Annotated in this window: 57 protein-coding genes (1 of these 57 only partly in view); 35 read left to right on the plus strand and 22 right to left on the minus strand. The window is 69.3% G+C overall.

All coding sequences use genetic code 11. The annotated features are described in order from the left end of the window. Positions 1-435: 435 nt before the first annotated feature. Positions 436-1,290, minus strand: coding sequence for an ATP-binding protein (locus tag MTBUT4_RS03540; protein ID WP_173978282.1), 855 nt, complete (start codon positions 1,288-1,290; stop codon positions 436-438). A gap of 135 nt (positions 1,291-1,425) precedes the next feature. Between MTBUT4_RS03540 and yajC the strand changes: the two genes are divergently transcribed. The 4 genes from yajC to MTBUT4_RS03560 are packed head-to-tail and all read left to right on the plus strand — an operon-like array spanning position 1,426 to position 4,775. Beyond that, positions 1,426-1,803: a preprotein translocase subunit YajC gene (gene yajC, locus MTBUT4_RS03545; protein WP_173978283.1), complete on the plus strand. Its 378-nt coding sequence runs from the start codon at positions 1,426-1,428 to the stop codon at positions 1,801-1,803. Positions 1,804-1,841: 38 nt separating this feature from the next. After that, on the plus strand, positions 1,842-3,410 hold the full coding sequence (gene secD / locus MTBUT4_RS03550; protein WP_173978284.1) for a protein translocase subunit SecD: 1,569 nt from the start codon (positions 1,842-1,844) through the stop codon (positions 3,408-3,410). Between the two features lie 12 nt (positions 3,411-3,422). Next, complete coding sequence (gene secF / locus MTBUT4_RS03555) at positions 3,423-4,367, plus strand: protein translocase subunit SecF (RefSeq protein WP_173978285.1); 945 nt, start codon at positions 3,423-3,425, stop codon at positions 4,365-4,367. 33 nt (positions 4,368-4,400) lie between these two features. Then, a complete protein-coding gene (locus MTBUT4_RS03560) occupies positions 4,401-4,775 on the plus strand; it encodes an Mth938-like domain-containing protein (protein ID WP_173978286.1) in 375 nt (124 codons plus the stop codon). Between the two features lie 50 nt (positions 4,776-4,825). On the opposite strand, the gene pal is transcribed toward MTBUT4_RS03560, so the two are convergent. From pal to MTBUT4_RS03585, 5 genes are all read right to left on the minus strand, one after another. Beyond that, complete coding sequence (gene pal, locus MTBUT4_RS03565; RefSeq protein ID WP_173978287.1) at positions 4,826-5,350, minus strand: peptidoglycan-associated lipoprotein Pal; 525 nt, start codon at positions 5,348-5,350, stop codon at positions 4,826-4,828. 96 nt (positions 5,351-5,446) lie between these two features. Next, positions 5,447-6,043, minus strand: coding sequence for a superoxide dismutase (locus MTBUT4_RS03570; protein WP_173978288.1), 597 nt, complete (start codon positions 6,041-6,043; stop codon positions 5,447-5,449). 101 nt (positions 6,044-6,144) lie between these two features. Then, positions 6,145-7,314 carry an FAD-dependent oxidoreductase gene (locus MTBUT4_RS03575; protein WP_254434722.1) on the minus strand — a complete coding sequence of 390 codons (1,170 nt, stop codon included), beginning with the start codon at positions 7,312-7,314 and terminating at the stop codon, positions 6,145-6,147. Next, positions 7,311-8,105 carry a squalene/phytoene synthase family protein gene (locus tag MTBUT4_RS03580; RefSeq protein WP_173978289.1) on the minus strand — a complete coding sequence of 265 codons (795 nt, stop codon included), beginning with the start codon at positions 8,103-8,105 and terminating at the stop codon, positions 7,311-7,313. Before MTBUT4_RS03580 ends, MTBUT4_RS03575 begins: the two co-directional genes overlap by 4 nt. Next, positions 8,102-8,950, minus strand: a complete 849-nt coding sequence (locus MTBUT4_RS03585) for a squalene/phytoene synthase family protein (RefSeq protein ID WP_173978290.1) — start codon at positions 8,948-8,950, stop codon at positions 8,102-8,104. Before MTBUT4_RS03585 ends, MTBUT4_RS03580 begins: the two co-directional genes overlap by 4 nt. 85 nt (positions 8,951-9,035) lie before the next feature. On the opposite strand from MTBUT4_RS03585, the gene MTBUT4_RS03590 reads away from it, so the two are divergent. Then, complete coding sequence (locus tag MTBUT4_RS03590; protein WP_173978291.1) at positions 9,036-9,869, plus strand: squalene/phytoene synthase family protein; 834 nt, start codon at positions 9,036-9,038, stop codon at positions 9,867-9,869. Here the strand turns inward: MTBUT4_RS03590 and MTBUT4_RS03595 are convergent, their stop codons facing one another. The 4 genes from MTBUT4_RS03595 to MTBUT4_RS03610 are packed head-to-tail and all read right to left on the minus strand — an operon-like array spanning position 9,870 to position 13,800. Beyond that, a complete protein-coding gene (locus MTBUT4_RS03595; RefSeq protein WP_173978292.1) occupies positions 9,870-10,613 on the minus strand; it encodes a proteasome-type protease in 744 nt (247 codons plus the stop codon). A gap of 43 nt (positions 10,614-10,656) precedes the next feature. Then, positions 10,657-11,469, minus strand: a complete 813-nt coding sequence (locus tag MTBUT4_RS03600; protein WP_173978293.1) for a transglutaminase family protein — start codon at positions 11,467-11,469, stop codon at positions 10,657-10,659. A 7-nt stretch (positions 11,470-11,476) separates the two neighbouring features. Continuing rightward, on the minus strand, positions 11,477-12,388 hold the full coding sequence (locus MTBUT4_RS03605; protein ID WP_173978294.1) for an alpha-E domain-containing protein: 912 nt from the start codon (positions 12,386-12,388) through the stop codon (positions 11,477-11,479). Continuing rightward, positions 12,382-13,800 carry a circularly permuted type 2 ATP-grasp protein gene (locus MTBUT4_RS03610; RefSeq protein WP_173978295.1) on the minus strand — a complete coding sequence of 473 codons (1,419 nt, stop codon included), beginning with the start codon at positions 13,798-13,800 and terminating at the stop codon, positions 12,382-12,384. The genes MTBUT4_RS03605 and MTBUT4_RS03610 overlap by 7 nt, the downstream gene beginning before the upstream one ends. Positions 13,801-13,998: 198 nt before the next feature. On the opposite strand from MTBUT4_RS03610, the gene putA reads away from it, so the two are divergent. After that, the gene (gene putA / locus MTBUT4_RS03615) at positions 13,999-17,160 is read left to right on the plus strand and encodes a bifunctional proline dehydrogenase/L-glutamate gamma-semialdehyde dehydrogenase PutA (RefSeq protein ID WP_173978296.1); all 3,162 of its coding nucleotides are present in this window, start codon (positions 13,999-14,001) and stop codon (positions 17,158-17,160) included. Here putA and MTBUT4_RS03620 read toward each other — a convergent pair. Further along, on the minus strand, positions 17,121-17,309 hold the full coding sequence (locus tag MTBUT4_RS03620) for a DUF2892 domain-containing protein (protein ID WP_173978297.1): 189 nt from the start codon (positions 17,307-17,309) through the stop codon (positions 17,121-17,123). The genes putA and MTBUT4_RS03620 overlap by 40 nt on opposite strands. Before the next feature lie 72 nt (positions 17,310-17,381). Continuing rightward, positions 17,382-18,044, minus strand: a complete 663-nt coding sequence (locus tag MTBUT4_RS03625; protein WP_173978298.1) for a Crp/Fnr family transcriptional regulator — start codon at positions 18,042-18,044, stop codon at positions 17,382-17,384. 84 nt (positions 18,045-18,128) lie between these two features. Here MTBUT4_RS03625 and MTBUT4_RS03630 point away from each other — a divergent pair, with 84 nt between their 5' ends. Continuing rightward, a complete protein-coding gene (locus MTBUT4_RS03630) occupies positions 18,129-19,088 on the plus strand; it encodes an esterase-like activity of phytase family protein (protein WP_173978299.1) in 960 nt (319 codons plus the stop codon). A gap of 71 nt (positions 19,089-19,159) precedes the next feature. Then, positions 19,160-21,511, plus strand: a complete 2,352-nt coding sequence (locus tag MTBUT4_RS03635) for a PAS domain S-box protein (protein ID WP_173978300.1) — start codon at positions 19,160-19,162, stop codon at positions 21,509-21,511. 96 nt (positions 21,512-21,607) lie between these two features. Here MTBUT4_RS03635 and MTBUT4_RS03640 read toward each other — a convergent pair whose 3' ends face one another. Then, positions 21,608-22,120 (minus strand): glycine cleavage system protein R, encoded by a 513-nt coding sequence (locus MTBUT4_RS03640; protein ID WP_173978301.1) that lies wholly within the window; start codon positions 22,118-22,120, stop codon positions 21,608-21,610. A 132-nt stretch (positions 22,121-22,252) separates the two neighbouring features. Here MTBUT4_RS03640 and MTBUT4_RS03645 point away from each other — a divergent pair, with 132 nt between their 5' ends. The 4 genes from MTBUT4_RS03645 (at position 22,253) to MTBUT4_RS03660 (ending at position 24,642) form a co-directional block, all read left to right on the plus strand. Beyond that, complete coding sequence (locus tag MTBUT4_RS03645) at positions 22,253-22,771, plus strand: acyloxyacyl hydrolase (protein ID WP_173978302.1); 519 nt, start codon at positions 22,253-22,255, stop codon at positions 22,769-22,771. A gap of 23 nt (positions 22,772-22,794) precedes the next feature. Continuing rightward, on the plus strand, positions 22,795-23,247 hold the full coding sequence (locus MTBUT4_RS03650) for a cytochrome c (protein WP_173978303.1): 453 nt from the start codon (positions 22,795-22,797) through the stop codon (positions 23,245-23,247). 88 nt (positions 23,248-23,335) lie between these two features. Then, positions 23,336-23,746, plus strand: a complete 411-nt coding sequence (locus tag MTBUT4_RS03655) for a PA2779 family protein (protein WP_173978304.1) — start codon at positions 23,336-23,338, stop codon at positions 23,744-23,746. Then, entirely contained in the window at positions 23,725-24,642 is a 918-nt protein-coding gene (locus tag MTBUT4_RS03660; RefSeq protein ID WP_173978305.1) for a PA2778 family cysteine peptidase, read from the plus strand. The genes MTBUT4_RS03655 and MTBUT4_RS03660 overlap by 22 nt, the downstream gene beginning before the upstream one ends. Before the next feature lie 2 nt (positions 24,643-24,644). On the opposite strand, the gene MTBUT4_RS03665 is transcribed toward MTBUT4_RS03660, so the two are convergent. Both MTBUT4_RS03665 and mamU read right to left on the minus strand, forming a co-directional pair. Further along, on the minus strand, positions 24,645-25,418 hold the full coding sequence (locus MTBUT4_RS03665; protein ID WP_173978306.1) for a metallophosphoesterase: 774 nt from the start codon (positions 25,416-25,418) through the stop codon (positions 24,645-24,647). Next, a complete protein-coding gene (gene mamU / locus MTBUT4_RS03670) occupies positions 25,415-26,329 on the minus strand; it encodes a lipid kinase MamU (RefSeq protein ID WP_173978307.1) in 915 nt (304 codons plus the stop codon). Before mamU ends, MTBUT4_RS03665 begins: the two co-directional genes overlap by 4 nt. Before the next feature lie 152 nt (positions 26,330-26,481). Between mamU and MTBUT4_RS03675 the strand changes: the two genes are divergently transcribed. From MTBUT4_RS03675 to gloA, 19 genes are all read left to right on the plus strand, one after another. After that, on the plus strand, positions 26,482-28,113 hold the full coding sequence (locus MTBUT4_RS03675; protein ID WP_173978308.1) for an acyl-CoA synthetase: 1,632 nt from the start codon (positions 26,482-26,484) through the stop codon (positions 28,111-28,113). A gap of 146 nt (positions 28,114-28,259) precedes the next feature. Then, positions 28,260-29,369, plus strand: coding sequence for an HD domain-containing phosphohydrolase (locus tag MTBUT4_RS03680; RefSeq protein ID WP_173978309.1), 1,110 nt, complete (start codon positions 28,260-28,262; stop codon positions 29,367-29,369). A 54-nt stretch (positions 29,370-29,423) separates the two neighbouring features. After that, positions 29,424-30,284, plus strand: a complete 861-nt coding sequence (mepA, locus tag MTBUT4_RS03685; RefSeq protein ID WP_305792102.1) for a penicillin-insensitive murein endopeptidase — start codon at positions 29,424-29,426, stop codon at positions 30,282-30,284. A 166-nt stretch (positions 30,285-30,450) separates the two neighbouring features. After that, entirely contained in the window at positions 30,451-31,269 is an 819-nt protein-coding gene (gene rpsB, locus MTBUT4_RS03690; RefSeq protein WP_173978310.1) for a 30S ribosomal protein S2, read from the plus strand. A 105-nt stretch (positions 31,270-31,374) separates the two neighbouring features. Continuing rightward, complete coding sequence (tsf, locus tag MTBUT4_RS03695) at positions 31,375-32,301, plus strand: translation elongation factor Ts (RefSeq protein ID WP_173978311.1); 927 nt, start codon at positions 31,375-31,377, stop codon at positions 32,299-32,301. Positions 32,302-32,433: 132 nt separating this feature from the next. Further along, on the plus strand, positions 32,434-33,159 hold the full coding sequence (gene pyrH, locus MTBUT4_RS03700) for a UMP kinase (protein ID WP_371737512.1): 726 nt from the start codon (positions 32,434-32,436) through the stop codon (positions 33,157-33,159). 54 nt (positions 33,160-33,213) lie between these two features. Next, positions 33,214-33,735 carry a ribosome recycling factor gene (gene frr, locus MTBUT4_RS03705; protein ID WP_217424108.1) on the plus strand — a complete coding sequence of 174 codons (522 nt, stop codon included), beginning with the start codon at positions 33,214-33,216 and terminating at the stop codon, positions 33,733-33,735. Between the two features lie 6 nt (positions 33,736-33,741). Further along, positions 33,742-34,476: an isoprenyl transferase gene (locus tag MTBUT4_RS03710; RefSeq protein ID WP_173978313.1), complete on the plus strand. Its 735-nt coding sequence runs from the start codon at positions 33,742-33,744 to the stop codon at positions 34,474-34,476. Positions 34,477-34,482: 6 nt separating this feature from the next. Then, positions 34,483-35,274, plus strand: coding sequence for a phosphatidate cytidylyltransferase (locus MTBUT4_RS03715; RefSeq protein ID WP_173978314.1), 792 nt, complete (start codon positions 34,483-34,485; stop codon positions 35,272-35,274). Next, the gene (locus MTBUT4_RS03720) at positions 35,274-36,437 is read left to right on the plus strand and encodes a 1-deoxy-D-xylulose-5-phosphate reductoisomerase (protein ID WP_173978315.1); all 1,164 of its coding nucleotides are present in this window, start codon (positions 35,274-35,276) and stop codon (positions 36,435-36,437) included. Before MTBUT4_RS03715 ends, MTBUT4_RS03720 begins: the two co-directional genes overlap by 1 nt. A 2-nt stretch (positions 36,438-36,439) precedes the next feature. Continuing rightward, complete coding sequence (gene rseP / locus MTBUT4_RS03725) at positions 36,440-37,576, plus strand: RIP metalloprotease RseP (RefSeq protein ID WP_173978316.1); 1,137 nt, start codon at positions 36,440-36,442, stop codon at positions 37,574-37,576. Positions 37,577-37,623: 47 nt separating this feature from the next. Next, positions 37,624-39,894 carry an outer membrane protein assembly factor BamA gene (gene bamA / locus MTBUT4_RS03730; protein ID WP_173978317.1) on the plus strand — a complete coding sequence of 757 codons (2,271 nt, stop codon included), beginning with the start codon at positions 37,624-37,626 and terminating at the stop codon, positions 39,892-39,894. A gap of 1 nt (position 39,895) precedes the next feature. After that, positions 39,896-40,519 (plus strand): OmpH family outer membrane protein, encoded by a 624-nt coding sequence (locus MTBUT4_RS03735; protein WP_173978318.1) that lies wholly within the window; start codon positions 39,896-39,898, stop codon positions 40,517-40,519. A 7-nt stretch (positions 40,520-40,526) separates the two neighbouring features. Then, positions 40,527-41,549 carry a UDP-3-O-(3-hydroxymyristoyl)glucosamine N-acyltransferase gene (lpxD, locus tag MTBUT4_RS03740; protein WP_173978319.1) on the plus strand — a complete coding sequence of 341 codons (1,023 nt, stop codon included), beginning with the start codon at positions 40,527-40,529 and terminating at the stop codon, positions 41,547-41,549. A gap of 32 nt (positions 41,550-41,581) precedes the next feature. After that, on the plus strand, positions 41,582-42,049 hold the full coding sequence (gene fabZ, locus MTBUT4_RS03745; RefSeq protein WP_173978320.1) for a 3-hydroxyacyl-ACP dehydratase FabZ: 468 nt from the start codon (positions 41,582-41,584) through the stop codon (positions 42,047-42,049). Beyond that, positions 42,049-42,849 (plus strand): acyl-ACP--UDP-N-acetylglucosamine O-acyltransferase, encoded by an 801-nt coding sequence (gene lpxA / locus MTBUT4_RS03750; RefSeq protein WP_173978321.1) that lies wholly within the window; start codon positions 42,049-42,051, stop codon positions 42,847-42,849. The genes fabZ and lpxA overlap by 1 nt, the downstream gene beginning before the upstream one ends. Next, complete coding sequence (locus MTBUT4_RS03755; RefSeq protein WP_173978322.1) at positions 42,839-43,648, plus strand: LpxI family protein; 810 nt, start codon at positions 42,839-42,841, stop codon at positions 43,646-43,648. The genes lpxA and MTBUT4_RS03755 overlap by 11 nt, the downstream gene beginning before the upstream one ends. A gap of 4 nt (positions 43,649-43,652) precedes the next feature. Beyond that, entirely contained in the window at positions 43,653-44,831 is a 1,179-nt protein-coding gene (gene lpxB, locus MTBUT4_RS03760) for a lipid-A-disaccharide synthase (RefSeq protein WP_371737516.1), read from the plus strand. Continuing rightward, complete coding sequence (gene gloA, locus MTBUT4_RS03765) at positions 44,828-45,217, plus strand: lactoylglutathione lyase (protein WP_173978323.1); 390 nt, start codon at positions 44,828-44,830, stop codon at positions 45,215-45,217. The genes lpxB and gloA overlap by 4 nt, the downstream gene beginning before the upstream one ends. Here the strand turns inward: gloA and trmFO are convergent, their stop codons facing one another. Further along, positions 45,218-46,555: a methylenetetrahydrofolate--tRNA-(uracil(54)-C(5))-methyltransferase (FADH(2)-oxidizing) TrmFO gene (gene trmFO, locus MTBUT4_RS03770; RefSeq protein WP_173978324.1), complete on the minus strand. Its 1,338-nt coding sequence runs from the start codon at positions 46,553-46,555 to the stop codon at positions 45,218-45,220. 87 nt (positions 46,556-46,642) lie between these two features. Between trmFO and MTBUT4_RS03775 the strand changes: the two genes are divergently transcribed. The 3 genes from MTBUT4_RS03775 (at position 46,643) to MTBUT4_RS03785 (ending at position 48,262) form a co-directional block, all read left to right on the plus strand. Beyond that, complete coding sequence (locus MTBUT4_RS03775; protein WP_173978325.1) at positions 46,643-47,389, plus strand: PP2C family protein-serine/threonine phosphatase; 747 nt, start codon at positions 46,643-46,645, stop codon at positions 47,387-47,389. A gap of 48 nt (positions 47,390-47,437) precedes the next feature. After that, positions 47,438-47,857, plus strand: coding sequence for a DUF4170 domain-containing protein (locus MTBUT4_RS03780; protein ID WP_173978326.1), 420 nt, complete (start codon positions 47,438-47,440; stop codon positions 47,855-47,857). Between the two features lie 81 nt (positions 47,858-47,938). Beyond that, complete coding sequence (locus tag MTBUT4_RS03785; RefSeq protein ID WP_173978327.1) at positions 47,939-48,262, plus strand: ferredoxin; 324 nt, start codon at positions 47,939-47,941, stop codon at positions 48,260-48,262. A gap of 32 nt (positions 48,263-48,294) precedes the next feature. Here the strand turns inward: MTBUT4_RS03785 and MTBUT4_RS03790 are convergent, their stop codons facing one another. Further along, positions 48,295-48,705, minus strand: a complete 411-nt coding sequence (locus tag MTBUT4_RS03790; RefSeq protein WP_173978328.1) for a pentapeptide repeat-containing protein — start codon at positions 48,703-48,705, stop codon at positions 48,295-48,297. 11 nt (positions 48,706-48,716) lie between these two features. Next, positions 48,717-49,037 carry a peptidylprolyl isomerase gene (locus tag MTBUT4_RS03795; RefSeq protein ID WP_173978329.1) on the minus strand — a complete coding sequence of 107 codons (321 nt, stop codon included), beginning with the start codon at positions 49,035-49,037 and terminating at the stop codon, positions 48,717-48,719. Positions 49,038-49,294: 257 nt separating this feature from the next. On the opposite strand from MTBUT4_RS03795, the gene MTBUT4_RS03800 reads away from it, so the two are divergent. Beyond that, a complete protein-coding gene (locus tag MTBUT4_RS03800) occupies positions 49,295-49,927 on the plus strand; it encodes an rRNA large subunit pseudouridine synthase E (protein ID WP_173978330.1) in 633 nt (210 codons plus the stop codon). 177 nt (positions 49,928-50,104) lie between these two features. Here the strand turns inward: MTBUT4_RS03800 and uvrA are convergent, their stop codons facing one another. The 4 genes from uvrA to MTBUT4_RS03820 all read right to left on the minus strand — a co-directional run. After that, on the minus strand, positions 50,105-52,948 hold the full coding sequence (gene uvrA / locus MTBUT4_RS03805; RefSeq protein ID WP_173978331.1) for an excinuclease ABC subunit UvrA: 2,844 nt from the start codon (positions 52,946-52,948) through the stop codon (positions 50,105-50,107). A 75-nt stretch (positions 52,949-53,023) separates the two neighbouring features. Further along, positions 53,024-53,617, minus strand: coding sequence for a thioredoxin family protein (locus MTBUT4_RS03810; RefSeq protein WP_173978332.1), 594 nt, complete (start codon positions 53,615-53,617; stop codon positions 53,024-53,026). Between the two features lie 70 nt (positions 53,618-53,687). Next, positions 53,688-54,242, minus strand: a complete 555-nt coding sequence (gene ssb, locus MTBUT4_RS03815; RefSeq protein ID WP_173978333.1) for a single-stranded DNA-binding protein — start codon at positions 54,240-54,242, stop codon at positions 53,688-53,690. 75 nt (positions 54,243-54,317) lie between these two features. Continuing rightward, positions 54,318-54,651, minus strand: partial view of a hypothetical protein gene (locus tag MTBUT4_RS03820; RefSeq protein WP_173978334.1) — the end only. Its footprint extends 428 nt past the window's final position; only the last 334 of its 762 coding nucleotides appear in the window; its start codon lies off the right edge, out of view — the gene reads right to left on this strand; the stop codon is at positions 54,318-54,320.

The following is a 54,651-nucleotide window of genomic DNA, read 5'->3' on the forward strand; positions in this document are numbered from 1 at the left end:
TTCTCGGCTGGCCCATGCCCCCTCGCCCGCCTGCGGGACCTTTGCGAAATCCGGGCCGGGGACGCCTAATCCTTCGAGACAGCCCTACGGGCTTCCTCAGGATGAGGCTTAATACGTTGAAATCATTAAAGCCCTCATCCTGAGGAGACCGCGCCAGCGGTCGTCTCGAAGGACGAGGGCGTCCTCGGGCATAGTTTCGCAAAGGTCCCGCAGGCGGGCGAGGGTAATCTGTCCGCTTCCGCCAACATCACCCTGGACGCGGCCGACACCAAGGGCTCCCGAAGGCTCTCCGAAAAATAAACCGGACAGAAGTGGGTCAAGCCCGGGCATGACGGAAAAGGGTGGCGGCAGGAAATGAACCGGACAGCACTGGTTCAAGCCAGGCGATGACGATTTGAGCATTGCGACGCGACGGCCGAATTCTGCCGCCCCCCGCTAATCCAGCCGCGCCCCCAGCCTGCCGGCCAGGTCCTGGATGAATTGCCAGGCGACGCGGCCCGAACGGGCGCCGCGGGTCACTGCCCATTCGTTGGCCTCGCGGTGCAGGGTCTCGTCGTCCACCGCCAGCCCGAACCGTCCGGCATAGCCGGCGACGATCTCCAGATAGGTATCCTGGCCGACATGATGGAAACCCAGCCACAGCCCGAAGCGGTCGGACAGCGACACCTTCTCCTCCACCGCCTCGCCGGGATTGATGGCGCTGCCGCGCTCGTTGTCGATCATGTCGCGGCTCATCAGGTGGCGCCGGTTCGAGGTGGCGTAGAACACCACATTGGCCGGGCGGCCCTCGATGCCGCCTTCCAGCACCGCCTTCAGCGATTTGTAGGCGTCGTCCTGGCCCTCGAACGACAGGTCGTCGCAGAACAGCACGGTGCGCCGCCCGTGGGCCTTGAGCAGTCGCAGCAGGCGCGGCAGCGACGGAATGTCGTCGCGGTGGATTTCCACCAGGGCCAGGGCGCCCGGCGCCTCGGCGTTGATCGCCGCGTGCGCGGCCTTGACCAGCGAGCTCTTGCCGGCGCCGCGCGCGCCCCACAGCAGGGCGTTATTGGCGGGCAGGCCCCGGGCGAAGCGCCGGGTGTTGTCGAGCAGCAGGTCGCGCTGGCGGTCGATGCCCCTCAGCAGCGCGATGTCGATCCGGTTGATGGCGTCCACCGGCTCCAGCCCGTCGGGATGGGCATGCCAGACGAAGGCGTCGGCGGCATCGAGATCGGCGGCGGCCAGCGGCGGCGGCGCCTGGCGTTCCAGCGCGGCGGCGATGCGGGCGAGCAGACGAAGGGCTTCCGGGTCCATGCGATAAGGGTAGTGCGCCGCCGCCCGCCCGGCAAGTCGGGGTTAACGGCGGTTAAGGTTTGCATCGGGCGGCGGTGCCGTTATATTCCGCACGGTTCTTGAGACGCTGTTCCGCCCGCCCTAGGAGACTCCGACATGTTCGTAACGCCCGCCTATGCCCAGGCCGCCGCTTCCGCCGGAGGTCTCGGCGGGATCGAGCAGTTCCTGCCGCTGATCCTCATCTTCGTGGTGTTCTACTTCCTGCTGATCCGTCCCCAGCAGAAGCGCGCCAAGCAGCACAAGGAGATGCTGAGCCAGTTGCGCCGCGGTGACCGGGTGGTGACCTCGGGCGGCATCTACGGCACCGTCACCAAGGTCGTCAACGACCAGGAAGCGGTGGTCGAGATCGCCGAGGGCGTGCGGGTGCGCGTGGTGCGCGCCACCATCCAGGACGTGATCTCCAAGACCGAGCCGGTCGCCGCCGGCAAGGACGACACCAAGGACGACGCCAAGGAGGATGCCGCCGACAAGTGACGGCGGTGCCTTACCCTTCATCCTGACGACGGATCCCCATGCTGCATTTCCCCAAGTGGAAGATCGTGACGGTGCTGGTGGTCGCCCTGGCCGGGCTGATCTGGTCGTCGCCGAATCTTTTTCCGCGCGAGACCACCGACCAGATGCCGGGCTGGCTGCAGCCGGTCAGCCTGGGGCTCGACCTGCAGGGCGGCTCGTACCTGCTGCTCGAGGTCGATACCGGCTATGTGGTGCGCGAGCACCTGTCGTCGCTGGTGGAATCCCTGCGCACGCTGCTGCGCAAGGAGCGGGCGCGCTATGCCGATCTCGGGGTGGCCGGCAAGGACGCGGTCAAGGTCCGCCTGCTGGAGCCGGCGGACCGCGAACGGCTGCGGGCCGACCTGCGCAAGCTCGATCCCGATGCCGGGGTCGAGGTGGGCGACGATGGCACCTTCTGGTTCCGCTATACCGAGCAGGCGCTGAACAAGCGGATCAACGCCGCGGTCGATCAGTCCATCGAGATCGTGCGCCGCCGCGTCGACGAGCTGGGCACGCGCGAACCTTCGATCCAGCGCCAGGGTGCGGATCGCATCGTGGTCCAGCTGCCCGGCGTCAAGGACCCCGACCGCATCAAGGCGCTGCTGGGCAAGACCGCCAAGCTGACCTTCCATCTGGTCGATGATTCCACCACGCCCGAGGAGGCCGCACGCGGCCGCATTCCGCCCGGGTCCATGCTGCTGCCCGCCACCGAGAGCGAACGGGGCATGCCGGCCCAGGTGGTGGTGAGGAAGCGCGTCGAGGTGGGCGGCGACTTGCTGACCGATTCCCAAGCCACCTTCCAGGACGGCCGCCCGGTGGTCTCGTTCCGCTTCTCCGCCGCCGGCGGCAAGAAGTTCGGCGACACCACCCGCGAGAACGTGGCCAAGCAGCTGGCCATCGTGCTGGACGAGAAGGTGATCTCGGCCCCGCGCATCAACGAGCCCATCCTGGGCGGCTCGGGCATCATCTCGGGCAGCTTCACCATCAAGGAAGCCCAGGACCTGGCGCTGCTGCTGCGCGCCGGCGCGCTGCCGGCGCCGCTGCAGGTGCTCGAGGAACGCACCGTCGGCCCCGATCTCGGCGCCGATTCCATCCGCGCCGGCGCCATCGCCTGCATCATCGGCCTGATCCTGGTGGTCGTCTTCATGGTGGTGATCTACGGCACCCTGGGCGTTCTGGCAGACGTGGCGCTGGTCCTCAATCTGGTGCTGCTGCTCGGTCTGCTGTCCATGCTGGGGGCAACCCTGACCCTGCCCGGCATCGCCGGCATCGTGCTGACCATGGGCATGGCGGTGGACGCCAACGTGCTGATCTACGAGCGCATCCGCGAGGAGCTGCGGGGCGGACGGACCATCCTCAGCGCCGTCCAGGCCGGCTTCGACCGCGCCTTCAGCACCATCCTCGACGCCAATTTGACCACCTTGGCGGCGGCGGCGCTGCTGTTCCAGTTCGGCACCGGCCCGATCCGGGGCTTCGCCATCACCCTGTCGCTGGGCCTGATCTCGTCCATGTTCACCGCCATCATGGTCACCCGCCTGATGGTGGCGCTGTGGATCAAGTGGCGGCGGCCCAAGGCCCTGCCGCTGTAGGAGAACGTCACCATGAACTTCTACGGCCGCCTGATCGCCAGGACGCCCCGCATCAACTTCATCGGCCGGCGCTTCATCGCCAGCGCCTTCACGGCCGCCCTGATCCTGGGCTCGTTCGCCGCCATCGGACTCAAGGGCTTCAACTTCGGCATCGACTTCGCCGGCGGGATCATGATCGAGGTCCAGGCCAGTCCCGGACCGGCAGACATCTCCCGCATGCGTTCGACCCTGGACGGACTGAACCTGGGCGAGGTGTCGCTGCAGGAGTTCGGTGCCACCGGACGTGACGTGATGATCCGCGTGCAGAAGCAGGCCGGCGACGAGAAGGCGCAGATGGTGGCGCTGGCCAAGGTCAAGGACGCGCTGGGACAGGGTTACGATTATCGCCGGGTCGAGATCGTCGGGCCCAAGGTCGGCGACGAGCTCAAGCGCGACGGCGTCCTGGCCGTCGCCCTGTCGGTGCTGGCCATCGCCGCCTATGTCTGGTTCCGCTTCGAATGGCAGTTCGGGATCGGCGCGCTGGCCGCCACCTTCCACGACGTCATCGCCACCTTCGGGCTGTTCGCCATCACCGGCATGGAGTTCAACCTGACCAGCGTCGCCGCCATCCTGACCATCGCCGGCTATTCCATCAACGATACCGTGGTGATCTACGACCGCGTGCGCGAGAACCTGCGCAAGTACAAGTCCATGCCCATCCACGACGTGCTCAACCTGGCGGTCAACGAGACCCTGGCGCGCACCTTCCTGACCGTGGCCACGGTGTTCGTCACCGTCATGGCGCTGCTGGTCTTCGGCGGCGACGTCCTGCACGGCTTCTCGGTGGCCATGCTGTGGGGGCTCGCCGTCGGCACCTATTCCTCGATCTTCGTGGGCGTGCCGATGCTGATCTACTTCAACCTGCGCACCGGCCAGCAGAAGGAAGAGGATGAGGCCGGCGAGCAGGCGCTGCCATAGCGGCGGCGCCGGCCCGGCCCCACATAGCCCGCCATGGACGTCACCCCCCTCGTACCCACCGGGTTCCAGCTGATCAACGGCTACGGCGATGGCGGCTTCACCATCGCCGGCATCCGTCACGAGGGCTCGGTGCTGGTCATGCCGCGCGCCACCGTGGCGTGGCCCCTGGCCTTGCCGGCCGAGGCGGACGCCCAGGCGCTGCTGACCGCGCTGGCCGACGAGCCGAGGCCGATGGTGCTGCTGCTGGGCTGCGGCAAGGGGATGCTGCCGGTGCCGCGTCCGCTGCGCGACGCGCTCAAGGGGGCGGGGATCGTCCCTGAGCCCATGGACACCGGCGCCGCCTGCCGCACCTTCAACGTCATGCTGACCGAGGGCCGCGACGTGGCGGCGGTGCTGGTGGCGGTGTAACCACAAAAAAGGGGGCCGGTGGCCCCCTTCTTCGCAATGCAAAGGCAATCCTACTGGGCGATGACGCTGATCGCGCGGCGGTTCTGCGCCCAGGCCTGCTCGCCGGAGCCGATGGCCTCGGGGCGTTCCTTGCCGTAGGTGGTGGTGGACAGGCGGCCGCCGGAGACGCCGCGGGCCATCAGGTATTCCTTGGCCGACTGGGCGCGGCGATCGCCGAGGGCCAGGTTGTATTCGCGGGTGCCGCGCTCGTCGGCATGGCCCTCGATGCGCAGCATCACCTGCGGGTAGCGGGCCAGGAAGGCGGCCTGGCGATCCAGGGTGGCCTTGGCGTCGCCCGACAGCTGGATGCTGTCGGTGGCGAAGAAGACGCGGTCGCCGACCGAGGTCTGGAACTCGCGCTGCATCTGGGCCAGGCGGTCGGCCTCGCTCATCACGCCGGGAGCCGGCGGGCGGGCCTGGGTCATGCCGGTGGAGCCGGCACCGGAGGCACCGCCGCTCTGCTGGGCGGGTTCGGAGCAGGCGGCGACCGCCAGGACGGCGGCGACCGCGGTGAAGGAAAGGGCGAAACGGCGCATGCTGTGTGTTCCCTGACGAAGTGCCGCGATGGCGGAAACGTGGAGCGGCCCGCTCCGATACGGAGGGGCCGCCCGTAGTTACCACCAAACTGGGCGTTAGCCCAGATTCTTCTCGACGAATTCCCAGTTGACGAGATTGTCCAGGAACGCCTGGACGAAATCGGGGCGGCGGTTCTGGTAGTCCAGGTAGTAGGCGTGCTCCCACACGTCGCAGGTCAGCAGCGCCTTCTGGCCATGGGCCATGGGCAGGTCGGCATTGCCGGTCTTGGTCACCTTCAGGGTGTCGCCGTCCAGCACCAGCCACGCCCAGCCCGAGCCGAACTGGGTGATTGCGGCGTTCTTGAACTCCTCGGCGAACTTCTCGTAGGAGCCGAAAGCGGCTTCGATCTTGGCCAGAACCTTGCCCGACGGCTTGCCGCCGCCGCCCTTCTTCATGCAGTTCCAGAAGAAGGTGTGGTTCCACACCTGGGCCGAGTTGTTGAAGATGCCCTGCTTGGCCGGCAGATCCTTGGCCGCCGCCAGGACCACCTCTTCCAGCGACTTGGACGCCAGGTCGGTGTCCTTGACCAGGTTGTTGAGGTTGGTGACGTAGGCGTTGTGATGCTTGCCGTGGTGGAATTCCAGGGTCTGCGCCGAAATGTGGGGGGCCAGCGCGTCCTTGTCATAGGGAAGCGGGGGAAGCTCGAAGGCCATTGTCGCCTCTTTCGTTATGGGGTGGAGAAAATTGGAAAAGGTCTAAAACTTGGGCACAACATAGGCAAGGCAGGGGACCTTGTGAAGGGCCAAAAACAGTATCACGCGAAGTCGACGTCGTCGCGCCCGACCGCAAGGCGGGTGGCGGCAAGGCCCGAGGCCACCGCCGTCTCGATGGTGCAGGGCCATGGGCCGGACAGCCAGTCGCCGGCCCGCCACAACCATTCGGCCCCGTCCGGACCCGGCCGGCGGCGCAGCGTCGCCGGCGAGTGGGACAGGGTGGCGCGGCGCTCCTTCAGCACGCGGAAGGGCGGCACCCGGGCGGGATCGTCGCCCAGCGCCGCCGCCACGTCCCGCCACAGCCGGGCGGCCAGGGCGTCGGGCTGCGCCTCCACCAGGCGGCCGGCCGCCGAGACGGTGGCGGTGACCACGTCGTTCCGTGCCGACAGCCATTGCGCGACGCCGCCGGTCAGTCCCAGGTGGCGGAAGGGCGGCGGGCGGTCGAGGCGGAAATGAACGTTGACGATGGCCTCGGCGGCGAAAGTCGCGTCGGGGGGCAGGGCGAGGACGGCACGGTCGGCCGCCGAAAGCGATACGATGCCGTCGTCGAAGATCAGCCGGCGGCCGGGACCGACCCCGATCAGGCGGCGGCGGAAGGTGATCTCGGCCCCGTGGGCGGCCAGCGTCGCCACCGCCGGCGCGGCGAAGGCGGCGGACAGGCCGAACGGGAAGGAATAGGGGGTGAGCGCCTGCCGCCCCCCGGTCATCACCGTGCGCAGCAGGCGGGCGAACATGCGCGCCGAGGCGTCGGTGGCCGGGGTGTTGAGGGCGGCCAGGCACAGCGGCTCCCACAGCCGGCGGTAGGACGGCGCGGCGCCCAGGCGCACCGCCACCGTTTCATGCCCGGCCACCCAGGGCAGCCCCAGGGCGGCCAGGCTCTCCATCGGTCCGGCTCCGAAACGGTAGGGGGCGAGGGTGCGGCGCCGCCCGTCGGCAAGGTCGAGGAAGGGAAAGGCGGGCTCGCCCGCTTCCATCGCCTCGATGCCGCCGATGGCGCGGGCGAAGGCCAGGGCGGTGCGGTTGGCGCCCAGCACCAGATGGGCGCCGTTATCGACCACCCGGTCCAGGCGCGGGCAGCGGAACGAGCGGCAGCGGCCGCCGGCCTGGGGGGCGGCCTCGTGCACCGCGACCCGCCAGCCGGCGCGCAGGCCGGCGATGGCGGCGGCGAGGCCGGCCAGTCCGGCGCCGACCACGTGCAGGGTGGCGGTCACGGTCCCGCGACGGCGCAGCGCAACGCGATCCACAGCCGGGTCGGCGTGCCCACCCTGGCCGCCGGCGTCAGGCGCCGCCAGCCCCGCGCCGTCATGCGCTCCAGCAGGGCGCGGTAGGTCTGCATCATCGCCCGCGCCGGCCACAGCCCGCGCGCCCCGATGGCCCGCAGCTCGGATTCGGACTCATCGAATGCCGCCTGCGCCAGCCCGGCCATGGCGGCGCAGGCCCGGGGCAGGGCGGGGTGGGTGAGCACCGCCCGCGGGGTGCGGGCGGGAATGCCGGCCTGCTCCAGAATCTCGGCCGGCAGGTACAGCCGGCCGCGGTCGCCATCCTCGGCCAGATCGCGCAGGATGTTGGTGAACTGGAGCCCCTCGGCCAGCCTCAGGGCGAAGTCGCCGGCCTCGGCCCGGCCGAGGATGGGAACCGCCAGCAGGGCCGGCGCGCCGGCAACCCGCCGGCAATACAGCCGAAGGGTGGCGAGGTCGGGGGCGCTCATCCCTTCCAGGTCCATTTCCATGCCGTCGATCAGGGTGTCCAACTCGGCGTCGGGAAGGCCGTAGCGCTCGATGGACGGGGCCAGGGCGGCCAGAGCGGGCGCCAGCGCGATGCCGGTCTGCCGCCACGCCGCCACCACGCCGCGCATGGTCGCCAGACGGGCGCGGCGCTGGTCCAGCGGGGCGTCGCAATCGACCATGTCGTCGAGGGCGCGGCACAAGCCGTAAAGGGCGAACATGGCGTCCCGCTTGGCCCGGGGCATCAGGCGCATGGCCCAATAGAAGGACGAACTCATGCCGGGCGGAGGAAGGCGCGGAACAGGCCGATCAGCACGGTCTCGGCGGTGCATAGCGGCGACAGGGCGACCCGGCCGGCCAGGGGATCGTGGCGGCGCAGCAGCAGGGCCAGCCGCTCGGCCATGGCCAGGGTGACCGACGCTTCCAGGCGCAGGCGCAGATCGGCGATCAGGACCGGAAGGGGACGGGCCTGCTCCAGCAGGCCATCGACCTGATCGAGGACCTGGTCGAGAACGTGGCGCAACGCCGGCGTCGCCGCCTCCAGCGCCAGGTCGCGGCCGTCGAGCCCGGCCTGCAGCAGGCGGTCGAGGGGCAGGTAGACCCGCCCCAGGCTGCGATAATCCACGGCGCAATCCTGCAGGTGGTTGAGGATCTGCAGGGCCGCGCACAGGGAATCCGCGGCGGCATGGGCGGACCCGTCCTCGCCGTGGAGGTCGAGCAGGAACCGCCCCACCGGCGCCGCCGAAAAGCGGCAATAGGCCATCAGGTCGCCCCAGTCGCGGCAATGCCCGATCAGGGCGTCGCGGCGGAACGCCTGCAGCAGCTGTTCGGCATGGGCGAGCAGGCGGGGATCGCCGTCCAGGGCGTCGCGCAGGTCGGCCGCCACCGCCGGACCCGGCGCGCCGCCGAGGCCGGCTTCCAGGGCGGCCAGGCGGGCCAGCTTGTCCTCGGGCAGGAGGCTCGGGTCGTCGGCGACGTCGTCGGCGTGGCGGGCGAAGCGGTAGAAGGCCATCACCTGCCGGCGCAGGGCGGGGCGCAGCAGCAGGGACGCGACGGGAAAGTTCTCGGCGCCGGCGGTCTTGCCGGTGGTGGCGGGCAGCGTGGCGGCGGCGGCACGGGTCACGGCGGAGCTCCCATTTGGCGGGACGCGCTCAAGGTTCTATATATGCCACGGCAATCCATCCGCCGATAGGGAAAAGCCGGCTACCATGGCGTCCGATCAGCCCCTTTCACCCGCCGCCGCCGAGGTGTCCCGCTTCGACCGCGAGCGCTTCGTCACCGCGCTGTTCGCCCCGGCCGACCGGCGGGACGGGGTGATGGTGCTGTATGCCTTCAACCTCGAACTGGCGCGCATCCGCGACTCGGTGCGCGAGCCCATGGCCGGGATGATCCGCCTGCAATGGTGGCGCGAGGTCTTGGCCGGTGAACGCAATGACGAGGCCGCCCGCCACCCGGTGGCGGCGCCGCTGCTGCGGCTGGGGCTGCCCGTCGCGCCCTTCGAGGCCATGCTGGCGGCGCGCGAACGCGATCTCGAAGCGGCCCCGTTCCCGGATCTGGCGGCGCTGCGCGATTATTGCGGCGCCACCGCCGGCGGGCTGGCCGAACTGGCCTGCCGCACCCTTGGGGCGGAGCGGCCGGCCTCCCTGGAGGCGGCGCGCCGGGTCGGCACCGCCTGGGCGCTGGTCGGGCTGCTGCGCTCGGTTCCCCATCACCTGTCAACCGGGTGGTTGACGGTGCCGGCGGCCTGCCTGGACCAGGCGGGGGCTTCGGCCGAGGATGTGCTGGGGGGGAGGGCGCCGCAGCCCGCTTTGGCCGCCGCCGCCGCCGCAATCGCCAAGGCCGCCGAGGCCGAACTGGCTTCCGCCCGGGCCGTCAAGGGTATCGAGAGGGCGGCGCTGCCGGCCCTGTTGCCGGCGACGCTGGCCTCGGCGCATCTCAGGGTATTGCGGCGGGTGAGGTGGGACCTCCACCACGGTGCCGTGGCGCAGGCACGCACCGCGCCGGTCCGCCTGACCCTGAACGCCCTGCTCGGACGGTTCTGATCAGCGGATGTCCCAGGGCGGGTCGGGCAGCACCTGGAACAGGTCCTTCAGGCCCTGGCCCCAGCGGTAGCGCAGGTCCTCGAAATAGGCGTCATGATCCTTGATAAGCTGGTGGGTGGCCGGCCGGAAGGTATCGGTCCGGTAGACCAGAAGGTCGATGGGAAGGCCCACGGTGACGTTGGAACGTACAGTAGAATCAAGGGATAGCAGCGCGCACTTCGCAGCCCGGACGAGGTCCGTCCCGGTGGTGATGACGCGGTCGATGATGGGCTTGCCGTACTTGGTTTCGCCGATCTGGAAATAGGGGGTCTCGGGCGTCGCCTCGATGAAGTTGCCGGCGGCGTAGATCATGAACAGGCGCGGTGCCTCGCCGCGGATCTGCCCACCCAGGATCAGCGAGGCGGTGAATTCGACCCCGGCCTCCTTCAGCGCCTTGGCATCCTGGTGATAGACCTGCCGCACCGCCTGGCCGACCAGGCGGGCGGCGGTATGCATGGAGGTGACGTGAAGCAGGCTGTGGTCGGGATCGCCGTCGCCGTCGCGGACATGCTGATCCAGGATGGCGACCACCGCCTGGGTGACGGCCAGGTTGCCGGCGCTGAGCAGGACCATCATCCGCTCGTCCTCGCGCTGCCACACCCGCATCTTGCGACACGTGGAAATATGGTCGACGCCGGCGTTGGTGCGGGAATCCGCAGCGAAGACCAGTCCCTGGTCCAGCGCCATGGCGACGCAATAGGTCATGTCTCCCCCCCCAGTTCAAATGCCCGCATTCGCGGGCTTGGCCTCATTGGTCCGCGAGGTGCTCGACCTGGACCCTCACGTTCATCTCCTCGTGGCCGCCGCCCAGCCGGACGCCCCGCACCGGGGCGGCGCCTTGATAGTCGAAGGCCACGGCCAGGCGGACATAGGCCTGGGTGGCACTCTGGCGGTTGCTGGGATCGAAGCTGACCCAGCCGAGATCCTCGACCAGCGCCTCGGCCCAGGCATGGGTCGAGAGATGGCGCCCATCCTCGGCCGACGTGTGCAGGTACCCGCTGACGTAGCGCGCCGGGATGCCCCAGACGCGGCAGCAGGCGATGAACACATGAGCATGATCCTGGCACACGCCGCTGCCCTGGGCCAGCGCTTCCGAGCCGCAGGAATGGACATGGGTGTCGCCGGGGACATAGGCGACGGCCTCGCTGATGCCCGCCATCAGGGCGTGCAGGGCGGGCAGCCGGCCGCGGGCGCGGAAAGCCTCGAAGCGGGAGGCGAAGTCGCGGATGGTGTCGTCAACCATGGTTAACGGCGTCTCGCGCAGGAAGGCCCCGGGCGGCAGGCCGCCGCCCGTTTCGGGCACGATCCCGTGGGTCTCGGTGGTCTCGACCTCGCCGCTGACGTGGATGTGCAGGGCGTCGTGGCGACGGGTCTGCACCACCACATGGACCAGATTGCCGAAGCCGTCGCGCCAGGGGGTGGCCTGTCCGGGGGTGTCAAGGCGCCACGACAGGGTACGCTGGATGGATTCTTCGCGCGGGCTCAGGCGGACGTACTGGATGGAATAGACCGTCGGCGCCGAATAGCCGTAGTCGGTCTGATGCTCTATGGAAAGCCGCATCGACGCCTCACGTGGCCATCAGGAAGTCGCTGTGGATCTGCTTGCCCAGGGTGTGGTTGGCGACGACGAAATCGTCGACGAACCGGTCGAGGCCGTCCTCCAGCAACTGGTCGAGACGGCCGTAATGCAGGCGGGCATGGGCGGCCCCGGCCAGGCGGGTGCATTCCGCCGTGGGCAGGATGCGTTCCAGCGAATAGGTCACCGCGTCCATGCAGGCATGCAGCGAGCGCGGCATGTCGGCATTGAGCAGAAGCATGGCGGTGACCCCGGCCGGGGTGATGTCGTCGCGGGTCAGCGCCCGGAACGACTTGTAGGCCGACACCGAGCGCAGCACGGCCGCCCAGTGCAGCTGGTCGGCGGCGGCCGAGGAGCGGGACTCGGCGGTCACCCCGGCACCGCGCACCCCGAGCAGGCGGGCGGTATTGTCGGCGCGCTCGATGAAGGTCCCCAGGCGGACGAAGTGGAACGGCTCGTCGCGCAGCATGGTGCCGTAGGTGGCGCCGCGCACCAGATGCGAGCGATCCTTGACCCAGTCGCAGAAGCCGGTCAGGCCCTGTTCGCGCAAGGCCGCCCCATCCAGGCGCTTGATCTCCAGCCAGGTGGAGTTGATCGCCTCCCACAATTCGTTGGGAATGACGCTGCGCACCGCATGGGCGTTCTCGCGGGCGGCGCGCAGGCAGCCGTGGATGCAGGACGGGTTGGCATGGTCGAGCACCGACCACGAGATCACCCGCACCGCCGGGACGTCGCCGTCCTGGGGCGGCCAGCCGGCGATGGTCAGCACCGGCAGCCAGCAATCGTGGGCGCTGCCGCCCGACAGCGACAGCCGGTTGGACACGTCGAGGAAGCGGGCGATGTTCTCGGCCCGCTCGATATAGCGGCTCATCCAGTAGAGGTGGTCCGCGGTGCGGCTCAGCATGGCTCATCCTCCAGCACCCAGGTATCCTTGGTGCCGCCGCCCTGGGACGAGTTCACCACCAGCGATCCCTCCTTCAGCGCGACGCGGGTCAGCCCGCCGGGAACCAGGGTCGTGGTCTCGCCCGACAGCACGAAGGGGCGCAGGTCCACGTGTCGGGGCACGATGCCGGATTCCACCAGGGTCGGGCAGGTCGACAGCGCCAAGGTGGGCTGGGCGATGTAGTTGGCCGGATTGGCCAGGATCTTGGCGCGGAACGCCTCGATCTGGGCCTTGGTCGAGGTCGGGCCGACCAGCATCCCGTAGCCGCCGGAACCGTGCACCTCTTTCACCACCAGATCCGCCAGGTGCTCCAGCACATAGGTGCGGTCGTCCTCGCGTTCCAGCCGCCAGGTCGGGACGTTGGGCAGGATCGGCTCTTCGCCCAGGTAGAAACGGATCATTTCCGGCACGTGGATGTAGGTCGACTTGTCGTCGGCCACCCCGGTGCCGATGGCATTGGCCAGGGTCACCCCGCCCATGCGGTAGACCGACAGCAGCCCCGGCACCCCCAGCGCCGAATCAGGGCGGAAGGCCAGGGGGTCGAGGAAATCGTCGTCGATGCGGCGATAGATGACATCGACCCGCTTCGGCCCCATGGTGGTGCGCATCCACACCTTGCCGTCGGCAACGAACAGGTCGCGGCCCTCGACCAGCTCGACGCCCATCTGCTCGGCCAGGAAGGCGTGCTCGAAATAGGCGCTGTTGTGGTAGCCCGGCGTCAGCACCACCACCGTCGGCTCGCCCTCGCAGGCGGCGGGGGCGACGCTGCGCAGCGCCTTGTGCAGCACGTCGGAATAGGAATCCACCGGCTTGACCCGGTGGCGGGCGAACAGGTCGGGGAACAGGCGCATCATCATCGCCCGGTTCTCCAGCATGTAGGAGACCCCGGACGGCGTGCGCAGATTGTCCTCGAGCACATAGAACTCGTCGGCGCCGACCCGCACCACGTCGACACCGGCGATGTGGACATAGACGTTGCGGGCGACGTCGAGGCCCTGCATCTCGGGCCGGTAGCTGTCATTGCCCAGCACCTGCTCGCGCGGGACGATGCCGGCCTTCAGGATCTCCTGGTCGTGGTAGATGTCGTGGATGAAGGCGTTCAGCGCCTTGACGCGCTGGATGCATCCGTTATGCACGCGCTGCCATTCCTCGGCCGAAATGATGCGCGGGATGGGGTCGAAGGGGATCAGGCGCTCGGTGCCTTCCTGGTCGCCGTAGACGTTGAAGGTGATGCCGATGCGGCGGAACATCTCGTCGGCCTGCTCCAGCTTGCGCGGCAGGACGTCGGGAGCGACCGACAGCAGCCAGTTCTCGTAGGCGCGGTAGGGAGCGCGGACGCCCCCGTCCGGGGCCTTCATCTCGTCGAACGCCATGATCCTCCCTCTGGTGCGGCTCCACCACCATTCATCCATGCAATGCTCGTGCCTGCCGCAACGCGGCACCGGGCCGCGTCCCGGCGGCCCGGTTGCCCAACAGGGGGGCATGGCTGACCAGTGTTTGGGCAGCTTGTGCCGGCGCCGGAAAGAGCGCACATGGAAGGGACGCGGTCTTCTTCCCCGGGGAAGGACGACATGAACGCCGATCTGCGCCGATCCATCCGCGCCGCCAATCGACGGGACGAGCGCGACATCATCGCTGAACTGGCGGGGCGGGCCGAACTGGCGCCCGATGCCGCCGCCCGCGTCTCGGCCCACGCCGGGCGGCTGGTCGAGGCGGTGCGCGCGGCGCGCCCGGCCGGCGACATCGACGCCTTCCTGGGCGAGTTCCGCCTCTCCACCCAGGAAGGGGTGGTGCTGATGTGCCTGGCCGAGGCGCTGCTGCGCATCCCCGACAGCGCCACCGCCGACCGCCTGATCCGCGACAAGATCGGCGCCGGCGACTGGGCCAGCCACCTGGGACGCTCGGAGTCCGCGTTCGTCAACGCTTCGACCTGGGCGCTGATGCTGAGCGGCCGGCTGGTCCGGCTGGAGGAGGCGCCCGCCGGCGTGCTCGGGCGGCTGCTGGCGCGGGCCGGCGAGCCGGTGCTGCGCGAGGCCATGGCGACCGCCATGCGCATCCTGGGGCGCCAGTTCGTGATGGGCCGCACCATTGCCGAGGCCTTGGACCGTGCCGGCGAGTCCGAGCGCCACGGCTGGCGCCATTCCTTCGACATGCTGGGCGAGGCGGCACGCACCAGGGCCGATTCCCGCCGCTATTTCGAGGCCTATCTCGGCGCCATCGCCGCCATCGGCCGGGCGGCGGCGGGGCGGGGGCCGGTGGACGGGCCGGGCCTGTCGGTCAAGCTGTCGGCGTTGCATCCGCGCTTCGAACCGGCCCAGGCCGGGCGTCTGGGGGGCGAACTGGCGCCCCGGCTCCTGGACCTGTGCCTGGCCGCCAAGGCGGCGGATATCGGGCTGACCGTCGATTCCGAGGAGGCCGATCGGCTGGAGCCCATGCTGGACATGGTCGAGGCGGTGTTCGCCGACCCGGCCCTGGCCGGGTGGGAAGGCTTCGGCATCGCCGTCCAGGCCTATCAGAAGCGGGCGCCGGCGGTCATCGCCTGGGCCGCCGATCTGGCTTCGGCGGCGGGACGGCGCATGACCGTCCGCCTGGTCAAGGGCGCCTATTGGGACAGCGAGATCAAGCGGGCGCAGGAGCGCGGCCTCGACACCTATCCGGTATTCACCCGCAAGGCGGCCACCGACACCTCCTACCTGGCCTGCGCCCGCGACCTGGTCGCGGCCGGGCGGCATCTGCGCGCCGCCTTCGCCACCCACAACGCCCACACCGTGGCGGCCGTCGCCGAACTGGCCGGGCCGGGCGGCGATTGGGAATACCAGCGCCTGCACGGCATGGGCGAGACCCTGTACACCCCCGTTCTCGGCGAGCGGCCGTGCCGGGTCTATGCCCCGGTGGGCAGCCACGAGGAGCTGCTGCCCTATCTGGTGCGTCGGCTGCTGGAGAACGGGGCCAACACGTCGTTCGTCAACCGGCTGGCTGACAGGTCGGTGCCGGTCTCGCGCATGGTCGAGGACCCGGTCGCGGCGGCGCGGTCCCAGGGTACGGGAACCATCCCGCTGCCGGCCGATCTCTATGCGCCGGAACGGCTCAATTCCGCCGGCATCGACCTCGCCGATCCGGACCGCGTTGCCGCCCTGGTGGCGGCCATGGAGCAGGCCGGGCAGGGGGATTTCGCCGCTTTGCCGGTGATCGGCGGCAACCAGATCACGGTGGGCGAGGAACGGGTGCTGCTGGACCCCGCCGACCTGCGCCGGATTGTCGGCACCGTCGTCGAGGCGGCGCCCGAGGACGCCGCCCATGCCGTCGAGCGGGCCCGGGCGGCGTGGCCGGACTGGGACCGGCTGGGCGGCGAAGCGCGGGCGGCGGTTCTGGAGCGGGCGGCCGACCTGTTCGAGCAATCGCGCCCCGATCTGCTGTGGCTGGCGGTGCGCGAGGCCGGCAAGACCCTGCCCGACGCGGTGGCGGAACTGCGCGAGGCGGTGGACTTCCTGCGCTACTACGCCGCCCGGGCGCGCGAGCAGTTCTCGCGCCCGCTCGACCTGCCGGGGCCGACCGGCGAGACCAACCGGCTGTCCCTGCACGGGCGCGGCGTCTTCGCCTGCATCAGCCCGTGGAACTTCCCGCTCGCCATCTTCACCGGGCAGGTGGCGGCGGCGCTGGCGGCCGGCAACGCGGTGGTGGCCAAGCCGGCGGAGCAGACGCCCTTGATCGCCGCCCGCGCCATCGCCCTGCTGCATCAGGCCGGCGTGCCGGCCGAGGTCCTGCACCTGCTGCCGGGCGATGGTCCCATGGGTGCAGCCCTGGTGCGGGCGCCCCACCTGGGTGGTGTTGCCTTCACCGGCTCGACCATGACCGCCCGCGCCATCGCCCGCGACCTGGCCGGCCGCGGCGGGCCGATCCTTCCGCTGGTGGCCGAGACCGGCGGCATCAACGCCATGATCGTCGATTCCTCGGCCCTGCCGGAGCAGGTGGTCGGCGACGTGGTGATCTCGGCCTTCCAGTCGGCGGGCCAGCGCTGTTCCGCCCTGCGCCTGCTGTTCCTGCAGGCGGACCTGGCCGACAAGGTGATCGCCATGCTGGCCGGCGCGGTGGACGAGTTGAATGTGGGCGACCCGATCCGCCTGGCCACCGATGTCGGGCCGGTGATCGACCCCCAGGCGCTGGAGGGGCTGGAGCGCCACGTGCGGCGGTTGCGCCGCGACGGAACGGTGGTGGCCGAGGGGCGGCTGGGCGAGGATTGCCGCGCCGGCACCTTCCTGGCACCGGTGGCGTTCCGCCTCGAAGCGCCCGAGGGGGTGACCGAGGAGGTGTTCGGCCCGGTGCTGCAGATCGTCCCCTTCGCCGGCGATCGCCTGGACGGGGTGATGGACTGGCTGGAGGGATGCGGTTACGGCCTCACCCTGGGCGTCCATTCGCGCATTGATTCGGTGGTGGAACGAATCTGCGCGCGGGCGCCGGTGGGCAACATCTACGTCAACCGCAGCATGATCGGGGCGGTGGTGGGAACCCAGCCGTTCGGCGGGGAAGGGCTGTCCGGCACGGGTCCCAAGGCGGGCGGGCCGCATACCCTGCTTCGTTACGCCACCGAAAGAACCGTCACGGTGAACATCGCCGCGGCGGGTGGCAATGCGGCGCTGCTGGCCGGCGGAGGAGAGGGGCCGGCGGACGCGCCGCCGGCTCCGTCAACCCAGGTTCACGCGGACTTGCAGGTCTTGATGCCGAACGGCAGATAGGCCGGGCACCAGCCGATGGCGCCGGTGAGCAGCGGCACCACGCCGACATAACCCCAGAGGCCGACCGTCTCGGTGACGGCCAGGGCGATCAGGACGAGACCGGCGACGATGCGAAGGATGCGGTCGATGCCGCCGACGTTCTTGGACATGGGAAGTGAACTCCGAGATGGAAACCGAATGACGCCATCATGCATGTCCGCGGGCCAGGGACCGTGACTAGGTCACATTCCATCCGAAAGCGAGGCCAGCCCCGCCCGGTCGCGCACCGACAGTTTGCCGCGATGCAGCTCGACCCAGCCGCGGCGCTCGAATTCCTTGAGCTGGCGGCTGACCACCTCGCGCGCCGTTCCCAGTTCGGTGGCGATGTCCTGGTGAGTGGCGCGGATCCAGCCCTCGCCATCGGCGTGCTGGCGCAGCCAGGCGGCCAGGCGGACGTCGACGCGGCCGAACGCCACCTCCTCGATCAGCATCAGCAGGTCGGCGATGCGCGAGGCGTAGGCCGAGAAGACGAAGTCGCGGAACACCTCGGAACGGCCGAGCAGAGCGCGGAAGGAGGGAGCCGGCAGCACCAGGGCGCGCACCTCGGTCTCGGCGATGCCCTGGGCGGCGTAATCCTCGCGGGCGATCAGGCAGTTGGTGGTGAGCACGCAGGACTGCCCGCGCTCGACCCGGTAGAGCACGATCTCGCGCCCGTTCTCGGCCACCTTCTGCACCCGCACCGAGCCGTCCATGACCAGGACGTAATTGGCGCATTCCGAGCCGTCCTGGAACACCACCGTTCCGGCCGGGATGGTGACGGTCCGTTGCGCCGTTTCGAGCATGCGCGCGCCCTCGGGGTCGAGGCGGCCGAACTGGGGGAAGCAGGCGGTGATGTCGGGGCTCATGGGCCGGCATTGTGCCGCAAGCCCGGGCGCCATGCCAGAGCCCACGCGCTTTTCGGGCGAAGGCGGCGGCGCTACACTGCCGCCATGATGCGCCCGGCCCTCTTCCTGCTGTTGCTGACCGCCGGCCTGAGCGCCTGCCTGGGCGGCACGCCTGCCGCCGGCGGCCTGGAATACCGCCCGCTGCCGCTGTCGGCGGCGGACCCGGCTTCCACCCGGCTGGGCGAGACCGAGGTGCTGGGCATCCTGGAACTGCGGGCGGACGACAAGGAGTTCGGCGGGCTGTCGGGGCTGACGCTGAACGGCGACGAGGTCACCGCGGTGACCGATGCCGGCCATTGGGTGAGGTTCCGCCTCGACCACGATGCCGCGTGGCGGCCGCTGGGGGTGTCCGGGCTGGCGGTGGCGCCGCTGGGCGGGCTGGACGGCGGCAAGCGGGACGGCGATGCCGAGGAAGTGGTCGCCACCCCAGACGGCCCGCTGGTGTCGTTCGAACGCCGCCACCGGCTGTGGCTCTATCCCGACGGGTTGTCGGGCCGGCCGCGGCCGCTGGCGCCACCCTCGGGCTTCGACCGCCAGCCGGACAACGGCGGGGCGGAGGCGGTGGCGGTGCTGGCCGACGGGCGGTTGCTCGCCATATCCGAGGAAGGCGGCGAGGGCGGCATCTTTTCCGCCTGGATCGGCCGGGACGGGGCGTGGCAAGGGCTCGGCTATCGCCGCAGCGAGGATTTCCACCCCACCGCAGCGGCAATGCTGCCGGGCGGCGACCTGCTGGTGCTGGAACGCCGCTTCAGCCTGGCGGCCGGGGTCGGGATGCGGCTGGTCCAGGTGGCCGGCGCCGACATCCGGGCGGGACACGTGCTGGCGGGGAGGGAACTGGCCCGCGCCGATTCGTCCCTGACGGTGGACAATTTCGAGGGCCTGGCGGTGGCGCGGCGGGCCGATGGACGGCTGGTGGCGCTGCTGCTGTCCGACGATAATTTCAATCCGTTGCAGGCCACCTTGCTGATGGTCCTGCTGCTCCCCGACCGATGGAGCGGCCCTTAGGCCGGGGGCCATATTGCCCGCCGGCTGGGCACAGGCCTAGGCTTCCCCTTCTGGCTGACTGAAGAAGGGCCATGGGTCGGATGCTAGCGGCTTCGGGACTGGGCGAACGACTTGCGGCCGCGCCGCCGCCGACCCCGGACTTCGTCATCGACGTCCTGGCGGCTGCGGCCGACTGGGTGTGGGAAACCGACCCGTCCCTGCGCATCGTCCGGCTGTCACCCACCTTCGGCGAGGGCACCGGCATCACCCCGGGCGATGTGGTCGGGCGGACCCTCGAGGAATTGCTGCGCCGCTTCCTGATCGACGATGGCGAACACCAGGACCAGCTTCACGCCGTGCGCGCCCTGGCGCCCTTCCGCAACCTGCGGCTGCGGCTGTGGGACGAGGCGCGGCGGCGCATGCGCCACTTCCTGCTGTCGGGGCGGCCCGGCTTCGCGCCGGGGGGCGCCTTCATCGGCTACCGCGGGGTCGGTCTCGACGTCACCGAACAGGCGGAAAGGGATTCGCGCGACGGCGAGAACCGCTTTCGCGCCATCTTCGACCATGCCGCGCTGGGCATCGCGGTGGTGCCGCCGGGCGGCACCCTGACCCACGCCAATCCCGCCATGTGCGCCATGTTCCAGTACCCCCCCGACGAGTTGGCGGAGCGGACCTTCCTCGACCTCGTCCACCCCGAGGACCGCCAGGCCGATGCCGAGGCGGCGCGCGGGCTGGTGCGGGGCACGGTGGAGAGCTTCACGCGGGAGAACCGCTACCGGCGCAAGGACGGCTCGCTGTTCTGGGGGCGGCTGACCGCGTCGCTGGCCCTCGGCGGCCGCGATGGTCCATTCGGCGTGGTGACCATCGAGGACATCGACGATCGCCGCCGCGCCGAGGAGAACCTGTCGCTGTTCCGCCGGGTGATGGACGCCTCGCACGAGGGGGTGGTGATCCTGTCGCCCTCCGGCCACATCCTCTACGCCAATTCTGCCTTCGCGCGGCTGTTCGCGGTGACCCAGGACGGCGTCGCCGGCACCCATTACCGCGGCTATTTCCCGCGCTCGTCGGAAGCGCTGCTGGACCGGGCGCTGACACCGGCGCTGCTGAGGGGCGAAAGCTGGGAAGGGGTGATCGAGGCGGTGGACGCCTCGGGGCGCATCTTCCCGGTCTGGCAGCGGGCCGGCGTGCTGCGCGACGATTCCGGCAAGGTGCGCTTCTTCTTCGCCTTCATGCACGACCACAGCGCCCAGCAGACCTTCGAGGACGAGCTGTTCGACGCCAAGGAGGCCGCCGAGGAGGCCAACGTCGCCAAGACCCGCTTCCTCGCCGCCGCCAGCCACGACCTGCGCCAGCCCATGCAGGCCCTGGCCATGTTCGTCGAGGTTCTGTCGGGCAGCGATCTCGATCCCGCCCGGGCCACCCTGGTGGGGCGGGTCCAGGATTCGGTGACCGCGCTGGAGGGGCTGCTGAACGGCCTGCTCGACGTGTCCAAGCTGGAGGCCGGGCTGGTGGTGCCGCAGGCCGACGACTTCGCCATCGGGCCGATGATGCGCCGGCTGGCCAGGGAATTCGAATCGCTGTGCGTGGCCGAGGGGATCAGGCTGTCGGCGGTTCCCACCGGCCTGGCGGTGCACACCGACGCGGCGCTGGTGGAACGCATCCTGCGCAACCTGCTGAACAACGCGGTGCGATACACCCCGGCGGGCGGGCGGGTGCTGTTCGGGTGCCGCCGGCGCGGCGACGTGCTGCGCCTCGAGGTTTGGGATTCCGGCATCGGTATTCCGCAGGCCGAACTGAGGAACATCTTCCGCGAATTCCACCAGGTGGGCAATTCCGGCCGCGACCGCCGCCAGGGGCTGGGCCTCGGGCTGGCCATCGTCGAGCGTCTCGCCCGTCTGCTGGGGCACCGCATCGACGTGCGCTCGGTGGAGGGGCGGGGCTCGGTCTTCGCGGTCGAGGTTCCGGTGTGCCACCGCCGTATCGCCCCGGGGGTGCGGCAGCTGCCCCTCGACCTGATGCGCCGGGGCGTCTCCATCCTGGTGATCGAGGACGAGCCCGACGTCCGCGACGGGCTCGAAGCCCTGCTCGCCAGCTGGGGCCATGTGGTGCTGGCGGCGGGCGGGGCCGACGAGGCGATCCGGCGGCTGCCCGGCTTCGGCCGCCTGCCCGACCTGATCATCGCCGATTACCGCCTGCAGAACGGCGAGACCGGTGGTCAGGCCATCGCCCGGATCGCCATCCATCTGCGCGCCGAGGGCAAGGTGCCGGCCATCATCGTCACCGGCGACACCGCGCCCGAGCGCCTGCAGCAGGCCCAGGCGCTGGGGCATCGGCTGCTGCACAAGCCGGTGCGCCCCGATGCGCTGCGGGCCGCTATCGAGGCGGCGTTGTCCGGGGGCTCGCGGCCGCGAAAGACCCCTGCGAGGAAGGCGAAGGCCTCTTGATCCCCGGCCGGGTGCCGCCACGTCAACCGCATTGGACGATGCGTCCTACATCAGCGGCCAGGTGATCCATCACAATGGTGGCGAACCGGTGAACGGTCAGGCTTCTTCCACGGTGCAGGCCAGGCCCAGTTCGCCGGCGGTGTTGGCGACGGTGGCCAGGCAGGCGGCGGCCCGCTCGGGAATGGCGACGGCGAAGCGGGTCACGTAGAGATTCTGTTCGGCCAGGCGCTGGGCGTCCATGCGCACGATGTTGGCCTGGAACTGGCCGAACACCTCGGACATGCGGGCGATCAGGCCGGGGCGGTCGCCGCCCGACACCACCACCCGGTGGGTGATGCGGCCCAGCGGCCCATGGGCGTCGTCCAGCTCGAACGGACGCACCGACACCCGGGCGGTGGCCAGCTCCGGCAGCGCTGCCAGATCGGCCTCGCATTCGGGCGCCGCCATGTCGTCGGGCAGGTGGCAAAGCGAGGTGAATTCCGCGCCCGCCCCCAGCATGGCGAAGCTGGTGTCGCCCAGATTGGCGCCGATCTCGAACAGCCGCCCGGTGATGGCGGCCACCAGGCCGGTGCGGTCGGGACAGAAGACGGAGATCAGGACGGTGCTCATGGGGCGGCGCTCCCGGACGAAGGGGGGACGCCATGATGGCCCGATCCCCGGCGTTTGCAACCCCGCCGATGGGGTGGGTCCTGGACCGAGGTCGCGGTAGGGCGCCGGGACAAGGCTCCCCATCTCCCGTCCATGCGCACCCTGATGCCGACCCTGATGCTCGTCCTGGCCGCGTTTCCGTCCTACGCCGAGGGAATCGAGGCGCGCCTGGGCGCGATGGCCCACGACGTCGGCGTGTTCGGCAATCGCAAGGAAGAGGGGCTGGACGCCAATATCGAGTTTCTGTTTCCCGCGCCGGCCTGGCTCGGGGCCGTGGGCGGGCCGCGCCCCCATGTGGGCGCCAGCGTCAGCTTCGCCGGCGACACCAGCCAGGTCTATGGCGGCCTGAGCTGGGCCTGGCGGCCGGTCGCCGGACTGTTCCTCGAGGGCTCGCTGGGAGCGGCGGCCCATGACGGCCGGCTGTCGAACGGCGGGACGGACCGCAAGGAACTGGGAACCCGCCTGCTGTTCCGCGAATCGGTTTCCGTGGGGGTGGAGCTGGATGGCGCCCATAGCGTGATGGTCACCTTCGACCACATCAGCAACGCCAATCTCGGGCGCCACAACGAGGGCATGGACAATCTGGGACTGCGCTGGGGCTACCGATTCTAGAGGAAAGTGGCTATGGTCTGGCCATGTCCGGCCGACGCATGATGACCCTTGCCGTGCTTGTTGTTCTGGCCGCCGGCGCCTTTGGCGGTTGGGGGTGGTGGCGCGGCCGCGACCGCATCGATCCGGCCGATCCCAAGCAGGTCGCCCGCGGCGAGGCGGTCTATCGCGGCCACTGCGCCGAATGCCATGGAGCCCGCCTGGAGGGCGAGCCCGACTGGCAGACGCGGCGGCCGACCGGGGAGCTGCCGGCGCCGCCGCACGATGCCTCGGGCCACACCTGGCACCATTCCGACCAGCACCTGTTCAGCATCACCAAGCACGGCCTGGCGCGGTTCGCGCCGCCGGACTACAAGACCAACATGCCGTCCTTCGTCGGACGCCTGTCCGACCGCGACATCCGGGCGGTGATCGCCTTCATCAAATCGACCTGGCCCGAAGACATCCGCCGACGCCAGCAGGCCCTCAACAATCGGTGAAGGGGGTAAGCCGCCTGTCCGACTGGCGCGCCCGTCCGGCGCCGCCATATGGGCGGATATCCCTTCACTGCCCGCGAGGATGTGCGCCATGGCCGAGTTCCGCCCTTGCCGTCATGCGGTTGCGGCCGTCACCGTGCTCGCCCTGGTGCTGGCCTCCGTGCCCGTACCCGCCGGGGCCCGGCTGGTCGCCACCGATACGGTCCTTGCCGCCGAGCAGCGGGACGGAGACCGCGAACGGGTCGCCGCCTTTCTGGCCCGTGACGACGTTCGCGCCCAGATGCAGGCGCTGGGGGTGTCGCCCGACGAGGCCGAGCGGCGGGTCGAGGCCATGTCGGACGAGGAGATCGCCCGCATCGCCGGCAATCTCGATACCCTGCCGGCCGGCGGCAACGGGCTCGGGGTGGTGATCGGCGCCGCGGTGCTGGTGTTCATCATCCTGCTGATCACCGACATTGCCGGCCTGACCAAGGTGTTCCCGTGGACCCGCAGCGTGCGCTGAGGGTGCTGGCCCTGCTGGTGATGGTGGCCGGCTGCGCCGGGCGTCCGCCGCTGGACTCCGCCGCCGTCCCGCCGGGCCTGCCGCCGACCGCCCGGGTGGCCGCGGTGCCGTTCCATCCCCAGGCCGAGAAGGCCTGCGGCCCGGCGGCGCTGGCGATGGTGCTGGAATGGGCGGGGGATGCCGGCAGGCTCGACCCGGCCGAGGTCTACACCCCGGGGCGCGAGGGCAGCATGACCGCCGACATGGTCGCTGCCGCGCGCCGCCATGGCCGCCTGGCGGTGCCGGTGCGCCGCCTCGAGGCGGTGCTGGCGGAACTGGCGGCCGGCCATCCGGTGCTGGTGTTCCAGAACCTCGGCCTGGACGCCTACCCGGTCTGGCATTTCGCCGTGGCGATCGGCTACGACCTGCCCCGCGACACCGTGGTGCTGCACTCCGGCACCGAGCGGGAACTGGAGCTGCCCCTGGACACCTTCGTCCGCACCTGGGAGCGGGGTGGGCGCTGGGCCATGGTGGTGACGGCGCCGGACCTCCTGCCCGCCACCGCTGCCGAGCGGGATGCGCTGGCCGCCGCGGCCGGACTGGAGCGGGCGCGGCGCACTCCCGAGGCGGTCGCGGCCTACGAGTCCGTTCTGGGACGCTGGCCCGACAGCGCGGCGGCCGCCATCGGCCTGGCCAATGCGCGCCATGCCCTGGGCGACCCGGCCGGGGCGGAGGCGGCGTTGCGCCGCGCCGTGGCGAACCGCCCGGAACTGGCGGCGGGCTGGAACAACCTGGCCCATGTGCTGCTGGGCCAGGGGCGGCGGGAGGAAGCCCGCCGCGCCGCCCGCCGCGCGGTGACGCTGGACCCCGATGACGATACCTACGCCGCGACACTGGCCGAGACGGCGGGGGAATAGCCCTACGTCGCGTGCCGCCACTGGCTGCCGGTCCTGTGGAAGCCGTGGCGGTGGGTGGCGTGGAACCGCTCTCCCGACCAGCCGCGCGTCTCGACCGTCATCGCCGCCGGCTCCACGCTGATCAGGGCATAGCCGTTGGCGTCCTCGCGCAGCCGCGTCGAGCAGGCGGTCGAGGCCTGGACCAGCACGCAGGAGCGATGATGGGACGCCACGATCAGCTCCACGTGCGCCTTGTGGACGTGACCGGTCAGGACCAGATCGACGCCCCGTTCCGCCAGCGCCTCGAACGGATGTCCGGCCAAGGCGGTGGCGGGGGGATGGTGAAGGAACACCACCCGGACGGCCTCGGCCGAGGCATCGGCCAGCACCGCATCCACGTGGTCGAGATGGCTGGCGCGCAGCTTGCCGCTGGTCCAGCGCAGATGGCGGGTGCTGTCGAGGCCGATGGCCACCACCTGGTCGTCGCGCCAGATGGGCCAGGTCTCGTGGCCGGGAAGGTGCTTCTCGAACTTGCTGCGGGGGCGGAACAGGCGGTGGATGGGGTTGAAGAAGGGGGCCAGATCGTGGTTGCCCGGCACCACCACCGAGGGCGCGTCGAGGCGGTCGAGGAAGGCGCGGGCGGCGGCGAACTGGTGCGTGCGCGCCCGCTGCGTCAGGTCGCCCGAGACGATCACCACATCGGGCCGGTGGCGCGACAGATCCTCCAGCAGCGCCTCCACCACCCGTTCGTCGGTGCGGCCGAAATGGAGGTCGGACAGGTGGGCCAGGATCCTCATCCCGGCTCTTCCGGCCTGCGGGGCACCAGCATGCTGAGCGAACGGGGGCGGGTGCGGAACACCAGGGGCGAGCGCAGGACGGTGACCTCGCCGTCCAGCGACAGCATCATCCGCCGCTTGCGTCCGGTGACCCGCACCTCATCGGCGCTGAAGGTGGCGAGCAGGCGCGGAATGTGCCAGCGCCCGATCAGCGCGTTGAGGGCCAGCCAGAGCAGGGACAGGCGCCGCGTCGACTTGGCCACATGCACCACCAGCTCGCCCTGGTCGAGGGATTCCCGGGTGGGCGGCAGGGTTTCCTGCCGCCACGCGTTGTTGGAGACGATGAGGACCGGAGTGGTCACCGTGGTGCTTTCGCCCCGCACCGTTATGGTCGCCCGCACCAGCGGGTAGCGTCGGAAGGCGCGCAGCGCCGCCAGGGCGAAGGCCGGCCACTTGCCGAAGCCTTCTTCGCGCTGGATGCGATCGCGCCGGCGCACCACCCAGGGATGCATCCCCAGTGACGCCCAGATGGTGAAGGGCAGGCCGTTGACCTCGCCCAGATCGACCGCCGCCACTTTGGGATCGGCCAGCAGGCGCGCCGCCTCGATGGGGTCGAGGGGCAGACCGATGTCGCGGGCCAGCAGGTTGAGGGTGCCCATGGGCAGCAGCCCGAGCGGCTTGCCCTCCTGCCCCAGTCCGGCCAGCACCGCGGTGAGCACGGTGCCGTCGCCGCCGCCGGCGACCACCGCGTCGATATCGGTGCGCAGCGCCGCCGCCGACATGGACAGCGCCAGATCGCGGCGTCCGGCGATCTCCACCTCGACGCTATGACCGCCCGCCCTCAGCGCTTCCGCCGCCTGGTCCACGGTGGGGCCGAGCGGCAGGCGGCGGAAGGTGCCAGCATTGCGGTTGATGAGCAGAACCAGACGCATGACCAATGACATGCTCCGCCGGGCGCCGGTGTCAACTGTTCGTGCGGCTGAGGGCCATATTGAAAATTCGCTCAGAGGACCGCATGCTGGCCCCGGCCCCCTGTTCGGGCAGGGGGAACAGGTTTGCTTGCCCACACGAAGGAATATTTTTGATGGCACACCCCTACGACACGGATCTCGGCAAGACCGCGGCCAATTTCGTGGCGCTCACGCCGCTTCACTTCCTCGAACGGGCGGCCGGCGTCTATCCCAAGCGGGTATCGTTGATCCATGGCGAGCAGCGTTTCACCTGGGGGGAAACCTACGCCCGCTGCCGCCGTCTCGCCTCGGCGCTGGCGGCGCGCGGCATCGGGCCGGGCGATACGGTGGCGGTGATGGCGCCCAACGTGCCGGCCATCTTCGAGGCCCATTTCGGCGTGCCGATGACCGGTGCCGTGCTGAACGCGCTGAACATCCGCCTCGATGCCGAGGCGCTGGCCTTCATCCTCGACCACGGCGAGGCCAAGGTCCTGATCACCGACCGCGAGTTCTCCGGCGTCATCAAGAAGGCGCTGTCGCTGTGCGCCAACAAGCGGATGCTGGTCATCGACATCGACGACCCGGTGGCCTCGGGCGGCGAGTTGTTGGGCGAGACCGATTACGAGGCCTTCATCGCCGGCGGCGATCCCGACTACCAGTGGCGCTGGCCGGCCGACGAGTGGGAAGCCATCTCGCTCAACTACACCTCGGGTACCACCGGCAATCCCAAGGGCGTCGTCTACCACCACCGCGGCGCCTACCTCAACGCCATCGGCAACGCCGTCACCTGGGGCATGAGCGGGCATCCGGTCTATCTCTGGACCCTGCCCATGTTCCACTGCAACGGCTGGTGCTTCCCGTGGACGGTGACCGCCCTGGCCGGCACCCATGTCTGCCTGCGCCGGGTCGATGCCGCCAACATGTTCACCGCCATCGAGCGCCACAAGGTCACCCATCTGTGCGGTGCGCCCATCGTCATGGGCATGCTGATCAACGCCACCGAGGCCGACCGGCGGCCGCTGCCCCACCCGGTGAACTTCATGACCGCGGCGGCGCCGCCGCCCGCCGCCGTCATCGGCCGGCTGGAGGCCCAGGGCTTCAAGCTCACCCACGTCTACGGCCTGACCGAAAGCTACGGCCCGGCCTCGGTCTGCGCCTGGCACGAGGAATGGGACGAACTGCCCCTTGATGAGCGGGCGCGCATGAAGTCGCGCCAGGGCGTGCGTTACGTGATGGAGGAGGGGCTGATGGTGGCCGATCCCACCACGCTGGAGCCGGTGCCCCGCGACGGCGAGACCATGGGCGAGGTGTTCTTCCGCGGCAACGTGGTGATGAAGGGCTACCTGAAGAACCCCAAGGCGACGGCGGAGGCCTTCGCCGGCGGCTGGTTCCATACCGGCGACCTGGGTGTTTGGCACGCCGACGGCTACATCGAGCTGAAGGACCGCTCGAAGGACATCATCATCTCGGGCGGCGAGAACATCTCCACCATCGAGGTGGAAGGCGTCCTCTACCAGCATCCCGATGTGGTCGAGGCGGCGGTGGTCGCCCGCCTGGACGACAAGTGGGGCGAGACCCCCTGCGCCTTCGTGATGGTGCGCGAAGGCTCGGAGGTGACCGAATTGGAACTGATCGCCTTCACCCGCGAGCGCCTCGCCCACTTCAAGTGTCCGCGCACGGTGGTGTTCGGCCCTTTGCCAAAGACCTCGACCGGCAAGATCCAGAAGTTCGTATTACGCGAAGTGGCGAAAAGGCTGGACTCCTAGGGCCGGATTCCTGTGGGGCAATACCCGGGGTCTGCGCCCCGGGTATTACTTTTCCGATACCATGGAACCTTTGACCGCCCGGCATTAGAGCGGTTACCCTCGTCACCGGATTGACATTTGTCAAAGCGTGCAGCCGCGGAGATCCCATGACCATCTACCGCCCGGTCCATCAAAGCCTGGCCGAACGGGTGATGTGCCTGCATGACGAGATCAAGCGGGATCTGCCGGGGGTCAACCGGGTGGCCATCGCCATCTACGACCCGCGCACCGATATCGTGAAATCCTTCCTGCATTCCTCGGAGGGCGACAGCCCGTTCGAGCATACGGTGGCGCGGCTCGCGGATCTCAAGCCGCTGGCGGAACTGGCGCGCACCGGGGCACGGCGGGTCATCCACGACCTCGAGATCCATCCCACCACCACCCCCGCCCACAACCGGCGCCTGGTCAAGGCCGGCTACCGGTCCAGCTATACCGTGCCGATGTTCAACAAGGGCACCTTTCACGGCTTCCTGTTCTTCAACTCGTTCGAGCCCGGCTATTTCAGCCAGCCGGTGGTGCACCGCCTGCGGCCGCTGGCCGAGGTGGTGGCGCTGACCGCGGTCATGGAACTGGATGCCGTGCGGATGATCCAGGCGGCGGTCAAGACCGTGCGCCAGATCAGCCACGTCCGCGACGAGGAAACCGGCAGCCACCTGGAGCGGATGGCCCGCTACGCCCGGCTGATCGCGCTCCGGCTGGCGCCGCGCCAGGGCCTGACTGACGAATGGGTGGAGCTGCTGTTCCAGTTCGCGCCGCTGCACGACGTGGGCAAGATCGCCGTGCCCGACCACATCCTGTTCAAGCCCGGCCGGCTCTCCCCCGAGGAATTCGCGGTGATGCGCAATCACGTGGCGCGCGGGGTCGAGATCGTCGACGTGATGGCCAGCACCTTCCGCATCGCCGATGCCGGCTATGTGCGCATCCTGCGCAACGTCGTCGCCCACCACCACGAATGCATCGACGGCACCGGCTATCCCAATGGCCTGGCCGGCAACGGCATCTCGCTGGAGGGCCGGATCGCCGCGGTGGCCGACGTCTTCGACGCGCTGACCTCGAACCGGCCCTACAAGAACGCCTGGAGCAACCAGGACGCGCTGGACTATCTGGCGGCCGAGGCGGGGCGCAAGTTCGATGCCGATGCGGTCGAGATCCTGCGCAGCAGCGGCGCCGCCATCCATGACATCCAGAGCCAGTTCGCCGAATGCGACTTTGATTGAGGCGTTCTTAACCCGGGCACGGTAGACCGATTCGTCGGCGGCAGGGAGACGGACATGCGCGGCGTTCTGGGGGGAGTGGCGCTTGTGATGGCGCTGGGGCTGGCGCCGTCGGCCCATGCCGCGGGCGAGGCGTGGGCGGCGGTGCGGCTGCCCTCGGCGCAGGATGAGTTGCCCCAGGCGATGGGCTCGGCCGCCGCCGGATGCCTGGCGGGGGCGCGGCCGCTGCCGGCCGGAGGCGAGGGCTACCAGGTGCTGCGGCCCCAGCGCAACCGCTTCTGGGCCCATCCCGATACCATCGCCTACGTCGAGGGCCTGGGGCGCCGTGCCGCCCTGGAAGGCCTGGGGCCGCTGCTGGTGGGGGATCTGTCGCAGCCGCGCGGCGGGCCGATGCCCTATGGCCATGGCAGCCATCAGCACGGGCTCGACGTCGATATCTGGTTCAAGCTGCCCGGCCGCCCGCTGAATGACGCCGAACTGGCCGGCCCGGTCCCGATCACCATGGTGAAGGGCACCAAGGTTGCCGCGACGTGGGGCAGGGGCCAGATGCGCCTGCTGCAACTCGCCGCCGCCGATCCGGGCGTCGACCGCATCTTCGTCAACCCGGCGATCAAGGCCCAGGCCTGCCGCAGCGCCGGCGGCGACCGCGGGTGGCTGGCCAAGCTGCGGCCATGGTGGGGCCACGACGAGCACTTCCACGTCCGCCTCGCCTGTCCCGCCGGCAGCCCGGGCTGCGTGCCCCAGCCGGCGGTGCCGGCGGGCGACGGCTGCGGGGCCGAGCTGGCTTCGTGGAACGCCAAGCCGACCCTGCTTCCCGATTCAGCCAAGGACAAGCCCAACCGGCGCCGCCCGGTGCTGCCGGCGGCCTGCGAACGCCTGCTGGCCGAACCCGAGCTGCATGCGGCGGGCGGACGCTAGGTCGGTCGGGAACTTCTTGCCAAACCGGCCGGGAACCTTTACATACCCGCCCACAAATCCGCACGCGGGTCCGCGGCGGCGTGTTCGCACGTCCGTCGCTCCGGTGCCGGGGGTTCCCCCGGCGACACCCGCGGAGGCTCAACCGGAGAACGAAGGGACTCTCTCCATGGCTCTGCCCTCTTTCACCATGCGCCAGCTCGTCGAGGCCGGCGTCCATTTCGGCCACAACACCCGCCGCTGGAACCCCAAGATGGCGCCGTTCCTGTTCGGCGTGCGCAACGGCATCCACATCATCGACCTGCAGCAGTCGGTGCCGATGCTTCACGGCGCTATGAGCGCGGTGCGCAACGTGGTCGCCGGTGGCGGCCGCGTGCTGTTCGTCGGCACCAAGCGCGCCGCCTCGGACATCGTCGCCGAATCGGCCAAGAAGTGCGGCCAGTACTATGTCAACCACCGCTGGCTCGGCGGCATGCTGACCAACTGGAAGACCATCTCGCACTCCATCAAGCGCCTGCGCGAGCTGGACGAGCAGCTGGCCTCGGGCGCCCTGTCGGGCCTGACCAAGAAGGAGCAGCTGAACCTCTCGCGCGAGAAGGAGAAGCTGGACCGCGCCCTGGGCGGCATCAAGGACATGGGCGGCCTGCCCGACATCCTGTTCATCATCGACACCAACAAGGAGTCGCTGGCGGTGCAGGAAGCCAACAAGCTGGGCATCCCGGTGGTGGCCATCCTGGACTCCAACTCGGACCCGGCCGGCATCAACTTCCCGGTCCCGGGCAACGATGACGCCATCCGTGCCATCCAGACCTATTGCGACCTGATGGTCGGCGCGGTGCTGGACGGCATCCAGGCCGAGATCGGTCGCTCGGGCGGTGACATCGGCGCCCAGGCCGAGGCCCCGGTCGAGGTCATCCCGGCCGCCGTGGCCGAGGAGGTTCCGGCCGCCGTCGAAGGTGAAACCGGGGAAGCCGCCTCGGCCGAGTAGGCCTTTGGCCCGGAAACATGGCGGCGACCTCAGTCGCCGCCATTTTCTTAACAAAACAACGCATTGAATTCGTTTTCCGAGACTCCAGGCGAAAAGGAATATCCCATGGCCGAGATCACAGCTGCGCTTGTCAAGGAGCTGCGCGAGAAGACTGGCGCCGGCATGATGGACTGCAAGAAGGCGCTGGGCGAGACCGCCGGCGACCTCGAAGCCGCGGTCGACTGGCTGCGCAAGAAGGGCCTGGCCGCCGCCGCCAAGAAGGCCGGCCGCGTCGCCGCCGAGGGCCTGGTGGGCGTCGCCGCCTCGGGCACCGCCGGTGTCGCCGTCGAGGTCAATGCCGAGACCGACTTCGTCGCCCGCAACGAGCAGTTCCAGGGCTTCGTCGCCTCGGTCGCCAAGGTCGCGCTGGAGACCGGCGACGATATCGAAGCGATCAAGGCCGCCGCCTTCCCGGGTGCCGGCAAGTCGGTCGCCGAGCAGCTGACCGGGCTGATCGCCACCATCGGCGAGAACATGAACCTGCGCCGTGCCGTCCGCCTGCAGGTCGCCCAGGGCGTGGTCGCCACCTACATGCACTCGTCCATCGCCCCCGGCCTGGGCAAGATCGGCGTGCTGGTCGCCCTCGAATCGGCCGGCGACCAGGGCAAGCTGGCGGATCTGGGCAAGCAGATCGCCATGCACGTGGCGGCCGCCAACCCGCTGTTCCTGGACAGCTCGTCGGTCGATGCCTCGGCGCTCGAGCGCGAGAAGGCGGTGCTGACCGAGCAGGCCCAGGCCTCGGGCAAGCCGGCCAACGTCATCGAGAAGATGGTCGAAGGCCGCATCCGCAAGTACTACGAGGAAGTCTGCCTGCTCGACCAGGTGTTCGTGATCGACCAGGAGACCAAGATCGCCAAGGTGGTCGAGAATGCCGCCAAGGACGTCGGCGCCCCGGTCAAGCTGACCGGCTTCGCCCGCTTCGCCCTGGGCGAGGGCATCGAGAAGGAAGAGAAGGACTTCGCCGCCGAAGTCGCCGCCCAGCTGGGCGGCTGACGCCGAGGCGCGGCCGCCGGGGCACCGGCGGCCGCCCTGGTGACGAGACCCAAGACAGGCGGGCGCGATGGTGTGTATGATCGCCGCGCCGCCCCACCCGGGTCTTCCGCAACTCCCCTGACCGAGGATGCCATGGCCAGCGACGCCAAGTTCCGCCGCGTTCTCCTCAAAGTCTCGGGCGAGGGCCTGATGGGGTCGCGCGACTACGGCCTCGACCCTGCCACCATCGACCGCATCGCCGGTGAAATCCAGTCGGTGCGCGACCTCGGTGTCGAGGTCTGCTGCGTGGTCGGCGGCGGCAACATCTTCCGTGGCGTCTCGGGCGCCGCCAAGGGCATGGAGCGGGCGGCCGCCGACAACATGGGCATGCTGGCCACCGTGATGAACGCCCTGGCGCTGCAGAATTCCATGGAGGGCCGCGGCATCGAGACCCGCGTGCAGTCGGCCATTCCCATGCCGTCGGTGTGCGAATCCTTCATCCGCCGCCGCGCCATCCGCCACCTCGAGAAGAAGCGGGTGGTGATCTTCGCCGCCGGCACCGGCAATCCGTTCTTCACCACCGACACCGCCGCCGCCTTGCGGGCGGTGGAAATGGGTTGCGACGCCCTGCTCAAGGCCAGCCAGGTGGACGGCGTCTATTCCGCCGACCCCAAGAAGGTCCCGGACGCGATCCGCTACGACCGCCTGAGCTTCCATGACGTGCTGGCCCGCGACCTGGCGGTGATGGACGCCTCGGCCATTTCGCTGTGCCGCGAGAACAACGTGCCCATCGTCGTCTTCGACATGCACACCGACGGTGCCTTCGCCGAGGTGGTGTCGGGGCGCGGGCGCTTCACCATCATCAACGAAGGGGGCTGAATCGTGTCCGCGCCGAATAATTGGAGCGATCTCAGGAAGGACGTCGCCCACCGCATGGACAATGCGGTCGAGGTGCTGAAGAAGGAATTCGCCGGCCTGCGCACCGGCCGCGCCGCCGCGTCGCTGCTCGAGCCGGTGGTGGTCGAGGCCTATGGCCAGGCCATGCCGCTGACCCAGTGCGGCACCATCGGCGTGCCCGAGCCGCGCATGCTGACCGTCCAGGTCTGGGACAAGGGCCTGGTCAAGGCGGTCGAGAAATCCATCCGCGACGCCGGCCTCGGCCTCAATCCCCAATCCGACGGCCAGCTGGTGCGGGTGCCGATTCCGGCGCTGAACGAGGAGCGGCGCAAGGAGCTGCAGAAGGTCGCCGGCAAGTACGCCGAGCAGGCCCGGGTGGCGGTGCGCAATGTGCGGCGCGACGGCATGGACGCGCTGAAGAAGCTGGCCAAGGATGGTCACGTCTCGGAGGACGAGACCCACAAGCACGAAAAAGACATCCAGGTCCTGACGGACGAGACGATCAAGAAGATCGACGACCATCTCGTCCATAAGGAAAAGGAAATCATGCAGGTCTAGCCCGGAATGGACCCCGCGCCCTCGCCAGCCCAGCCGCCGCCGCCGCCGGTTCACGTCGCCATCATCATGGATGGCAACGGCCGCTGGGCGAAGGCGCGCGGGATGCCCCGCACCGCCGGCCACAAGCGCGGGGCCGAAGCGGTGCGGCGCACCGTCGAGGCGGCGCGCGAGATGGGCGTCTCCTATCTCACCCTCTACGCCTTCTCGTCGGAAAACTGGAAGCGCCCGGCCGGTGAGGTCACCGACCTGATGGGCCTGTTGCGCCTCTACCTGCGCAACGAGGTGTCCAATCTCAACAAGAACGGCATCCGCCTGAAGGTGATCGGCGACCGCACCCGCCTGGGGGCCGACATCGTCGCGCTGATCGAGGAATCCGAGGCCCGCACCGCCGCCAACACGGCGCTGACCCTGGTGCTGGCGCTGTCCTACGGCGGCCGCCAGGAGATCGTCGCGGCGGCCCGCCTGCTGGCCGAGGAGGTCAAGGCCGGCCTGCTGGCGCCATCGGCCATCGACGACGTGGCGCTGGCCTCGCGGCTATCCACCAACGGCATTCCCGACCCCGATCTGGTGATCCGGACGTCGGGCGAGAAGCGCATCTCCAATTTCCTGCTGTGGCAGGGCGCTTATGCCGAATTGGTTTTCCTTGACGTTCTGTGGCCGGATTTCGGACGCGACGAACTGGAGTCCGCGATCAGCGACTACCACCGCCGCGACCGCCGCTACGGCACCGCGGCCGGCTGAGATTCCGTGCTCGGAAAACGCGTCCTCTCCGCCCTGGTGATGGCACCGCCGGCCCTGGCCGCGATCTGGCTGGGCGGCTACGCCTTCGCCGCCCTGGCGGCGGTGGCGGTGGTGGTGATGGTCTGGGAATGGCACCGCATGGCCCTGGGCGGAATGGGGGCGACGTGGTGGATCGGCGCCCTCGCCGGTGCCGGCGCTGCCCTGGCCGCGGTCGATTTCCCGGCCGCCGCGCTCGCCCTGATCGCCGCGGCGACCGTCGCGGCGGCGGCCACCGCGCCGGGCAGCGGCGAGCGCCGTCACCTGTGGGCGGCCATGGGGGTGCTCTATGCCGGTCTGCCGTCGCTGGCTCTGGTCTGGCTGCGCGGAGACAGCGACCTCGGGCGCATCACCGTGATCTGGCTGTTCCTGCTGGTCTGGGCCACCGACATCGGCGCCTATGCTGCCGGGCGCACCATCGGCGGCCCGCTGCTGATGCCGCGTGTCAGCCCGAAGAAGACCTGGGCCGGCCTGCTCGGCGGCGTCGCCTCCGCCGCCCTGGTCGGCCTCGCCATGGGTGCGGCGGTCGGCCACGCCGGCCTGGCCGGCCTGGCCGTGGCCAGCGGTGTGCTGGCGGTGGTGGCCCAAGCAGGTGATCTGTTCGAAAGCTGGGTGAAGCGCCACTTCGGGGTCAAGGACTCGAGCAACATCATTCCCGGCCATGGCGGATTGCTCGACCGGGTCGACGGATTGCTGGCCGCCGCCGCTTTGGTGGCGCTGGCGACCTGGAGCTCGGGCCGGGCGGTACTGGAGTGGCAGTGATGGACGGGCGCCGCGGCATCACCATTCTCGGTTCGACCGGCTCCATCGGCCGCAACACGGTGGAGCTGGTGGAGGCGCGGCCCGACCTGTACCGGGTCGAGGCGCTGGTCGCCAATTCCAGCGTCGACAGCCTTGCCGCCCAGGCCCGGCGGCTCAAGCCGCGCATGGCGGTGGTGGCCGATGCCGCCCATTACGGCGCCCTCAGGGAGGCCCTGGCCGGCACCGGGATCGCGGTCGCCGCCGGTTCCGAGGCGGTGGTCGAGGCGGCGCGCCTGCCGGCCGATTGGGTGATGGCCGCCATCGTCGGCGCCGCCGGACTGGCACCGACCCTGGAAGCGGTGCGCCGTGGTGCGGTGGTCGCCCTGGCCAACAAGGAATGCCTGGTCTGCGCCGGCGACCTGATGATCGCCGAGGTGGCCGCCCACGGCGCCACCCTGCTGCCGGTTGATTCCGAACATTCCGCCATCTTCCAGGTGCTGGAACCCGACCAGGCCGACAAGATCGAGAAGATCGTGCTGACCGCCTCGGGCGGGCCGTTCCGGTCGCGCAGCCGCGCCGAGATGGCGGCGGTGACGCCGGAAGAGGCGGTGGCCCACCCCAACTGGTCCATGGGCGCCAAGATCTCGGTCGATTCGGCGACCATGATGAACAAGGGCCTGGAGCTGATCGAGGCGCATCACCTGTTCGCCCAGCCGGAAGAGCGCATCGACATCGTGGTCCATCCCCAGTCGGTGATCCATTCCATGGTGTCCTATGTCGACGGATCGGTGCTGGCGCAGCTCGGCAGTCCCGACATGCGCACGCCCATCGCCTATGCGCTGGGCTGGCCCGACCGCATCCACGCGCCGGCCCCCCGGCTGGATCTCGCCGCAATCGGCCAGCTGACCTTCGAGGCGCCCGACGCCATCCGCTTCCCCGCCCTGCGGCTGGCGCGGCGCGCCTTGCAAAGCGGGGGATCGGCACCTACGATCCTCAACGCCGCGAACGAAATCGCGGTGGAGGCGTTCCTGGGGCGGCGCATCGGTTTCCTCGACATCGCCGCGGTGGTGGAACGGACCCTGGACGAATCAGATGCGGGCCGTCCCGCCTCGATCGCCGAGGTGCTGGAACAGGACCGCACCGCGCGTGAACGTGCCTGGGCAGTGATCAAGTCGATCGGGTGAACATGGAATTCCTTGCCGGTTTCTGGAACTACGTCATCGTCTTCCTGGTCATCCTGACCGTGGTGGTGTTCGTGCACGAGCTCGGGCACTACCTGGTGGCGCGCCACAACGGCGTGCGGGTCGACGTCTTTTCCATCGGGTTCGGACCGGAACTGTTCGGCTGGAACGACCGGGCCGGCACCCGCTGGCGCGTCAGCCTGCTGCCATTGGGTGGCTACGTGAAGATGTTCGGCGACGCCGACGCCGCCTCGGCCACCCCCGACGGCCGGCCCATGACCGACGAGGAGAAGGCGCAAAGCTTCCAGCACAAGCGGGTCGGGCAGCGCGCCGCCATCGTGGTCGCCGGGCCGGCGGCCAACTTCATCTTCGCCATCGTCGGCCTGGCCCTGATGTTCATGGCCCTGGGCCAGCCGGTGACCGAGCCGGTGGTCGGGCAGGTCCATGCCGGGACCGCCGCCGAGGAGGCCGGGCTTAAGGCCGGCGACCGGGTGGTCGCCGTCAACGGCACCAAGGTGGAGCGCTTCCAGGACATCCAGCGGATCGTGCGGCTCGAGATCGAGCGGCCGCTGGAGCTGGAGATCGAGCGCGCCGGCGGCCGGCTGGCGATCCAGGCGCAGCCGCGCATCGTCGAGCGCAAGGGCCTGTTCGGCGACATGGAGAAGGTGCCGGTCCTGGGCATCAGCGCCGATGCCGCCAGCACGCAGGTGGTCCGCCACGGCCCCGGCACCGCGCTGTTCGAGGCGCTGCGGGAGACCGAGACCATGGTGACGTCCACGTTCGTGGGCATCGGCCAGATGATTGCCGGAACCCGGGACAGCGACGAACTGGGCGGTCCCATCCGCATCGCCAAGGGGGCGGGCGAGGCGGCCCAGCTCGGTCTGTCCAGTGTTGTTTTCTACACCATCCTGCTGTCTCTTAACCTGGGATTAATCAATTTGTTTCCGATCCCAGTACTCGACGGCGGCCACCTGGTGTTTTATGCGTTCGAAGCCATCCTTGGTAGGCCGTTGGGCGAGAAGGCACAAGAATATGGTTTCCGAATCGGCCTGTTTCTGGTATTGGCCTTAATGGTCTTCGCCACCCGGAACGATATCGTATCCCTTCCGGTCTGGAATGTGGTGAAGAACGCACTGTCGTGACGGGGTTCCGCCCCCTATGATCGGGCGGAGGTGTTCAGGGGGACTGTATGGCTTTCGTCCGCGGGTTGGCTTTGGCGTCTTTGCTGTTGGCGATGGCCTTCCCGGCCGTCGCCCAGGAAGGTGGACGAGTCCGGCAGATCGTCGTCCAGGGCACCCAGCGCATCGAGGTCGAGACCGTCAAGTCCTATATGGCCCTTGCCGAGGGCGACCCCTACAGCCCCGAGCGCATCGACCGCTCGCTGAAGACCCTGTTCAACACCGGCCTGTTCGCCGACGTCGCCATCCGGCGCGAGGGCGACGCGGTGGTGGTGCGCGTGGTCGAGAATCCGATCATCAACCGCATCGCCTACGAAGGCAACAAGCGCATCAAGGACGAGCAGCTGGAGCAGGAAACCCAGCTGCGCCCCCGCGTCGTCTTCACCCGCACCAAGGTCCAGAACGACGTCAAGCGCGTCCTCGATCTCTACAAGCGCAACGGCCGCTTCGCCGCCACGGTCGAACCCAAGATCATCCAGCTGGAACAGAACCGTGTCGATCTGGTCTACGAGATCAGCGAGGGCGAGCCGACCTACGTCAAGCGCATCAATTTCGTCGGTAACCGCAAGTACACGGATTCGCGCCTGCGCGAGGTGCTGGCGACCAAGGAAGAGCGCTGGTACCGCTTCCTGTCCTCGGACGACACCTACGATCCGGACCGCATCACCTACGACCGCGAGCTGCTGCGCCGCTATTACCTGAAGCACGGCTTCGCCGACTTCCGGGTAGTGTCCGGCGTCGCCGAACTGACCCCCGACCGCGGCGGCTTCTTCGTCACCTTCACGGTGGAGGAGGGCGACCGGTATACCTTCGGCAAGTCGGACATCAAGGCCAACCTCAAGAACCTCAATGCCGACGAACTGAGCCCGCTGCTCATCTCGGAAGAGGGCGAGTGGTACAACGCCGACGAGGTCGAGCAGATCGTCCAATCCATGACCGACCGGATCGGCCAGAAGGGTTTCGCCTTCGTCGATGTGCGGCCGCAGATCAACCGCGACCCGGCCAACAAGGTCATCAACGTCACCTATGACGTCCAGGAAGGTCCGCGCGTCTATGTCGAGCGTATCGACATCACCGGCAACGTGCGCACCCTGGACAAGGTGATCCGCCGCGAGTTCCGCCTGGTCGAGGGCGACGCCTTCAACACCGCGAAGCTGCGGCGGTCGCGCCAGCGCATCAAGGACCTCAACTTCTTCGAGAAGGTCGAGGTCAACAACGTGCCCTCCGAGACGGCGCCGGACCGCACCGTGGTCAAGGTCGACGTCCAGGAGAAGTCCACCGGCGAGCTTTCCTTCGGCGTCGGCTGGTCCACCATCGCCGGCCCGCTGGTCGAGGCGTCCCTGCGCGAGCGCAACCTGCTCGGCCGCGGCCAGGACCTGCGCCTGACCGCCTCGGTGGGAACCAAGCGCAATCAGGCCGAATTGTCGTTCACCGAGCCCTACTTCCTCGACCGTGGCGTTTCCGCCGGCTTCGACATCTTCGCCGTCACCCGCAAGCTGCAGCGCGAAAGCTCGTACGACGCCAAGGCCATGGGCGCCTCGTTGCGCACCGGCTACGCCATCACCGAGAATTTGCGCCAGGACTGGAAGTACCTTCTGCGCCGGGACGAGGTGGAGAATGTCAGCTCGGCCGCCTCGACCTTCATCAAGGAACAGCAGGGAACCTCGACGACGTCCTCGGTTCAGCAGACTCTGCTGTGGGACTACCGCGACAGCCGCATCGACCCGTCCGAGGGCTATTACGTCCGCATCAACAACGAGCTGGCCGGCTTCGGCGGGACCCAGCGGTTCCTGCGCAACAACATCGGCGGTGGCCATTATTTCCCGCTGGCCGAACAGGTGACCCTGGGCATCAGCGGCAATGCCGGCCACATCCTGGGCCTGGACGAAAAGATCCGCATCACCGAGCGCTACTTCCTCGGCGGCGAGACCCTTCGTGGCTTCGCCACCGCCGGCGTCAGCCCGCGCGACGCCACCACCGGCGATGCGCTCGGCGGCCTGTGGCAGTATTACGGCACCGCCCAGGTCAAGTTCCCGGTCGGCCTGCCGGACGAATACGGGGTGCTGGGCCAGGCCTTCACCGATTTCGGCGGCATCGGCCAGACCGAGAAGTATTCCACCGGCACCATCAACCACTCCAGCACCCCCCGCGCGGCGGTGGGCGTCGGTCTCAGCTGGAAGTCGCCGATGGGCCCGGTGGCCGTCGATATCGCGGTGCCGGTGATGAAGGAAGCCTTCGACGAGACGGAATTCTTCCGGTTCAATTTCGGCACGAGGTTCTAGCATGCGCTTCAAGCCCGGCGCCCGTTGCATCGGGGCGTTGGCCGCGGCGTGGGTTGCGTTCGGCGGCCATGCCGAAGCCCAGGACAATGCCGCGAAGGTTCCGCCTCCGACCGTCATCGTCCTCGACGTCCAGGCGGCCATGCAGAATTCGGTGGCTGCCAAGGTGGTACGCACCCAGCGCGACCAGTTCCTGGCCGGATACCAGACCGAACAGGAAACAGCCCGCAAGGTGCTGAAGCAGACCGAGACCGAGTTGGTCAAGCAGAAGGCAACGCAGCCCCAGGAAGCCTGGCAGGCCAAGGCGCGCGCCTTCGAGCAGCAGGTGTACGAGTTCAACCAGCGCTACCAGAAGACCAATCAGGCGGTGGAGAAGTCCTTCCGGGTCGCCATGGCCGAGTTGTCGCAGGCGCTGGCGCAGGTCACCGACGAAGTCGCCACTGAGTTGGGCGCCAATCTGGTGCTGCCGAAGTCCCAGATCTTCCTGCACGATCCCCGGATGGAGGTGACCCAGACGGTGATCGACCGGCTGAACCGCAAGCACCCGACGGTCGTCTTTCCCGCTCCGGTAATCGAAGGGGCGTCCGCACCGCAGGCCACCGCCCCGGCGGCGGGAAAAAAGAAATAGGCTCGTCATGACCGATACCCGGTTCTTCACCGCGCGCGGCCCGTTCACCCTGGGCCGCCTGGCCGAGATTTCCCAGGCCGAGCTCGCCCCCGGCGCCGATGCCGATGCCGAGTTCACCGGCGTGGCGCCGCTCGAGACCGCCGGCGCGCACGAGGTGAGCTTCCTCGAAAACCGCAAATACGCCGCCGCGTTCGAGGCCAGCAAGGCGGGGGCGGCGGTCGTCCACCCCGACATGGCTCCGCGCGCCCCGGCCGGCATGGCGCTGCTGCTGTCGGCCGATCCCTACCGGGCCTATGCCCGCATCGCCCAGGCCTTCTACCCGGTTTCGCTGGCGCCCGAGCCGTGGATCGCCCCCGGCGCGGTGATCGACCCCTCCGCCAGACTGGGCGAGGGGTGCCGGGTCGAGCCCGGCGCGGTGATCGGCGCCGGCGCCGAGATCGGAGCCCGCTGCCGCATCGGACCCAATGTGGTGATCGGCCATGGCGTGGTGCTGGGCGAGGACTGCACCATCGGCGCCAATGCAACCGTGCAATATGCGTTGGTCGGAGCGCGGGTGACCATCTATCCCGGCGCACGCATCGGCCAGGACGGCTTCGGCTTCGCCATGGGGGCGCAGGGGCACCTCAAGGTCCCCCAGTTGGGCCGGGTGCTCATCGGCAGCGACGTCGAGATCGGCGCCAATACCACCATCGACCGCGGCGCCGGGCCGGATACGGTGATCGGCGACGGCTGCATGATTGATAATCTGGTGCAGATTGGGCACAACGTGCAGCTGGGCCGCGGCTGCGTCATCGTCGCCCAGGTCGGCATTTCCGGATCGAGCAAACTGGGTGATTTCGTCGCCGCCGGCGGTCAGGTCGGCATTGCCGGGCACCTGAAGATCGGTGCGGGCGCGCGTATCGCCGCCCAGGCCGGCGTCGCTCGCGATATCGGTCCCGGCGAGACGGTGGGCGGTTCGCCGGCGGTGCCCAGGGTCGAATGGCTGCGCCAGTCCGCCATCCTCAGCAAGATGGCGCGGCACAAGAGTTAAGGACTCTGTTCCGGGGGAAAGGATCGGACAGGATGAATACGATGGTGAGTGTGGGCGAGGGGAAGGTCATCGATATCGGGCGGATCATGGAAATGATTCCGCACCGCTATCCGTTCCTGATGGTCGACAAGGTGATCGACGTGTTTCCCGACCGTAGCGCGGTGGGGATCAAGAACGTCACCATCAACGAGCCGTTCTTCCAGGGGCATTTTCCCAGCCGTCCGGTGATGCCCGGGGTGCTGATCATCGAGGCCATGGCTCAGACCGCGGCCGTGCTGGTGGTTGAGACCCTGGGTCCGTCGGCGGAAGGCAAGCTGGTCTATTTCATGAGCGTCGAGAACGCCCGCTTCCGCAAGCCGGTGGGACCCGGAGATCAGCTCGCCATTCACGTCTTCAAGGAGCGTTCGCGCGGCAACGTGTGGAAGTTCCGGGGCGAAGCCAAGGTCGGTGAGACCCTGATGGCCGAAGCCACCTACGCAGCCATGATCCTGGACACCTGATGCCCGACATCCATCCGACCGCCATCGTCGATCCCCAGGCGGAGATCGCCGATACCGCCAAGATCGGTCCCTATTGCGTCGTAGGCCCGCATGTGAGCCTGGGCGAGAACGTGGAACTGCTGTCCCATGTGGTGGTCGAGGGCCGCACCACCATCGGCTCGGGGACGCGCATCTTCCCGTTCGCCTCGATCGGGCACCAGCCCCAGGACCTCAAGTACCACGGCGAGCCGTCGACCCTGGAGATCGGCAGCAACAACCAGATCCGCGAATACGTCACCATCCAGCCGGGGACCGAGGGCGGCGGCATGGTCACCCGCGTCGGCAATTCCTGTCTGTTCATGGCCAGCGCCCATGTCGCCCACGACTGCATCCTGGGCGACAACGTGATCATGGCCAACAACGCCACCCTGGCCGGCCATGTGACGGTCGGGGAGTGTGCGTTCCTGGGCGGCCTGTCGGCGGTGCACCAGTTCGTGCGGGTGGGCAAGCACGCCATGATCGGCGGCATGTCGGGGGTCGAGGCCGACGTCATCCCCTTCGGCATGGTGATCGGCAACCGCGCCCATCTCAACGGTCTCAACATCGTCGGGCTGAAGCGCCGCGGCTTCTCGCGCGACGACATCCATACCCTGCGCAACGCCTACCGCCTGCTGTTCGCGCCCGAGGGCACGCTGCAGGAGCGCCTCTCGGACGTCGAGGAGCAGTTCAAGGACCACCCGGTGGTGATGGAGATCGTCGAGTTCATCCGCTCCGATTCATCCCGGTCGTTGTGCACCCCCGGCTTCAACGATGATCGCTAAGCTCGGCATCGTGGCGGGCGGGGGCGCCTTTCCCGGCCTCGCCATCGCCGCCTGCCGGGCTCAGCACCGACCCTTTCATGTCCTTGCCCTGACCAACCATGCCGAGCCGGCGGTGATCGCCGACGCGCCGGCCGACTGGATTCGCCTGGGCGAAGCCGGCACCGGCTTCGATCTCCTGCGCAAGGTCGGGGTCGAAGAGGTGGTGATGATCGGGCCGGTGCGCCGGCCCACCCTGGCGGAACTGGCCCCCGACTGGCGCACCACCCGCTTCTTCGCCAAGGTCGGGCTGAAGGCGCTTGGCGATGACGGCCTGCTCCGCGCGGTGGCCCGCGAGCTGGAGGAGGAAGGGTTCCGCGTCGTCGGCATCGACGACGTATTGGCCGATTGCCTGGCGCCCCAGGGACTGTTCGGCTCGCTCCACCCTGACACCCAGGCCGAGGCCGACATCGCCCGCGGCTGGGAGGTGGCCAAGGGTATCGGCGCCCTCGACGTCGGCCAGGCGGTGGTGGTGCAGCAGGGGGTGGTATTGGGCTGCGAGGCGGTGGAGGGCACCGACGCCCTGATTCGCCGCTGCGGCGAGTTGCGCCGCGAAGGCCCGGGCGGCGTGCTGGTGAAGGTGCGGAAACCCGGCCAGGATCGGCGCCTCGACCTGCCCACCATCGGCGTCAATACGGTGCGGGCCGCCGCCGCCGGCGGCCTGCGCGGCATCGCGGTGGAAGCGGGGGGCGCCCTGGTCCTCGACCGCGCCGCCATCGCCGCCGAGGCCGATGCGTCCGGCCTGTTCGTGCTGGGGCGCTGACCCCATGGGATTGCTGGTCTACGTCATCGCCGGCGAGCCCTCGGGCGATCTGCTCGGCGGGCGGCTGATGGCCGGCCTGAAGGCGCGGACCGGCGGAGCGGTGCGCTTCGCCGGCATCGGCGGCGAGACCATGCGGGCCGAGGGGCTGGACAGCCTGTTCCCCATGGCGGAACTCTCGGTGATGGGGCTGGTCGAGGTGCTACCCCGCATTCCCCGTATCCTCAGGCGCCTGTCGCAGACCCTGGCCGACATCGAGGCCAAGCGCCCCGACGTTGTGGTGACCATCGATTCGTGGGGCTTCACCGGCCGGGTGCAGACCGGCTGCCGCGACCGCGTGCCGGACATTCCGCGCGTCCATTACGTCGCCCCCATGGTATGGGCGTGGAAGCAGAAGCGGGCGCGCAAGGTGGCGCGGGCGGTCGACCTGCTGATGACCCTGCTGCCGTTCGAGCCGCCCTATTTCGAGCGCGAGGGTCTGCGTACCGTCCATGTCGGCCATCCGGTCATCGAAAGCGGCGCCGACAAGGGCGACGGCGCCGCCTTCCGCGCCGCCCACGGTTTGGCGCCCGATGCGCCGCTGCTGGTGATGCTGCCCGGCAGCCGCCATTCCGAGACCGGCCGGTTGTTGCCGGTCTTCGCCCGAACCCTGGACATCCTGAAGCTGCGTCACCCCGGGTTGACGGTGGTGGTGCCCACCGTCGAGACGGTGGTTGCGGTGGTGCGCGAGGCGGTCTCCGGCTGGCCGCTGCCGGCCATGGTGGTTGAGGGACGCCAGGCCCGCTACGACGCCCTGGCCGCCGGCACCTGCGCCCTGGCCGCCTCGGGCACGGTGGCGCTGGAGTTGGCCTTGGCGGGGCTGCCCGCCGTGCTTACCTACCGGGTGGCGCCGCTGACCGCCTTCATCGCCCGCCGCGTCTTCGGCCTGCACCGGCGCCTGCGCTGGGTCACCCTGGTCAACATCACCCTGGGCCGCGAGGTGATGCCGGAACTGCTGCAGGACCAGTGTCGCCCGGACCTTCTGGCCGCGGCGGTGGACCGCCTGCTCGGCGACCCGGCGGCGCGCGACGCCCAGCGGGCCGGGATGGCCGAGGCCATGGCGGCCTTCGGCCTGGGCACGGACAATCCGGGCGACCGCGCCGCCGCCACGGTTCTCGACATCATCGCCGCACGGAGGTCGCCATGAGTTTCCGCCTGCTCCACACCATGATCCGGGTCGGCGACCTGGACGCCTCCATCGCCTTCTATACCGGGCTTTTGGGGATGAAACTGCTGCGCCGCCAGGACTATCCCGACCGCCGCTTCACCCTGGCCTTCGTCGGCTACGGCGATGAAGCTGCCAATGCGGTGATCGAGCTGACCCACAACTGGGACACCCCGCGCTACGACCTGGGCAACGGCTTCGGCCACATCGCCCTGGGGGTGCCGGACATCCATGCCACCTGCGACGCGCTTGCCAAGGCGGGGGCGAAGATCACCCGTCCGCCGGGACCGATGAAGCACGGCACCACAATCATCGCCTTCATCGAGGACCCCGACGGCTACAAGATCGAGCTGATCGAGCGGAAGTAGCTACCGGGCCTCAAGCCACGCCGGCAGGTCGGCCCTGGCCCGGTCGGAATACAGCTTCTTGCGATCACGGCCCTTGATCCGCTTGCCCCGGGCATCGCGGTCCGGCGGCGGCGGGAACAGGCCGAAATTGATGTTCATGGGCTGGTAGGTCTCGGCATTGGCGCCGCCGGTGACGTGGGCCAGGATCGCCCCCAGGGCGGTGGTGGCCGGCGGGGACGGCAGGTCGCGGCCCAGCCGCTCGGCGGCGGCGAACATCCCGGCCAGCAGGCCGATGGCGGTGCTTTCCACATAGCCCTCGCAGCCGGTGATCTGCCCGGCCAGGCGCAGGCGCGGCGCCGCCTTCAGCCGCAGGGTGGAATCGAGGACGCGCGGGCCGTTGACGAAGGTGTTGCGGTGCAGGCCGCCCAGGCGGGCGAACTCGGCATTTTCCAGCCCGGGGATGGTGCGGAACACCCGGACCTGTTCGCCGTGGCGCAGCTTGGTCTGGAACCCCACCATGTTGTAGAGGGTGCCCAGCGCGTTGTCCTGGCGCAGCTGGATCACCGCGAAGGGCTTGGGGCCGTAGGGATTGGTCAGGCCGACCGGCTTGCCGGGGCCGAAGGCCAGGGTGTCGCGGCCGCGCTCGGCCATCACCTCGATGGGCAGGCAGCCCTCGAAATAGGGAACGTCCTTCTCCCAGTCGTGGAACGGCACGGTCTCGGCCGCCAGCAGGGCATCGATGAAGGCGTAGTACTCGTCCCGGGTCAGCGGGCAGTTGATGTAGTCCGAGCCCTCGCCCTTGTCGTAGCGGGACTGGAACCACGCCTTGCCGAAATCGATGCTGTCCTTGTGCACGATGGGGGCGATGGCGTCGAAGAAGGACAGCGAGGCCTCGCCGGTCAGGGTGCGGATGGACTCGGCCAGGGGCGGCGAGGTCAGCGGCCCGGTGGCGACGATGACCGAGTCCCAGTCCTCCGGCGGCAGGCCGGCGATCTCCTCGCGCACCACGGTGATCAGGGGATGGTCGCCCATGGCCGCCTCCACCGCCGCCGAAAAGCCCTCGCGGTCGACCGCCAGCGCGCCGCCGGCCGGCACCCGGTGGGCATCGGCGCGGTCCAGGATCAGGGACCCAACGCGGCGCAATTCCTCGTGCAGCAGCCCGACGGCGTTGTAGTCGGCGTCGTCGGAGCGCAGGGAGTTGGAACACACCAGCTCGGCCAGGGCGCCGGTCTGGTGGGCGGGGGTGGGGCGGTGCGGGCGCATCTCGTGCAGGACAACGGCGATGCCGGCCCGGGCGATCTGCCAGGCGGCCTCGCATCCGGCCAGGCCGCCGCCGATGACATGGATGGGTTGGGTCATGGGCCTGGACATAAGGCGGATGGCCCCGCCTGTCCAGCGCCTTGGCTTGATCGCCGATGCCGCAGCCGCCACATGCCGGATTGCGCCATGTGGACCTTCGCCTCCCTGCTGCCGTTCCGGCGGACCCGACGCACCGCCGCCGAAGCGTGGCCGCGGGAGCTGCCGGCTGTGCCCGGCTTCGACGTCGCCGGCGCCTGCCGGCCGCGCCATCGCCGGGGCGGCGACTTCCACGCGGTCTTCCTGCCGCCGGGCGAGGGCAGGGTGGCCATCGCGGTGGGTGACGTGGCCGGGCACGACGCCCTGGCCGCCCGCCTCAGGCGCATCGCCGGCCGCCTGCTCGAGCGGCGGGTGGCCGAGGCGGGGGCGCTGGCCCCCCTGTTCGGCGCCGTCAACCGCGAACTGGCGCCCTATATGCGCGGCGGGCGCTTCATGACCCTGTTCCTGGCGGTGATGGATGGCGCCAGCCGCTCCATCCATTGGATCAGCGCCGGCCATGGGCCGGTCATAGCCTACGATCCGGTCGCCGACGGCTTCGGCGATGTTCCCGGGCGCGACATTCCCCTCGGCGTCGATCCCGAGTGGCGCTTCCACGAGATGGCCCATCGCGGCTGGCCCAACGGCGCCCTGCTGGTGATCGGGACCGACGGCATCTGGGAATGCCGCGACCCCGACGGCCAGATGTACGGCGCCGACCGCCTCCGCTCCGCCGTTCGCGCGGCCAGCGCCCAGGCGGCGGCAGGGATCGTCGCGGCAGTGATGGCGGATCTCGACCTGTTCCGCCGCGGCCGGCCGCAGGAGGACGACCTCACGCTGCTTGTCATCAAGGCGGTATAGGTATAATCAGGCAGCGCCACCTCCCCACAAGAGTAGGTCGAGACTGCCATGGCCAAGTCGTACTACGTTGTCGGCGGCGAGTACGCCGATACCAGCTTCACCACCATCGCCCCGGGCCAGACCGAGGAACGCTTCGGCCCCTTCGACGAGCACGACGCCCATGTCTGCTGGCGGGCCATCACCGGCAAGACCGTGGACAACGCCATGGTGCGCTACTTCATCCGCTCCGACGAGGCCCCCTCGGCCGCCGACGAGTGGTTCGTGGTGGGCGGCGAGTACGCCGATACCGGCTTCGAGACCATCGCCCCCGGCCGCCACCTGGAAAGCCATGGCCCCTTCGCCCGCAAGGAGGCCATGGACAAGTGGCGCGAACTCACCGGCAAGACCGTCGACAACGCCATGATCCGCTACGACCTGTTCAGCCGCGAGGAACTGGAACTGCGCGAGGCCGCCGCCGGTGAACGCTAGGATCGTGATTTTATAATGCTTCTAGCCTGGCGTCGCGAATTCGGGTATGTCAGGCCGGTCCAATCGCCAGGGGGATAGACCATGTCGCACAAGTACCACGCCTTCGTCTGCGTCCAGAGCCGCCCGCCGGGCCACCCGCGCGGGTGCTGCACCAGCAAGGGCGGCGGCCAGGCCATGTTCGATCAGATGATGCAACGCTTCCAGCAGGGCATGCTGTGGGAGAAGGGCGTCAGCTTGGCCCAGGCCTCGTGCCTCGGCTTCTGCGGCAACGGCCCGCTGATGGTGGTGTACCCTGAAGGCGTCTGGTATCAGCCGACCCAGCCCGCCGATTTCGACGAGATCGTCCAGTCCCACTTCATCGAGGGCAAGGTGGTCGAACGGCTCCGGGTCCAGCCCGGCAAGTGACCCAGAAGGCCCCGCGAAAGCGGGGCCTTTTTTCATCGCGCTTTCGGCATCACGCAGCCCATCAGCCGGTGCAGGTCCCCGGGGCTGATGACGGTGCCCAGCACGTTGCAGCGCCAGGCGTCGGCGCCGTCGATATTGGCGCCGGTCAGGATGGCGTCGCGCAGATCGGTATTGGAGAGGTCGGCCTCCTGCAGGTTGGCGCCGGTGAAATCGACGCCGCGCAGGTTGGCGCCGCTGAGATTGGCCGCCGCCAGGTTGGCTCCGGCCAGATTGCACCCCGACAGATCGGCTTCGCGCAGGCTGATGTTCCTGAGGTCGCACCCGCTGAGATCGGCACCGCCGAACTGCTTGTGGTCGAGCTTGGCCCGCTTGGCGTCGGCGGCTCCCATCAGCCAGCGGGCATGGTCGGCCAGGATCGCTTCGAGGGTGGCGGGCGCGATCATCGGTGCGGCTCCTAATCGGTGCGCTGGATCAGGTGGAAGCCGAACGGGGTTTCGACCACCTCGGACACCTCGCCGGTGCCGAGACCGAACGCCGCGGATTCGAATTCGGGCACCATCGAGCCCTGGCCGAAATAGCCCAGATCGCCGCCGTCCTCGCCCGAGGGGCAATCCGAGTATTCGCGGGCCAGGGCGGCGAAATCGGCGCCCTTGGCCAACTCGTCGCGCAGGGCCTGGATCGCCGATTCGGCGTCCGCCTTCGAGCGTTCCGCCATCGAACGCATGGACCCCTTGTACATGAGGAGGATGTGAGAGGCGCGAATCTGCGAGGCCATCGGTACGTCCTTGTGTGTTGGTTTCGCCCGGGACCATAGCAGGGATGGGGTGGGGGTTGTCACGGTCAATCGGTTGACCTCGCATTCCATGACAATCCGGTGATATAGTCGGCGAAACGTTGCCCTTGAGGTCCCGCATGAGCATCGAAACCATTGCAATCGCTTCCGGCCTAGTGTTCGGCGCCGGGCTGATCGTCGCCAAGCTGCTCATCGGACGCGCCCTGGCCGTGCGGGCCGAGAAGGACCGCCGCTGACGCTTGGCCCGCCTTCTTCTCCTCAATAAACCCTACGACGTACTGTGCCAGTTCAGCGACCGCGACGGCGGCCGGCGGACGCTGGCCGATTTCGTTCCGGTGCCGGACGTATATCCCGCCGGGCGCCTGGACCGCGATTCGGAAGGGCTGGTGGTGCTGACCGCCGACGGGCCGCTGATCGCCCGCATCAGCCAGCCGCGCTCCAAGCTGCCCAAGACCTATTGGGCGCAGGTCGAAGGCGTCCCCACCGAAGAGGCGTTGGAGCGGCTGCGGCGCGGCGTCGATCTCAACGACGGCCGCACCCTGCCGGCGGCGGCACGCCGGATGGCAGAACCGGACGGGCTATGGCCGCGCGACCCGCCGGTGCGGTGGCGGGCCAATATTCCGACCAGCTGGGTGGAGCTTGTGCTGACAGAAGGGCGGAACCGTCAGGTTCGCCGCATGACCGCCGCCGTGGGGTTCCCCACCCTGCGGCTGATCCGCTGGGCGGTGGGGGAATGGACGCTGGAGGGACTGGCGCCGGGCAGCTGGCGGGAGGTCGAAATCAGCGCGCCGGGGCCAGCGGCCCGAACGGCGGGCGCAGGCCCGAAGCGGCGGCCCGGGTCACCGCCAGGCCGATCCCGAACTGCGGGGTGATGTAGGGGCTGCGCCGTTCGCCGCGGGTGTTTTCGGACGTTTCCAGGCTCAGGGCTTCGTTGATCTCGCGCAATTCAGCCGGTCCCAGCATGGTCTTTACCCCTGACGAATGTCCGAGTCCGGTGATAGCGCAAAGGCATGCTGCACTGCAACAAAAATATTCTTACTGGCAAGGAATTATGCCCGCCGCCGGACCGACTTTCCCAGGTAGGGGGCGAGATAGCGCCCGGTATAGCCGGCCTTGCAGCGGGCGACATCCTCGGGCGTGCCGGCCACCACCACCCGGCCGCCGCCGTCGCCGCCCTCGGGTCCCATGTCGATGATCCAGTCGGCGGTCTTGATGACCTCCAGGTTGTGCTCGATCACCAGCACCGTATTGCCGCCGTCGATAAGGGTGTGCAGCACCTCCAGCAGCTTCCTTACGTCCTCGAAATGAAGCCCCGTGGTGGGTTCGTCGAGGATGTAGAGGGTGCGCCCGGTGGCCCGGCGCGACAATTCCTTGGCCAGCTTGACGCGCTGCGCCTCGCCGCCCGACAGGGTGGTGGCCTGCTGCCCGAGATGGATGTAGTCGAGGCCGACCCGTTGCAGGGTGACCATCTTGTCGCGGATGGAGGGCACCGCCTTGAAGAAGTCGGCGGCTTCCTCGATGGTCATGTCCAGCACGTCGGCGATGGACTTGCCCTTGAAGGTGATTTCCAGGGTCTCGCGGTTGTAGCGCTTGCCCTTGCAGACATCGCACTGGACGTAGACGTCGGGCAGGAAGTGCATCTCGATCTTGATGACGCCGTCGCCCTGGCAGGCCTCGCAGCGACCGCCCTTGACGTTGAAGCTGAACCGCCCCGGCTTGTAGCCGCGCGCCTTGGCGTCGGGCAGCTCGGTGAACCAGTCGCGGATGGGGGTGAAGGCGCCGGTATAGGTGGCCGGGTTGGAGCGCGGCGTACGGCCGATGGGTGACTGGTCGATGTCGATGATCTTGTCCAGGTGCTCGATGCCGTCGATGCGGTCGAACGGCGCGGCCTGCTCGCGCGCCCCCATCAGGCGCCGGGCCAGCGCCTTGTACAGGGTCTCGATGACCAGGGTCGACTTGCCGCCGCCCGAGACCCCGGTGACGCAGGTGAAGGTGCCCAGCGGAATGTCCACCGAGACGTCGTGCAGGTTGTTGCCCCGCGCGCCGTTCAGCCGGAGATGGGACCCGTTGCCGGCGCGGCGCAGGGCGGGCAGGGGGATGGACCGCTTGCCGGTCAGGTACTGGCCGGTCAGGCTGTCGGGATTGGCGTTGACCTGGTCGGGGGTGCCCTGGGCCACCACCTGGCCGCCGTGGATGCCGGCCCCCGGTCCCATGTCGATCAGATGGTCGGCGGTGCGGATGGCGTCCTCGTCGTGCTCGACCACGATGACGGTGTTGCCGATGTCGCGCAGGCGCTTCAGGGTCGCCAGCAGGCGGTCGTTGTCGCGCTGGTGCAGGCCGATGGAGGGCTCGTCGAGGACGTAGAGCACGCCGGTCAGGCCGGACCCGATCTGGCTGGCCAGGCGGATGCGCTGGCTCTCGCCGCCAGACAGGGTGCCCGAGCCGCGCGACAGGGTCAGGTAGTCGAGGCCGACATCCACCAGGAACCCCAGGCGTTCGTTGATCTCGCGCAGGATGCGGCGGGCGATCTCGCGGTCCTTGGGCTTCAGGTGCTGCTCCAGCTCGGCGTACCAGTCGCGCGCCTTGAGGATCGAGAATTCCGCCACCTCCGAAATGTGGAGGCCGCGGATCTTGACCGCCAGCGCCTCGGGCTTGAGGCGGGCGCCGCCGCACACCTCGCACTGGGTGGTAGCCTGGAACCGCGACAGCTCCTCGCGCACCCATGACGAATCGGTCTCGCGGTAGCGCCGCGTCATGTTGTTGATGACGCCCTCGAACGGCTTGTCGGTGGCGTAGCCGCGGAAGCCGTCCTCGTATTGGATGCGCACCGCCTCGGTCCCGGAGCCGTACAGGATCACCTCGCGCGCCTTCACCGGCAGCCGCCGCCACGGGGTGTGCAGGTCGAAGCCGTAATGGCGGGCCAGCGCCTCCAGGGTCTGGTGGTAGTATTGCGACGTCGAATTGGCCCACGGCGCGATGGCCCCCTCGCGCAGGGTGAGGTCGTGGTCCGGCACCACCAAAGCCGGGTCGAAGAACAGCTTCACCCCCAGGCCGTCGCAGGCCGGGCAGGCGCCGAACGGGTTGTTGAACGAGAACAGCCGGGGCTCGATCTCCTCGATGGTGAAGCCCGAGACCGGACAGGCGAACTTCGCCGAGAAGGTGGTGCGCTCGCCGCTGTCGGCGTTCTCCGCGATGCACAGGCCGTCGGCCAGGCCCAGGGCGGTCTCGAAGGAATCGGCCAGGCGGTTGCCCAGCCCCTGCTTCACCACCAGGCGATCGACCACCACCTCGATGTCGTGCTTCTTCTTCTTGTCCAGCGCCGGCACCGCGTCGATCTCGTACAGGGTGCCATCGACCTTGACCCGCTGGAAGCCCTTCTTCTGCAGGTCCAGCAGGTCCTTGCGGTACTCGCCCTTGCGGCCGCGGACATAGGGGGCGAGCAGGTAGAGGCGGGTGCCCTCGGGCATCTCCAGCACCCTGTCAACCATCTGGCTGACGGTCTGGCTCTCGATGGGCAGGCCGGTGGCCGGGGAGTGGGGCACGCCCACCCGCGCCCACAGCAGGCGCATGTAGTCGTAGATCTCGGTGACGGTGCCGACGGTGGAGCGGGGATTGCGCGAGGTGGTCTTCTGCTCGATGGAGATGGCCGGGGACAGGCCCTCGATGCTCTCCACGTCGGGCTTCTGCATCAATTCCAGGAACTGGCGGGCATAGGCCGACAGGGATTCCACATAGCGCCGCTGGCCCTCGGCATAGATGGTGTCGAAGGCCAGCGAGGACTTGCCCGAGCCCGACAGCCCGGTGATGACCACCAGTTGGTCGCGCGGGATGTCGATGTCGATGTTCTTCAGATTATGCTCGCGCGCTCCGCGCACGCGGATGAAACCGCTCATGACCCTCAGCCCTGCATCGCCATCGGCAGGGCCGGGATGTTAGAGAGATTCCGGGGCGGGATAAAGCCCGCGTCGCTACTGCAGCCGGACCTTCTCGCCCGGTCCCTTCAGCCAGGCCAGGAAATCGGGCTCCTTCTGGCCGGTGAAGCCGCGCTGATGCACGTAGGCGAAGGCGTTGACGTAGGGTTCCGGCTCCAGGTAGCCCACCGCCTTCCACGCCACCGCGTCCCCGCCGCCGCCCGTGGCGTCGTCCTTGTAGAACAGCATGGCCGGGGTGGCGCGCACGCCCAGCTTGCGGGCGTAGTCCTTTTCCGACAGCACCTGGCCGTCGAAATCGGTGATCTCGCGCGAGCCGTAAAGGTCGATCTGGATGACGTGGAAGCGGGACCGGATGTAGTCGACCACGCGCGGGTCGCGCAAATTGACCTCGTGCACCCGTTTGCAGGCGCCGCAGCCGCGCTGCTCGATGGTCAGCATCAGCTGCTTGCCGGCCTTGCGGGCATCGGCCAGGTCCTCCTTGAGGTCGAGGAAGCTGACCAGGAACCAGTCGGGGTGATAGAAGCCGTCATCGGCCATCTGCGGCGCCGGCAGCATTTCGGCCGCCGGAGCCGGGGCCGGAACGGCCAGCGACAGGAAAAGCGCGGCGACCGCCGCCGTCGTGAACTTCATGGACATCCTCCCCCGGGATCATTTTCGCCGATGGTAGCGAATCCCGGGGGGCTGGGGGAAGTCCGGACGATCAGAAGGGGATATCGTCGTCGAGATCGGCCGGCGGCTCCCAGCCGGACCCGCCGCCACCGCCGCCGCCGCCGCCACGCTGCTGGCCGCCACCGCCGCCGCCGCGCTGGGGCTGGGGCTGGCCGCCGCCGTAATCGCCGCCGTCGTCATACCCGCCGCCGCCGCCACCACCGCCGCCGCCACCACCGCCACCGCCGCCGCTGTCGCGGCCGCCGAGCAGAGTCAGCTCGCCCTTGAAGCGGCCGATCACCACCTCGGTCGAATAGCGCTCGACGCCCTGCTGGTCGGTCCATTTGCGGGTCTGCAGCGCGCCCTCGACATAGATCGAGCTGCCCTTCTTCAGGTAGCGCTCGGCGATGTCGGCCAGGTTGGGGTTGAAGATCACCACCCGGTGCCACTCGGTTTTTTCCCGCCGCTCGCCGCTGGACCGGTCCTTCCAGGTTTCGGAGGTGGCGATGGAAAGGTTGACGATCTTCGAGCCGTCCTGGGACGTACGCACCTCGGGATCGCGCCCGAGATTACCGACCAGGATGACCTTATTGACGCTACCGGCCATGGAAGCCCTACCCCCGCTGCGAGAAAACCAAGGGACAGGACTTTAGCCTCAGGCCGCGGCGGCGAAAAGGGGATTTCACTGCCGCCGGCCATCGCGGGTTTCGGCGACGGTGGAGGTCGATTCGGCGGCGGCCCGGTAGGCCTCGGCGGCGCCCTGGGCATCGCCCAGCAGCCGCAGGCTGGCTCCCAGCCCGGTCAAGGCCTCGGAATCGCCGGGCCAGCGGGCCAGCGCGGCGTCGTAGGCCAGCACCGCCTCCCAATGGCGCCCGGCGAGCCCCAGATTGGCGGCGGCGGCGACCACACCGTCGCGGCGCGGCGCCACCGGCAGGTCGCCGGGGTTGAGGATCACCAGGCCCCAATGGCCGGCATCCCCCCACAGCCGCTCCAGCAGGTCGAAGGAAACCGCCCGG

Origin of the sequence: Magnetospirillum sp. UT-4 (genome assembly GCF_902729435.1) — a bacterium.
In the GTDB taxonomy this organism is placed as follows: domain Bacteria; phylum Pseudomonadota; class Alphaproteobacteria; order Rhodospirillales; family Magnetospirillaceae; genus Magnetospirillum.

Bases quoted from the DNA above. Each gene is read 5' to 3' on its own strand.
- MTBUT4_RS03580 (WP_173978289.1), bottom strand. From the start codon at position 8,105: ATGAGTTCGTCCTTCTATTGGGCCATGCGCCTGATGCCCCGGGCCAAG.
- MTBUT4_RS03665 (WP_173978306.1), bottom strand. From the start codon at position 25,418: ATGAGGATCCTGGCCCACCTGTCCGACCTCCATTTCGGCCGCACCGAC.
- MTBUT4_RS03655 (WP_173978304.1), top strand. From the start codon at position 23,336: ATGGCCGAGTTCCGCCCTTGCCGTCATGCGGTTGCGGCCGTCACCGTG.
- MTBUT4_RS03795 (WP_173978329.1), bottom strand. From the start codon at position 49,037: ATGGCCTCGCAGATTCGCGCCTCTCACATCCTCCTCATGTACAAGGGG.
- MTBUT4_RS03625 (WP_173978298.1), bottom strand. From the start codon at position 18,044: ATGAGCCCCGACATCACCGCCTGCTTCCCCCAGTTCGGCCGCCTCGAC.
- trmFO (WP_173978324.1), bottom strand. From the start codon at position 46,555: ATGACCCAACCCATCCATGTCATCGGCGGCGGCCTGGCCGGATGCGAG.
- MTBUT4_RS03720 (WP_173978315.1), top strand. From the start codon at position 35,274: ATGGACGGGCGCCGCGGCATCACCATTCTCGGTTCGACCGGCTCCATC.
- MTBUT4_RS03675 (WP_173978308.1), top strand. From the start codon at position 26,482: ATGGCACACCCCTACGACACGGATCTCGGCAAGACCGCGGCCAATTTC.
- MTBUT4_RS03780 (WP_173978326.1), top strand. From the start codon at position 47,438: ATGGCCAAGTCGTACTACGTTGTCGGCGGCGAGTACGCCGATACCAGC.
- fabZ (WP_173978320.1), top strand. From the start codon at position 41,582: ATGAATACGATGGTGAGTGTGGGCGAGGGGAAGGTCATCGATATCGGG.
- frr (WP_217424108.1), top strand. From the start codon at position 33,214: ATGGACAATGCGGTCGAGGTGCTGAAGAAGGAATTCGCCGGCCTGCGC.
- yajC (WP_173978283.1), top strand. From the start codon at position 1,426: ATGTTCGTAACGCCCGCCTATGCCCAGGCCGCCGCTTCCGCCGGAGGT.
- MTBUT4_RS03560 (WP_173978286.1), top strand. From the start codon at position 4,401: ATGGACGTCACCCCCCTCGTACCCACCGGGTTCCAGCTGATCAACGGC.
- MTBUT4_RS03595 (WP_173978292.1), bottom strand. From the start codon at position 10,613: ATGACCTATTGCGTCGCCATGGCGCTGGACCAGGGACTGGTCTTCGCT.
- lpxD (WP_173978319.1), top strand. From the start codon at position 40,527: ATGACCGATACCCGGTTCTTCACCGCGCGCGGCCCGTTCACCCTGGGC.
- MTBUT4_RS03680 (WP_173978309.1), top strand. From the start codon at position 28,260: ATGACCATCTACCGCCCGGTCCATCAAAGCCTGGCCGAACGGGTGATG.
- rpsB (WP_173978310.1), top strand. From the start codon at position 30,451: ATGGCTCTGCCCTCTTTCACCATGCGCCAGCTCGTCGAGGCCGGCGTC.
- MTBUT4_RS03640 (WP_173978301.1), bottom strand. From the start codon at position 22,120: ATGAGCACCGTCCTGATCTCCGTCTTCTGTCCCGACCGCACCGGCCTG.
- MTBUT4_RS03540 (WP_173978282.1), bottom strand. From the start codon at position 1,290: ATGGACCCGGAAGCCCTTCGTCTGCTCGCCCGCATCGCCGCCGCGCTG.
- MTBUT4_RS03635 (WP_173978300.1), top strand. From the start codon at position 19,160: ATGGGTCGGATGCTAGCGGCTTCGGGACTGGGCGAACGACTTGCGGCC.
- MTBUT4_RS03605 (WP_173978294.1), bottom strand. From the start codon at position 12,388: ATGCTGAGCCGCACCGCGGACCACCTCTACTGGATGAGCCGCTATATC.
- MTBUT4_RS03620 (WP_173978297.1), bottom strand. From the start codon at position 17,309: ATGTCCAAGAACGTCGGCGGCATCGACCGCATCCTTCGCATCGTCGCC.
- MTBUT4_RS03645 (WP_173978302.1), top strand. From the start codon at position 22,253: ATGCGCACCCTGATGCCGACCCTGATGCTCGTCCTGGCCGCGTTTCCG.
- MTBUT4_RS03650 (WP_173978303.1), top strand. From the start codon at position 22,795: ATGTCCGGCCGACGCATGATGACCCTTGCCGTGCTTGTTGTTCTGGCC.
- MTBUT4_RS03755 (WP_173978322.1), top strand. From the start codon at position 42,839: ATGATCGCTAAGCTCGGCATCGTGGCGGGCGGGGGCGCCTTTCCCGGC.
- pyrH (WP_371737512.1), top strand. From the start codon at position 32,434: ATGGCCAGCGACGCCAAGTTCCGCCGCGTTCTCCTCAAAGTCTCGGGC.
- MTBUT4_RS03710 (WP_173978313.1), top strand. From the start codon at position 33,742: ATGGACCCCGCGCCCTCGCCAGCCCAGCCGCCGCCGCCGCCGGTTCAC.
- MTBUT4_RS03610 (WP_173978295.1), bottom strand. From the start codon at position 13,800: ATGGCGTTCGACGAGATGAAGGCCCCGGACGGGGGCGTCCGCGCTCCC.
- mamU (WP_173978307.1), bottom strand. From the start codon at position 26,329: ATGCGTCTGGTTCTGCTCATCAACCGCAATGCTGGCACCTTCCGCCGC.
- secD (WP_173978284.1), top strand. From the start codon at position 1,842: ATGCTGCATTTCCCCAAGTGGAAGATCGTGACGGTGCTGGTGGTCGCC.
- MTBUT4_RS03735 (WP_173978318.1), top strand. From the start codon at position 39,896: ATGCGCTTCAAGCCCGGCGCCCGTTGCATCGGGGCGTTGGCCGCGGCG.
- ssb (WP_173978333.1), bottom strand. From the start codon at position 54,242: ATGGCCGGTAGCGTCAATAAGGTCATCCTGGTCGGTAATCTCGGGCGC.
- MTBUT4_RS03775 (WP_173978325.1), top strand. From the start codon at position 46,643: ATGTGGACCTTCGCCTCCCTGCTGCCGTTCCGGCGGACCCGACGCACC.
- MTBUT4_RS03590 (WP_173978291.1), top strand. From the start codon at position 9,036: ATGGCGTCCGATCAGCCCCTTTCACCCGCCGCCGCCGAGGTGTCCCGC.
- gloA (WP_173978323.1), top strand. From the start codon at position 44,828: ATGAGTTTCCGCCTGCTCCACACCATGATCCGGGTCGGCGACCTGGAC.
- mepA (WP_305792102.1), top strand. From the start codon at position 29,424: ATGCGCGGCGTTCTGGGGGGAGTGGCGCTTGTGATGGCGCTGGGGCTG.
- rseP (WP_173978316.1), top strand. From the start codon at position 36,440: ATGGAATTCCTTGCCGGTTTCTGGAACTACGTCATCGTCTTCCTGGTC.
- MTBUT4_RS03600 (WP_173978293.1), bottom strand. From the start codon at position 11,469: ATGCGGCTTTCCATAGAGCATCAGACCGACTACGGCTATTCGGCGCCG.
- MTBUT4_RS03810 (WP_173978332.1), bottom strand. From the start codon at position 53,617: ATGAAGTTCACGACGGCGGCGGTCGCCGCGCTTTTCCTGTCGCTGGCC.
- MTBUT4_RS03790 (WP_173978328.1), bottom strand. From the start codon at position 48,705: ATGATCGCGCCCGCCACCCTCGAAGCGATCCTGGCCGACCATGCCCGC.
- putA (WP_173978296.1), top strand. From the start codon at position 13,999: ATGAACGCCGATCTGCGCCGATCCATCCGCGCCGCCAATCGACGGGAC.
- lpxA (WP_173978321.1), top strand. From the start codon at position 42,049: ATGCCCGACATCCATCCGACCGCCATCGTCGATCCCCAGGCGGAGATC.
- pal (WP_173978287.1), bottom strand. From the start codon at position 5,350: ATGCGCCGTTTCGCCCTTTCCTTCACCGCGGTCGCCGCCGTCCTGGCG.
- bamA (WP_173978317.1), top strand. From the start codon at position 37,624: ATGGCTTTCGTCCGCGGGTTGGCTTTGGCGTCTTTGCTGTTGGCGATG.
- MTBUT4_RS03630 (WP_173978299.1), top strand. From the start codon at position 18,129: ATGATGCGCCCGGCCCTCTTCCTGCTGTTGCTGACCGCCGGCCTGAGC.
- MTBUT4_RS03785 (WP_173978327.1), top strand. From the start codon at position 47,939: ATGTCGCACAAGTACCACGCCTTCGTCTGCGTCCAGAGCCGCCCGCCG.
- lpxB (WP_371737516.1), top strand. From the start codon at position 43,653: ATGGGATTGCTGGTCTACGTCATCGCCGGCGAGCCCTCGGGCGATCTG.
- secF (WP_173978285.1), top strand. From the start codon at position 3,423: ATGAACTTCTACGGCCGCCTGATCGCCAGGACGCCCCGCATCAACTTC.
- tsf (WP_173978311.1), top strand. From the start codon at position 31,375: ATGGCCGAGATCACAGCTGCGCTTGTCAAGGAGCTGCGCGAGAAGACT.
- uvrA (WP_173978331.1), bottom strand. From the start codon at position 52,948: ATGAGCGGTTTCATCCGCGTGCGCGGAGCGCGCGAGCATAATCTGAAG.
- MTBUT4_RS03570 (WP_173978288.1), bottom strand. From the start codon at position 6,043: ATGGCCTTCGAGCTTCCCCCGCTTCCCTATGACAAGGACGCGCTGGCC.